Raw genomic sequence first — 57,671 nt, forward strand, 5'->3', positions numbered from 1 at the left:
GTCAACCTATCTATACCTATGGGACACAGGCCGGGACACGGCGGGACACGGCAAGTCCTACGGGACACGGCCCCAACACCCCCGGATGGGTTCGGGACACACCGAACAAGATCGTGTCCCGCATGTGTCCCGGCCTGTGTCCACGGCTTACCCCAGCTCAAGGCTGACTTCCGGGGCCGTGGGACACGGGGACACGAAAACGCGAGCCCATACGGCAGCAACACCACGCCAACCCGGGGCGCCGAAGGCGCGGGCAATGCCACAACCCCAGCCCTCCCCAACGCCACCCCGCCACCGAAACCGCCCCAAAACAGACGCAGGACACGGGGAAACAGTCCCGTGTCCCGCCCTGTGTCCCGGTCTGTGTCCCGCTATACCCAGCACGTCAGAGCCTGTTTTTGGACCTGTGGGACACGGGGACACGAAAACGCGAGCGCGTTCAGAAAAAAGATGCGGCACACCCCTCGCCCACATCCTGCCCCGGCCCTGCGGCCGGGGCTTTTCACGTGCCTGCGCCGTTCCACACCAGAAAGGACCCGACCCGATGACACAACGATCCGCCAGCCTAACCATCGCGCTGGCACTGGCCCAGCTGGGCTGGCACGTCTTCCCGCTCTCCCCGGGCACCAAGGGCCCCCTGGCCAACTGCAAACGCTGCGACCCCAAAACCCAACCCGCGCACCAGATCGAGACGTGCGCGTGCATCGCCGACGGCGCCTGGTGCCATGGCGTACGCGCCGCCACCACCGACCCGGCCCGCATCACCGCCTGGTGGCGCCGCGCCCCCCACGCCGTCCCCGGCATCGCCGCCGGACCCTCCAGACTGGTCCTGATCGACATCGACACCCACGGCGAAGAACTCCCCGACAACCACGCCACCGCCCTACTGCCCGGCATCGACCTGCGCACCGAACTGATCGGCGAAGCCGCCTGGCGCGACCGTTCGGCCTTCCGCACCGGCCGCGACTCCCTGAACCTGCTCGCACGCCTACGCGGAGGACGCAACCCCTGGCCCAGCGACGCCGCCCACCAGCCCCTCGTTGTCACCACCCCCTCCGGCGGCACCCATCTGTGGTACCGCGCACCCGAAGGCGTCACGCTCCACCAGGCCCTCGCCTCTACCCGCCGCGCCCTGGCCTGGAAAGTCGACGTCAAAGCCGGATGGTCCTACGGCGTCGCCCCGGGCGCGACCACCACCGCCGGCACCTACACCATCACCTCCGGTACCCCCGCCAGCATCGGTCACATGCCCGACTGGCTCACCGGCGAAGTCATACGCGTCGCAAGCTCAGAACACCGCGACACCACACCCGCGCCGACCCGCGCCACAGCAACCTCCACCGCCAGCGCCGATCGCGGCACCCGGTACCTACTGGCCGTCCTCAACCGCGGTGACACCCAGCTGCGCGAGCAACGCGGCAAAGAAGGCAGAAAGCAACGACTCGCCGCCCTGGCCTACCAGGCCGGCGGACTCATCCACCTCACCACCCTGACCGAACGCGACGTTATCGACCGGCTCACCGACACCGGCATCGCCAGCGGAATCAACGCCAAAAAAGCCGAGAACATCGCACGCAGCTCCCTGGCCAACGGCCAACGCAGACCCCTCACCATTCGCAGCTGAGCACGCGACCACAACCGAACAGCACCACCGCCACCCCGGCGCCACTGCTTACCAGGGCATGAGCTCCGGGGCAGACCCACATCCGCACAAAGCGGCCCCGGCATCCACTGCCAAGCGATCCGCCGGGGCCGCACCTCCGTCGAAGGAAGGCAACAGCATCGTGGCTCGAAAGCCTGCCGCGGTCACCCGCGAACACAAGACATCACCCGAGAAGACGACTCCCGACGCGTTGCTGGGCATGGCACAGGTCTTGTGGGCCCTGGGGGATGGCGTCCGGCCCCTGCCTCGATCGACCTTCGACCGTTGGAAGGCGGTCGGCAAGGCGCCGAAGGTTCTCAAACTGCCGAACGGTCAGATCCGTGTTCGGCAGTCCGAACTCGAAAAGTTCCTCGTCGCCTGCGAGGTCTAACACCGTCACTCAGGATCCGGCCCAGCGCTTTAGCTGGGCCGGATCCGTCGTACGAGAGGAACGAATGAACGACGAGAGTTACGACGTCCGGATCTGGGAAATCATGAAACGCAAGGGCCGCAAACCGACCGTACGGTGGGTTGTCGGTGGAGTCCTGCCACCCTTCCGTCGGACGTTTTCGACCGTCCCGCTGGCGGACGGATTTCGATCAAAACTGATGGTTGCCACGAACCGCGGAGAACCGTTCAGCCTCACGGACGGGCTCCCACTGTCCTGGGAACGCGAGGCGCCTGGGCCCCCGGAACCGACGCCGGAAGCGCCGACCTGGTACAGACATGCGTTGAAGTACTGCGACATGAAGTGGCCGCACGCGGCGGCAAATTCTCGTTCGGGCATCGCTGAAGCGCTTGCCGTAGTCACGGCCGCCCTCATCCACGAGGATCAGTCGGACGCGCCAGAGCCCCAGACGTTGCGCGATGCACTTTACGGTTGGGCCTTCAACCCGCCGAAACGGGCCCAGGAGCCGACTCCGGAAATCGCGCATGCGATTGATTGGATCGAGGACGCCTCTGTCAGCCTCGCCGACGTCGCTAAGCCAGCCGTCATCCGCCAAGCCCTTGACGCAGTCGCTCTCACAATGGAGGGAAAGAAGGCCGCAACTAGTACCTTCAGCCGCAAGCGAGCGATTCTCTACAACGCTCTGGAATACGCGGTCGAGCTGGAACTACTGGATGCGAACCCCGTCGACAAGGTGAAGCGGGCCAGGCCGACATACCAGGAAGCGGTGGATCGGCGCGTCGTCGCCAGCCCCTCGCAGGTACGGAGAATTCTCGCCGAGGTCAAGAAGTCGCGGCCCGCCCTGGTGGCATTCTTCGGCTGCCTCTATTTCGCCGCGCTTCGGCCGGCCGAAGCGGTCCGGCTCCGCCCGGAGAACTGCCACTTGCCAAAGCGCGGCTGGGGATACCTGGAGCTGACGGGGTCCTCGCCCCGGGCTGGTAGCGCTTGGACAGACAGTGGCAATACGCATGACGACCGGAGCCTCAAGCACCGCTCAGAGAAGGAAGTCCGTACTGTCCCCATCCCGCCCGAGCTGGTCGCGCTGCTCCGTTGGCACCTGGACACCTTCGAGCGGAGCAAAGACGGTCGGGTTTTCCGGAGCGTCCGCGGTGGCCCACTTAGCGAATCCCTCTACGGGCATGTCTGGAGCGAGGCGAGGGCCGTAGCGCTGAGCGAGGCGGTCGCCGCGACGCCACTCGCGGAGCGCCCCTACGACCTGCGCCATGGCGGCGTGTCGCTATGGCTGAACGCGGGCGTCGGTGCTCCCGAAGTGGCTGAGCGCGCTGGCCACAGCGTCAACGTCCTCCTGAGGGTCTACGCCAAGTGCATCGATGGTCAAGCTCACGTCGCCAACCAGAGAATCCAGGACGCCCTCGAACGCATGGTCGATCCGGAGCCGGTGGAGCCGACAGACGCGGAGGGAGAGGCGGAGCCGGGGGAGTCGGACGAGCCCGGATAGCGGGAGCGCGCCGGGAGCGTAGGTACCCGTATGACACTGGGAACAGTGAGGAATAGCCAGTAGGGCCCGGCTCCGGAGATCACCCCCGAAACCGGGCCCTACCTGCGTGTTCATGGCTGTTACCAGCCTTGTGGCGGGTGAAGGATTCGAACCTTCGTAGCTTTCGCGACGGATTTACAGTCCGCTCCCATTGGCCGCTCGGGCAACCCGCCAATCGTGCCGTTCACGGTTCCGATCGAGATCGGCTCCGTGGCGACGCACCAACAATAGCGGATCCCGGGGGGTGCTTTGCCACTCGGTTAGCGGGGTGGGGGCGCTGTGTTGTTCGAACGGTCCGATATGGGTGCATGTGGTAGTCGGATCATCACTGGGGGCGACCCGGCCCTGGTGGTCGGGGCCGGGGTCGACAGGTGATCGTGGGCTGGGCCGACATCGGGCTGTCGGTGACAGGGTCGGCAACCCTGTCGGCCCAGGCCGAACTGAGCCCGGTCATCGGCGCCTTCTGGTGGGTGCCCTGAACCGCGCCGCACAGCACAACGCAGCTACTGAGCGGCGCTTCCAGTCGGCGCTTCAGGGCCGAATCCGGTCTGAATCAGGTCTGCTTCAGGCCTGAATCAGGCCTGAAGCTGATCCGGTGCCCCGAGCAGCCGCCGCGTGAGCTGGTGTCGCGCACCGGCCAGGATCTCGAGCGCCTCGTCCAGGTGAGCGGTGCTCACTCGCAGCTGCGTGCTGCTGGACCCGGACCCGGACCCGAAGCCAGACCCACCGTCCCCCTGGCTCGCGCCCGGATCCGTCCCGTCCCGTTCCTCCGCCGCGATCAGCGCCGCTCGCCGAATCAGTTCCTTGACGAACGAAGCCGTGACCCCGTCCATCCGCTCAATAAGCCCCTGGGCATCGCTCAGATCCAGCTCCAACCGGCCGCTGTAAAGCTCCAGCAGCCGACGCCGACCGTCAGCATCCGGCAACGGCACCTCGACCGCGTGATCCACGCGCCCCGGCCGCATCGCCAGCGCCGGCTCCAACACGTCCACCCGGTTGGTGGTGAGCACGAACGTCACATCGGCGTCGCCGTCCAGACCGTCCATCTCGTTGAGCATCTGGAACAGCAGTGGGTTCGAGTGCGGCCCCATCGCCCGGTCCTGCGCGATCAGGTCCACGTCCTCGACCACCACCAACGCCGGCTCCAGCGCCCGCGCGATCTCGCACGCCTGCTTGATGAAGCCCAGCGCGTTGCCGGTGAGCACGACCACCGTGGTCTCCGGCAGTCGACTCATCAGATACCTGACAGTGTGCGTCTTGCCAGTACCGGGCGGACCGAACAGCAGCACGCCCCGCTTGAGGTGCTGGCCGTGCGCCAGCAGCGTGGCCCGGTGCCGGTTGACGCCGAGGATCTGCCCCTCGATGCCCTCCAGCATCCCCGGCGGCAGGATCAGCTCCTCGCGCTGCATGGTCGGCCGCTCGCGGAAGCTCAGCAGCGTCTGGTGGTGGCCGAACATGTCGTTGCCGAACTCAAGGACGTGCCCGCGATAGACGCTCAGCTCCACTGCCAGGCGCCGGATCTCGGCCACCGCCTTGCGCGCCACGGCCCGGTCGGCGCAGGCGATCTCCAGGCTCACGTCGTTCTGCGGGCCGCGGTGCTCCAGGCCGCGCAGAAGCAGGGCCATCGGCGGCTTGGGCTCATCGGACTGGTCGCCGTCGTCCGGCGCCCCCATCCCCTCGATGAGATACAGCCCGCACTGCACACAAGAGCGCGTCTGCTCACCCGGACCACACGGCTGATCGGTCATCGGCACGCCGCCGATCCCCATGTGCATGCTGGTGTCGGCCTGGAAGAGATCGGACAGGCCGAACATGCGGTGCCGGAAGCCCGTCAGGCCGAGCAACTCGTACGGCGCGCCGTTCAGCGCCAGCCAGCGGTCGACCGCGCCCTGTACGTTGACGTGCTCGTACGGCGGCCAGGCCGTGCTGATCACCGGCACCAGGCCGGCGTCCGGACCCAGATGCGCGGCCAGTACCTCCGGAACCGTGGGTCCTTCTGGACTGGCGGCCCCGTCTGATCCGCTCTGCGTCCGCACCGTACCGCCGCTGATTATGCTGACGGTTCCGGAGCCGACGGGGCGAGGCGACATCGGCATCGGCTGTGAATGCATGGGGTCCACCATGCCAGCGCATCAGGGTTCTGAACCAGAGGTTTCGCTGACGTTGCGTACTGTTGAGGGCTTGCGTTTTCCGGCGAACTCGCACGGACTTCGCCCCGCTCTGGCCCACCTAGTCAAGGGTTGGGCGGATTCAGGCCCGGTTGACGGCTCGCGCGACGCCAGCGGCGATCGTCGTCGCGAGAATCCAGCCGGCAGCGGTGAGCAGATACGCGACCCATTGATAGCCGCCGGTGGCAACGTAAGCGCGGCCCTGCCCGAAGTTGATGACCGGCAACAGAAGGTCCAGGGAGTAGATCAGGGGATTGAAAGGTGCTGCCTTGTCCGGGCCGGACGGGATCGGATGATGCAGACCGAACACGATGGTGCCGGTGATCAGCAGCGCTACCAGCCAACCGAGGGCACGTTCCGGGCGATAGCCGTAGCCGACCGCGGCGTCCTGGACGAAGCCCCAAGGGCGCGCCGCGAGAGACAGAGTTTTGCGACGCGCACGTTGCTTAGCGAGCAGTACGCGCCGGGCCTCGCCCTCCAGGCCCTGCCGTCGGTAGACGGAGGCGAGTTGCTCGTAGGGTCCAGGCCGATAGCCACCGATCTCGCGCTTGAGCCATTCGATGCGTCCGGTGAGGCTGCCGGGTTCAGCGATGCGCTCGTAGGCGAAGCCGTCGTGGGCGAGTCTCGGTGGCCAGGTCGCGGGGTCGTCGTTGAGCACGCCGACTTGGGCGTTGGCGAGGTGGATGCCGCCTTCCGGCGGCGCGGCGAAGCGGAGAGTGAGCTCGGCGGAACGGAGGTGGCCGAGGAAGAGGATGTTGCGGTCCGCGCCTCTAGTGCCTGTGGTCAGCAGCGCCTCGCTGAAGTCCAGATCACTCCCAACCCGCGCACTGGCGAAGCGTAGGGCGCCGGTGGAGTGCATTTTGCGACAACGGATCGCGCCGCCCACCTCGACGTAGCGGGCGTCGAGGGCGTCCTCGCCGTTCCCGCGGAGCACCGCTTCATCGAACCGGACGTGACCGGCGACATGGGCGCCGGGGATGCGGACCTGGCCGGTGGCCTCGAAGCCGCGATACAGCTGAAGGTCGGCGCCGACCCTGATCTGGTAGGCCTCAAGCGCTATGTCGCCGGGGTTGTTGAGCTTGGCGTCGGCCAAGCGGAACAAGCCGGCGATCTGGGCCCCTGAAAAGCGAATTTGGCCCTCTGCGTAGAGGCCATCGCCAACGAGGTCGCTGCCGACCTGCACCCGAGCGGCATCCATGGCGAATTCGCCTGTTGAGATTAGCCGGGCGCTCTCCAGACTCAGGACGCCATCGGTTCGGGTGTCGCGCAGGAGCGTTGAACCCTCGATCGTCGTGCCCCATAGGGACAGATCGCCAGTGATGCGGGCACGGTCGACGCGCAACGCCATGCCGCCCGGGTTGCACACCATCGCGTCGGTGACCAGAAGACCGCCGCCAATCACCGCGCTGTCGAGGCGGAGACGGCCGTCGATGCGGGACTCGTGCAGGACTACTGAGCCGTCGACGTGCATTTGGGCGCCCATGAGGCCGGCGAGGCGGGTGCCGCGGAGGTTCAGGCGGCGTAGACGGGTGTCGTGGAGGTCGATCTCTTCGTCGAAGTAGCAGCTGGAGAAGCTCAGCGAATAGCCCAGTTCGAGGTATTCGAGTTCCACGGGGCCGACGATGCGTGCGCCCACCACGCGCAGCGGCGCGCGGCGTTCGCCGACCTCCTCTATCAGCTTCTTGAGGAAGTCGGCGCGTATCGTCCGGTCCGGGCCCCAGGACGCGCCGTGCGCGATATCGTCGAGGGCCGGATCACGGGCTGTGAAAGTCGTGCGTGCGCCGTTCAGGAAGTCATTCCGGACCCGCTTCTCGCTGTCGCTCAGTCCGGGTAGGCGCATGCGTCTGTTCTACAGGGGCTCCTTCAATTGGATCGAGTCCTGCGGAGGCGATCCCTTGGGCCTGCGGGGTTCGCGCACGCCGCCATCCGGGCCGCTCCAGAAGTCCGGGCCGCCTGGTTCCTTGAGGATCTTGCGGGCTTTGCGGCTCCGGAGGGCCCGTTTCACTCGCTGCTTCACCGTCATGTCCGGTCAACGGGCGCGTAGAAACCGGGAGTTCCGCCACAAAGATCGCGTACTCTCTCGGCGAACACTTAAGGGGGAATTCGATGGTGATAGAACTGCCGCGCACGCTTGTCTTCTCGCCGCGGGCCAACGACACCAGCCAGGTGCTGGCCGTCGCGGCCTACCGCCGGGGCCTTCTCACCGAGCACCTGACCGGCTGGCGCGTCCCCGAAGGCTTCACGATCGGCGGACCGGCCCACCTCTACGCCGGCCCCCTCTTCGCCGACGCCGTCGCCACCGACCTCCACGTGGGCCTCCTGGAGCCGCCGGACGACTGGCTGACCCGCCTCCCGCACGACGCGGTCCACCGCACCATCACGATGACGACGATGTCCGAGGCCTGGCAGCTCCGCACGCCCGCCTTCCTCAAGCCGCCCAACGACAAGAGCTTCCCGGCGCGCCTCTACCGCGACGGCACCCAACTCCCCGGCCCCGACGCGGTCGACCCCGACACGCCGGTCCTCGCCAGCGACCCGGTCACCTTCACGCTTGAGTTCCGCCTCTACGTCCACGACGGCGAAATCACCACCGGCGCCCAATACGCGCTCGACGGCGACCTCGACATCGAACCCCTCGCCGGCCACCCCGACGAATCCCGAATCCTCGGCTTCGCCACCGAAGTCCTCCGCACCGCCGCCGACACCCTCCCCAGCGCCGTCGTGGTCGACATCGGCCTGATCGCCACCCCCGCCGGCGCCACAACCCCCGCCGTCATCGAAGCCAACGCCGCCTGGGCCTCCGGCCACTACGCCGCCGACCCCGACCGCGTCCTGGACGCAGTCCTCCGCGCCGCCGGCCCCACCACCGAAGTGTCCACCCGCGACCAACCCTTCCTAAGATCACCCGTTTGGCGGATCGACGACGCACCCTGACAGCGCCACACTGATTCCAGTGGATAAAACCCGCTATCGGGGGATGTGGGGGATGGATGAGAACCACGGAGAGCACGAGAGACGACACCTCGAGTCCGATGCCCCGGAGTCGGCCCCAGCGGTAGGCCCGACCCCGACCACCGACCCGAACGCGACCTCGCGCCCCACTCCGAGCACGACACCGAGCCCGACTCCGGTCACCGGCTCGACCGCCAGCTTGACCACCGGTTCGACTACCGGTTCGAGTACCGGTTCGACCGGCACATCGATCGTCGACGCGAGCTCCGCCTCGCCCTCCGACGCGAGCTCTGCCTTCTCTTCGCGCTCCGACGCGAGCTTCGCCTCCTCCGCGCCCTCCGACGCGAGCTCTGCCTCCTCCTCGCGCTCCGACGCGAGCTCTGCCTCCTTCGCGCCCTCCGGGGCGAGCTTTGCCTCCCCCTCGCGCTTCGACGCGAGTTTCGCCTCCTCCTCGGGCTCCGGTTTAGCCTCGCATCCTGACGCGACCGCAGCCTCGACCAGCGCAGCCTTGACCCACGCTGATCCCACCAGCACCGACCCCACCAGCGAGGCCTTCACCCCTCACTCAAACTCCGACTCGAACTCCAACTCGACCATCGACCCGAGCCCCTACTCGGCTACTAGCACTGACTCGGACGCCGACGCGGACACCGACTCGACAACTGGCACCAACTCGAACACCGACTCGGCTACTGACACCGACCCGAACACCGACCCGAACACCGACCCGAACACCGACCCGAACACCGACTCGGCCACGACCCTGACCGAAGCTGAGCGCGAAGCAGCGATGCCGGCCGTGGCCGCCTGGGTGGGCTTCGTCTTCGTCTGCGGCGGCGTGGCAGTCGTCCCGTGGACCGCGTACCTGGCCCTCACCCTGCCCCTGACCTCCCAATCAGGGCACTACCGCCTCGCCTGGGTAGGCTTCGACCTACTGTTGGCCTTCACCCTCCTCCACGTGGGCTGGATCGCCGCCGGCGCCCCCACCCGCACCGACCGCGTCGAACTCCCCGCCACCGCCGCCGGCACCCTCCTCCTCGTCGACGCCTGGTTCGACACCACCACATCCGCCGACGCCACCGGGCTCCTCGAAGCACTCCTCTTCGCCCTGCTCGCCGAACTCCCCATGGCAGCAGTCTGCTTCTGGATCGCCCACCACGCCGAGGAGATCCGCCAACGCCGCCTGCGCCTACTGCCGCGCTTGGAACGCCTCAGCCGCCGCTGAGAAGGGGATCGGGGAGAGGGCGCGAACAACAAACAGAGGGGATTGGGGAGGGGGCGGGGGAAACAAGAGGACCGCCCCAACGCCCACCCACCACGCTCCACACCCCCCACCCTGCAACCATGGCGACATGCGCTCCGAGCCACCCACCCCGCTCCACCCCAGCAACCGAGCCCACGCCGATGAATCGCTCGCCGCAGCCCACTCCGCAGCCGCTGCCCGCGCCACTGCCGCTGCCGTAGCCCACGCCGCTACCGACGCTGATACCCGCGCCGCTACAGCTGGCCACGCTGCCGCCGCCAGCCGTGCCGCTGCCGCTGACGCCGCTGCTCCTGCCGCCAGCCACGCCGATGCCGGCGCTGCAGCCCGCGAAGTCACTGCCGCCCACGCTGCCGCTGCTAGCCATGCCGCTGCCACTCATCCCTCTGGCGCTGACGACGCTCCAGCCGCTCGCTCCGACGGGCCTGGCGACGCTCGTGTCGCTGGCCAGGTTGCTGACACCGTCGCCCTCAACCACGCTGTCGCCGGCCACGCCGCTGCTACCGCTCCCGCCGCCGCCGCCGCTCCCGCCGCCGCCGCCGCTGACTGCACCGCTGCCGCTCGCCAGGTTCCCAGCGTTCCCGCCGCCAGCCGCGCTGCCGCCAGCCGCGCTGCCGCTGGCCACGCTGCTACAGCTGACTCCGCTGGTGCCGCTCGCCAGGTTGCCGACATTCTTGCCACCAGCCGCGCTGCCGCTGGCCACGTCGCCGCTGCTGCTGGGCCTGTCGCCGCCGCCGCTGTCACTGCTGCGGCCGGAGCTTATCCAGCCGCCACTCGTAGTGCCGTGATCGGCGATGCAGCCGGGCTAGTAGTAGCGGCGGAGGTCGAAGGTGTGGCCGCTGCCAAGATCGTTGCTGTTGGTAGCGATGACGTGCCAAATGCCGCGCGTGCCGAGCCGGCCTATGCCAGCGATGCGTCTCATGGTGCTGGCGAGAGCCGTGCCGATGGTCTGGAAGCTACAGCTGCTGATGGTGCGCCTCACGGCGATGGTCCAACTGCCGGTGACAGCCGTTTGGCTCACTCCACCGGCCTAACGGGCCCCGGGCGCCGCTCCGTCCAGGCAAGCCCCAGCCCCAGATCCACCGATCCCAATCCCAGCCACCCCACTCACCCCAACCGCCCCTACGTCATCCTCAGCGCCGCCATGTCCCTCGACGGGCATCTCGACGACAGCACCTCCGAGCGCCTCATTCTCTCCAATGCCGAGGACTTTGACCGAGTTGATGCGTTGCGGGCGGCTTCGGACGCGATCATGGTGGGGGCGGAGACTATTCGGCGGGATGATCCGCGGTTGTTGGTTAATGATGTGGGGCGGCGGGGGGAGCGGGTGGGGAGGGGGGTGGGGGAGTTTCCGGTCAAGGTTACGGTGACTGGGGGTGGGGTTTTGGATGCTGGGGCGCGGTTTTTTACTACTGGGGGCGACAAGTTGGTGTATTGCGCTGATGGTGTGGTGGCTGGGTTGGGGGAGCGGTTGCGGGGGGCTGTGCGGACTGAGGTGGTGGGGGTGGGGGAGGTGGTGGATTTTGCTGTGATTCTTGGGGATTTGTGGCGGCGGGGGGTTGGGCGGTTGATGGTGGAGGGGGGTGGGTCTTTGCATACGCGGTTTTTGGTGGAGGATCTTGTGGATGAGATCCATTTGGCTATTGCGCCGTTTTTCGTGGGGGATGATTTGGCGCCGCGGTTTGTGCGGGGTGGGGTGTTTCCGCAGAGTGCGGGGCGGCGGATGGAGTTGGTCGAGACGCGGGCTATTGGGGATCTGGTGTTTGTGCGGTATGTGATCAGGCGGTAGCGGGGCGGGCGAAGTGGACGGGGACGCCGGGGGAGAACAGGACGCTGTCCGGGGGGCGGGCGGTGATGCCTGGGAGGCCGGCGGCGGCGACCAGGGTTTCGTCGCAGGACAGGAGGTCGGCCTGGTAGAGGGGCCAGTGGGGGTGGGCGTTCGGCATGTGGACGGTTCGGCCGAGGAGTGAGAAGTGGAGGCGCCAGCGCGCGGTGAGGAAGTGGTCGAGCGGGCTGGGGGTTTCGAGGGGGGTGGTTACGCGTATGGCGAGGTGGCTGCGGGGCGGTGGTGAGCCGGAGCCTGGTTCGCGGCGTCGGGAGGTGTAGCGGTAGACGTCGCCGGAGCGGTCGACCGACATTTGGGCCCAGCGGTAGGGCAGGCGGAAGAACAGGCGCGCGGTGGCTACGGGGAGGAGCCGTGACGCCTCTAGTGAGCGGAAGACCACGCCACGGCGGCCGGCCGCGTCGACTGAGTAGAGGCGCACGTTCGTCTCGGGGAAGGTCCCCAGGTACGGCAGGCCGGGCAGGGACCACCAGCCGATCCGATGCATGCGGAAGGCGATCAGGCCGACGTAGGTGACGCCGTCGAACACATCAGGCACGACCCCGGACGGCAGCAGTGGCGCGACTGCCGCCGGGTCGACGGCCCAGTGGAGGAACGTGGCGTCGAGCCAGGACTGGGTCATCAGCGTGCGGCCGGCCAGCGGGGGTGGGTCAGCAGTCACCGGCTCGGGAGTTGGGGGAGTTGGGGTGGCTGGGGGAGACGGGGGAGATGTGAAGGGAGGTGGGGGAGGCGCATCGGGGGCAGAAGCCCGAGCCCCGTTGTGGTCCGCAGCAGCCGCTTCATCCTCGTGACCGACGTCCATCTCCATCTCCCCCCAAGGCCCACCCACCCCAACTCAACCATCGCAGCCAGCGCTGCCCCGCCCCGCCCTACCCCACCCCGATCCCATACGCATGCGTCACCCGAATCCGCAGCACCAGCCGCCGGTCGGCGACCATCGCCGCGCGGAACTCGTCCCAATCCGGGTGTTCGCCGGCGACCGCCCGGTATACCTCCACCAGTTCGTCGACCACCGCGTCGTCCGGGGCGGCTGCTACCGGTGTCAGCTCCGCGTCCCCGTCGAAAACGCCATAGCGGTACGTCTCCGGCGTCACCATGAACGTCGCGCGCGGGTCTCTGCGGAGGTTTCGCGTCTTGGCGCGGTCCTCGGTGATGGAGATACGGATCACCCGTTCGGACTGGTCGTAGGCGTACGCCACGATCGACAGCTGCGGGCGGCCGTCTCGCTTCAGCGTGGCCAGTGTTCCGCGTCCGTGTATTCCTAAGAGTTCGAGAAAGGCATCCACATCGTGATTCTAGGTTCCGTAAGGGGTGATACACATGACGGCATGAAGACACACGGGGCGCGCCGTAACACCTCCATATCCGTGGTCGCGGTGTTGCTCTGCGCAGGGCTGGTCGCGGGCTGCTCGTCGAGTGGCGTTGTCGGGGCGAAGAACACCGGTGGTAGCAGCGGTGGTTCGCCGGACAAGTCCACCGGGTCGTCGTCTTCATCTCCGTCTGCGTCCGCGCTTCCGACCGGCAAGTACACCTCTGTCGACGCCTTCTACGGCCAGCAGATCAGCTGGGGTACCTGCACCACCGCCCCCGCGGACGATCCCAAGATGGACCTCAGTGCCTTCCAGTGCGGCACGGTCGACGTTCCCCTGGACTACACAAAGCCCGGTGGCAAGTACGTCAAGGTCGCGATGGTGAAGTGGGCCGCCGCGGATCCCTCGAAGAAGGTCGGCTCGTTGCTGACCAACCCCGGTGGGCCGGGTGCCTCCGGGGTCGACTTCGTGGAGGAGGCCAAGCAGCAGTTCGACGGGGCGTTGCACGCGAACTTCGACATCATCGGCTTCGATCCGCGGGGTCTGGGGCGCAGCGAGCCCATCCGCTGCCTGGACGACAAGACGCAGGACGCCCTCTACGAGGAGGACTCGCCCAAGGACCCGGCGGCGCGGAAGGCCAAGGCCGAGCAGGACAGCAAGGACCTGGCCGCAGCGTGCGAGAAGAACTCCGGCGACCTGTTGCCGTTCGTCGGCTCCAATAACGTCGCCAAGGACATGGACGTCATGCGCCAGGTCCTGGGTGACAAGAAGCTCAACTACCTCGGCATCTCCTACGGCACCTACATCGGCTCCGTCTACGCCGAGCAGTTCCCCGACAAGGTCGGTCACCTGGTGTTGGACGGCGCCGTGGACCCGAACGCCGACCAGCTTGAGTCGAACGTGCAGCAGATGGTCGGCTTCGAGCAGTCGCTGGAGAAGTTCGCTTCCGACTGCGTCACCAACCACGCCTCGGAGTGCCCGCTGACCGGCGACGGGAAGGCCGCGGCGCAGCAGCTCGGCACCTTCGTCGACGGCCTGCGCGACCACCCGCTGCCCACTGGCAGCGGCCGCAAGCTGGACCAGAGCCTGGGCTGGACCGGCGTCATCATCGGCCTGTACGGCGACGTCGGCTCCAGCTGGTGGCAGTACCTGCGCGAGGGGCTGACCCGGGCCATGAAGAAGGGCGACGGCTCGGTGCTGTTGGCCGGCGCCGACCAGTACAACGGCCGGGACGACAACGGCCACTACAGCACCGAGCAGGACGGCCTGATCGCGGTGCGCTGCGCCGACTTCTCCACTCCCGCCCCGAGCGCCGAGGCGGTGCAGAAGGCCTACGACGAGCTCAAGGCCGGCGCCCCGATTCTGAACTCCGACCTCAGCAAGGACGACCTCGCCGAGCCGATGTGCGGCGACTGGCCGTACCAGACGCCGGAGAAGCCGCACCAGATCAAGGCCGAGGGCTCGGACCCGATCCTGGTCGTGGGCACCACCGGCGACCCGGCCACCCCTTACCAGAACGCCGTGAACCTGGCGAAGGGCTTCGCCAACGCTCGGCTGCTGACGCGCGTCGGCACCGGCCATGCGGCGTTCGGCAGCGGCAATGCTTGTGCGCAGTCGGCGATGGAGGCCTACCTGATCTCCGGGACGCTTCCGGCGGACGGGACCCGCTGCACGGCCTGAGACAGCACGACGGCTGGGGTGGTCGCGACGGCAGCGACAGTCGCGACCGCAACGCTGACCCCAGCAGCCCCAGCGCACAGAGCATGGAACCACCCCCACCCCCGACCCGTTAATCACGCGGAACTCTCGTCAAGGTGAGGAACCCCCGTGATCTGCTTCTTCGACCCGGCCCACGGCCAAGCGATCGTCAGCGTCACCTGGCAGCCGCAGTGGGGCGTGCCCCGGCCGATCGAGGTCTGCCAGTTCTGTGCTCAGCGCGTCCAGACGACCCAGCCGCCGTTCTACCAGCCCCCGCAGCAGCAGGGTTATCCCCAGCAGGGTTACCCCCAGACCGGCTACCCCCAGCCGGGCTATCCGCAGCCCGGCTACCCCCAGCAGCCGCCCCGCCAGGGCCACGGCACCGGTGCGCTGATCGGTGCCGGTGCCGCTGGGCTCGTCGGCGGCATGCTGATCGGCGAGATGCTCGACGACGATGATGACTCCCGCGATGAGGAGCGTGCCTTCGAGCGCGGCTACGAGGAACGCGCTAATGAGGACCAGCGCTTCGACGACTTCGGTGGCGGCGATTTCGGGGACTTCGGCGATGGCGGAGACGACGGATTCTTCTAGAACCAGCTATTGCGCATAAACGCAGAACCTCCACAGGGCAAGGATTTCTTATCCTTGCCCTGTGGGTATTTTTACCCTCCCCACCCTTGCTCACCCCTTACCGCGTAGACGCTCCTCCGCTCCCTTAGCACAAGGTGAGCGCACGTCCAGGGCTGGCCCAACGTAGAGCGTCTACGTCTTTCTGAGGTTCCTGACACACCTCAACGTGACGAGCATCGGTTCTCACATGCCGCGAATGCTTTGCCATTGGCGAAATCTGCTCGTCCGCTCGATCCCGCACAGGCACCACCTGGCACGACCAAGGGGGCGCGCGGCGGCGTGGCCGCGCGCCGGGGAGAAAGGCACACAATGCATTTTGCCCGCAGACACCGTATAGCGGTGGTGGCGGTCACGGCGCTGGGACTGGGGGCCGGCACCTCCGCCATGGCCCAGGCCGGCTCCGTGCCGGCGCGGCCGTCCGCGGCCCAGCAGCTGGCGGCGCTGTCGACCGGCGCCAAGCACCCGGTGATCGTCCTGCTGAAGAACCAGCATCCGGAGCTCAGCGCCAAGACCGCCAAGGCCCAGCGCAAGGCGTCCGCCGACCAGGACCAGGCGCCGCTGGTGAACAACGCGCAGGCCACCGGTGCCCAGGACATCAAGAAGTACTCGGTGATCAACGGCTTCTCGGCCAAGATGACCGATGCCGAGGCCGACCACCTGCGGCTGGACCCGAGCGTGGCGGCGGTCGTCAGCGACCAGCAGCACGTCGTGCCCCAGCTCACCGCCGCGCAGAAGGCCGCCATCAAGGACGCCGCCGACGCCTCGACCGGCGCCGACGGGCAGACCCCCGCGGACAAGGTGCTGCCCGGCACCTGCCCGGCCGATCCCAGTAAGCCGCTGCTGGAGCCGGAGGCGCTCCAGACCACGAACACCGCGTTCACCGACCCGAGCCGGCCGCAGGCGCAGAACCTGGTCGACGGCAAGGGCGTCAAGGTGGCGTGGATCGCCGACGGCCTGGACGTCAACAACCCGGACTTCATCCGGGCCGACGGCACGCCGGTGTTCACCGACTACCAGGACTTCTCCGGCACCGACCCGAACGGGGACGAGAGCGGCGGCGAGGCCTTCGGCGACGCCAGCTCGATCGCCGCGCAGGGCCGCCAGACCTACGACCTGTCCTCGTTCGTGATGCCGCACCACGCACTGCCGGCCGGCTGCACCATCAAGATCCGCGGCGTGGCCCCCGGGGCCTCGCTCGTCGGCCTGAACGTGTTCGGCGCCGCCGACCTGGTCTTCGACTCCACCGTCGTGCAGGCCATCGACTACGCGGTGAACGTGGCCAACGTCGACGTCATCAACGAGTCGCTGGGCAGCAACGCGCAGCCGACCGAGGGCCTGGACGTCTCCAGCCTGGCCGACGCCGCGGCGGTCGCGGCCGGCGTCACGGTCGTCGCCTCCACCGGCGACGCCGGCGTCACCGGCACCCAGGGCCAGCCCTCGGTGAACCCGGCCGTGATCGCGGTCGCGGGCAGCACCGCCTTCCGCGACCAGGCGCAGAACGGCTCCGGCGGCGCCCGGAACTTCGCCACCAGCGGCTGGGCCTCGGACAACAACGCCACGCTGTCCTCCGGCGGCACCAACGTCCTGGGCCGGGTCCCGGACCTGGTCGCGCCCGGCCAGGGCGGCTGGGCGGTGTGCAGCCCGCTGGCCCGGTTCAGCGCCTGCACCGACTACAACAACAACCCGACCTCGATCGAGGACTTCGGCGGCACCAGCATGTCCGCGCCCCTGGTGGCCGGCGGCGCCGCGCTCGTGATCGAGGCCTACAAGAACACCCACAACGGGGTGCGGCCCACCCCGGCGCTGGTGAAGCAGATCCTCACCTCCTCCGCGCGCGACCTCGGCCTGCCGGCCGACGAGCAGGGCGCCGGCGAGATGGACACCTACCGCGCGGTGCGGATGGCGATGTCCGTCAAGGACGCCAACGGCTCCCCGGCGGGCCAGGGTGACGGCCTGCTGGCCAGCACCGCCTCCGGCGACACGCAGATCGCGCTGTCCGGCAAGGGCGGCTCGACCCAGTCCGACACCGTCACGCTGACCAACACCGGTCCGAACACCCAGACCGTGTCGGCGCACGTGCGGCAGCTGGAGACCACCGTCGGCGACGTCCACGGCACCAAGGCCGTCGACTTCACCGACCCGAACTCGCCGTGGTTCTACGAGGGCTACACCCTCGGCACCCCCGGCCTGAAGCGGCACTGGTTCAGCACCACGTTCACCGTCCCGGCCGGCGCCGACCACCTGACCGGCTCGGCGACCTGCGCCTGCGGCGGCACCAGTACGCTGCTGCGCCTGGTGCTGATCGGCCCGCACGGCGAGTATGAGAACTGGAACAGCCCGCAGGGCCTGACCAACTACGCCCGCGTCGACAACGCGCACCCGGCGGCCGGCACCTGGACGGCGTACTTCTACGCCAACGCCAACGCGACCGGCTTCAAGGGCGACGTCACCTACGACTTCCTGGCCACCAAGTACAAGGACGTCGGCTCGGTGAGCCCGGCGTCGGCGACCCTGAAGCCGGGGCAGTCGCAGAAGTTCACCGTGAAGCAGACGCTGGCCGCCAACCCCGGCGACGTCTCCGCGGCGCTGGAGTTCGACACCGCCTGGCACCAGGCCACCACGGTTCCGGTGACCAAGCGGACGCTGATCTCCAGCAACAGTGACGGCGGCTCCTTCACCGGGACGCTGACCGGCGGCAACGGCCGCGCGAACACCCCGTCGCAGACCCAGGCGTACTACTTCGACGTTCCCAAGGGCAAGAAGAACCTGTCCATGGACCTCACGTTCACCGGCACCCACGAGGTCTCGGCGTTCCTGGAGTCCCCGGAGCACCAGGTGATCTCGCTGGCCACCAACGTCTCGGCCGACGACCAGGGCAACCTGGGTCTGACGCCCTCGGCGACCGGGTACGTCGACGCGCCGCAGGCCGGCCGCTGGCTGCTGGTGCTGGACGACATGGCGCCCACCCTGCTCCAGGGCGACCTGGCCGACAAGTTCACCGGCAAGCTGAGCTACAACAAGGTCGACGCCAAGGCCTCGGGCCTGCCCAAGGGCAAGGTGGCCGCCGGCACGCCGGTGACCGCGACCGTGACGGTGAAGAACACCGGCTCGGCCCCGCTGACCCTGTTCGCCGACCCGCGCCTGGCCTCCAGCGCGGACTACGACCTGCCGGCGGCGCAGCCGCTGGGCGCGACGGTGAGCCTGCCGTTCGAGACCACCGGTCCGCAGCCGTCGTTCCAGATCCCGACGCACACCACGGAGCTCCGCTCGACCCAGTCCTCCACCATCCCGGCGGACTTCTCGGCGCTGAGCCCCTCCGGCACCCCGGAGATCTACGGCGTCTCGCACGGCCTGACCGCCTCGGTCACCGTCGACGCGCAGCAGATCACCCCCGGCATGTGGGCCCAGGACCCGACCCCGATCGGCCCGACCAACGCGTCGGTCAGCGGCAGCGCGACCGAGGCCATGAGCATCACCGCCCAGGCCTTCGACCGCACCGCCGTCGCCTCCACCGGCGACCTGTGGCTGTCGGGCATCGACCCGTCGGCCCCGGTGCTGACCGCCGTGACGATCCAGCCCGGCCAGACCGGCACCCTGACCGTCACGTTCACGCCGGCGGGGCACAGCGGGGACAAGGTGAGCGGCGTGGTCTACGTCGACACCTACAACCCGATCTACGGGACCGCCGACGAGCTGACCGGCCTCCCGTACAGCTACACCATCAAGTAGCACCGGAAAGCAGTACGAGAAGGCAGTACGAACAGGTAGCACGAGCAGAAAGCACGACCAGCGGCAAACAGCGGATCGGAACGAGCACCCGGGTCACCCGACCCGGGTGCTCGTTCGTTTTCAAGAAGCCGTATCGCCGGAGCCTTCCTACGATGAGGTCATGGCGAAGACTGAGACGAAGACGCAGGCCAAGAAGACCGCGGCGGCCGCGAAGCCGGCCAAGACCGCGAAGACGGCCAAGACCGAGACCTTCAGCGCCGAAGAACGCGCCGCGATGAAGGAACGCTCCAAGGAGGCCCGGAACCGCGGCAAGCAGACCCCGGAGGAGGCCGAGGCCGAGGTGCTGGCGAAGATCGCCGAGTTCGACGAGGACGACCGCAAGGTGGCCGAGAAGGTGCACGCGATCGTCCGCAAGAACGCCCCCGGCCTGACGCCCCGGCTCTACTACGGGATGCCCGCCTACGCCAAGGACGGCAAGGTGCTGTGCTTCTTCCAGCAGTCCGGCAAGTTCAAGGCCCGCTACTCCACGCTCGGCTTCCAGGACAACGCCGCTCTGGACGACGGCGCGTTCTGGCCGACGTCGTTCGCTGTGACGAAGATGACCGCCGCCGTCGAGAAGCAGATCGCCGCGCTGGTCAAGCAGGCCGCGGGCTGATCGGGCAGGGGGCCGGGCACCCTTGCGCGCCGGGTAGATTGGGCGGGTGATCGAGCAGGCGACCGACCCCCATCTCGCACCCGAGTCCGCGCCGGACGGCGCGCCCGGGCCCGAACCCGAATCCCACGGACCCGGCCTGCCCCCCGAGCGCCTGGCCCTCCTGCTCGACATCCTCGCCGAGGTCCAGGAGCTCCCGACCGAGCATCCGGACGCCATCGCCGTCCGCCGCGCCACCGCCGGCGTCTACAAGAACGTCAAGGTCCGGCGCCGCGCCGAACGCCAGGCCCGGGTGCAGGCCGCCGACCGCGCCGTCATCGCCGCCACCGCGACCGGCGCCCCCAACCGGCTCGACGACGAGACCCAGGGCCTGCCGCTGAGCTCGACGACGTCCGACTCCGGCAACATCGTGGCCGGCGTCCTGCTGCGCGAGCGCGGCTGCTACGTCTGCAAGGTCCGCTACCGCGAGGTGCACGCCTTCTACCACCAGCTGTGCCCCGACTGCGCCGCCGAGAACTGGCGCCGCCGCGACGCCCGCACCGACCTGACCGGCAAGCGCGCGCTGCTCACCGGCGGCCGCGCCAAGATCGGCATGTACATCGCGCTGCGGCTGCTGCGCGACGGTGCGCACCTCACCATCACCACCCGTTTCCCCCGCGACGCCGCCCGCCGCTTCGCCGCGATGCCCGACAGCGCCGACTGGCTGCACCGGCTCAAGATCGTCGGCATCGACCTGCGCGACCTGGCCCAGGTCGTGGCGCTGGCCGACGCGGTCGCCGCCGAGGGGCCGCTGGACGTCGTCGTCAACAACGCCGCGCAGACCGTGCGGCGCTCGCCCGGCGCCTACGAGCCGCTGATCCGCGCCGAGGCCGAGCCGCTCCCGGCCGGACCGCTGCCGGAACTGGTCTCCTTCGGGCGCTTCACCGGCTCCGGACTGGTCGCGCTGCCGGGCCAGTCCCGCTCGCCCGAGGCGATCGCGGACGACCTGGTCCGGCTCGGGGCGCGCTCCGGCGGCGCCCCGGCGACCGCCGCCGCCACCCCCTCCGAGCTGGTGTCCCTGGCGCTGACCGCCGGCTCGGCGGCGCCGGACCGGATCGCGGCCGGCACCGCCATCGACGCCGGCGGGCTGGTCCCGGACCTGGCCGACTCCAACTCCTGGGTGCAGACCGTCGAGGACGTCGACCCGATCGAGCTGCTCGAAGTGCAGCTGTGCAACTCCACGGCGCCGTTCGTCCTCATCAGCCGGCTGCGAGCGGCGATGAAGGCCTCCCCGGCGCCGCGCAAGCACATCGTCAACGTCTCGGCGATGGAAGGCGTTTTCAGCCGCGGCTACAAGGGGCCCGGGCATCCGCACACGAACATGGCCAAGGCCGCGCTGAACATGCTGACGCGCACCGCCGCGAAGGAGATGTTCGAGACCGACGGCATCCTCATGAACAGTGTCGACACCGGCTGGATCACCGACGAGCGGCCGCATCCGGACCGGGTCCGGCTGGCCGACGAGGGCTTTCACGCGCCGCTGGACCTGGTGGACGGCGCGGCGCGGGTGTACGACCCGATTGTGCGCGGGGAGCAGGGGGAGGACCTCTACGGGTGCTTCCTCAAGGACTACGCGAACGCTGGTTGGTAGGCCGAGCAGGTGGGACCGAGCAGGCAGGGCCGAGCAAGCAGGACCGGGCCCGAGGCTCAGCGGGCCCGCAACGTGCGCGGCGAGGCGCCGAACGCCTTGTGGCAGGCCTTGTTGAACGCTTGCAGGTCCGGGATCCCCACGGCCGCGGCGATCGCGGTCACCGACAACGTCGAGGCCTGCAACAGATGCAGGGCGCGCGCCATCCGTCGGCCCGCGATGTAGCCCACGACCGTGTCGCCGACGTGCTCGTGGAACAGCCGGGTCAGGTGGTTGTGCGACACGCCCGCGACCCGCGCCAGCTCCGCGACGGCCAGCGGCTCGGCCAGCCGCTCCTCGATCCGGCGCACGACGGCCGCCACGACCGGATTGCGCGGCACGTCGATGGCGTCGACGAGGTCCGACACCTGCCACAGCGCCGCCCAGACCGAGGCCGCGGACCGCTCCGGCGCCGTCGGGAACGCGGCCACCGCGTCGAGCAGCAGCTCCCGGAGCACCGGCAGCGCGGCCCCGGCGTCGCCGACGAACGGATCCCGGCGGCCGGCCATGGCGAAGTGCACGTACAAGTGCTCCGACCGGCCGCGGTACCGGAACTCGACGGTCGTCCCCGGCGGGACCAGGCTGACCACTCCGGGCCGCAGGTCGTACCGGACGCCGTCGGCGGCGAAGGCGGCGTGGTAGCCGTACAGGTGCAGCTGCCACAGATCCGGGAGCAGGAAGACGTCGCGGGCGGTGTTGATGCCGTGCACCCCGACTCCGGCGTTGGCGATCACCGGCGCGGTGCCGATCTGCATCTCCGGTTCCGGCGTCATGGTGAGAAATTACCAGTCTCGGTGATCCAGACCCATCAACAGGCGGCATGATCGGATCTAGCGTGGTGAACCATGACCATGCAATCCTGGTTCACCGACGCCAAGCTCGGCATCTTCCTCCACTGGGGCGTCTACGCCGTGCGGGGCATTCCCGAATCGTGGTCGTTCTACAACGGGGAGATCACGTACGAGAACTACATGAAGCAGCTCGACGGCTTCACCGCGAGCGCGTACGACCCGGACGCCTGGGCTCGGCTGTTCAAGGCGGCCGGGGCCCGCTACGCGGTGCTGACCGCCAAGCACCATGACGGCGTCGCGTTGTGGGACACGGCGCACAGCGACTTGAGCGTCGTGAAGCGATCTCCGGCCGCGCGCGACCTGGTGGGGCCGTACGCGGACGCGCTGCGCGCGCACGATCTCAAGGTCGGCCTGTACTTCTCCCACCTGGACTGGTCGCACCCGGACTACCCGTTCCACACCAGCGAGCAGTTCCACGCCGGACCGGTCGTCGAGGATCCGGAGGCGTGGGAGCGGTTCCTGACCTTCCACCGGGGCCAGCTGACCGAGCTGGTCGAGTCCTACGCCCCGGACCTGCTCTGGTTCGACGGCGACTGGGAACGGCCCGAGGAACTCTGGCGCATGGCGGAGCTGCGCGACCGGCTCATGGCGATGAAGTCCGACCTGGTGGTCAACTCCCGCCTGCTGGGCCACGGTGACTACGCCACGCCGGAGCAGGGCGCGCCGATCACGCCGCCGGACGGCCCGTGGGAGCTGTGCTACACGATCAACGACTCGTGGGGCTACCAGGCCCGCGACCACGACCACAAGCCGCTCAGCATCCTGATCCGCACCTTCGTCGAGACCATCAGCGGCGGCGGCAACCTCCTGCTCGACGTCGGCCCGCGCGAGGACGGCACGATCGTTCCCGAGCAGGAATCCCGGCTCCGGGCCCTCGGCGCGTGGATCGGCCGCAACGAGCCGGCGGTTTTCGGCACCATTCGCGGGATCCCTGCCGGCCACGTCTACGCGCCGACGACGCTGTCGACCGACCGGCGGACGCTGTACGTGTTCTGCTACGACCCGCCGCGTGACAGCGTGACGATCACGGGCCTCGCCAGCAAGGTCAGGCGCATCACCGCCCTGGGCAGCGGCGAGGAGCTGACGCATCGCCGCTTCGGCGGCTTCGACCCGGTGCCGGGCGTGCTGGCGATCGACGCGCCGAGCGTCGCGGATCCGCAGGTGACGGTGCTCGCGGTGGAGCTGGACGGGGAGATCGAGCTGTACCGGGGGGAGGGGCGAGGGTAGGCGGCCGCTCTCAGTCCCACCAGAAATGCCACATCGTGCGGTTGATCAGCGATGCGGCGTGGTTGTTGACCGAGCCGAACTCGCCGGCCAGGTCGGGGCAGAACGCCAGCTGCTGGTGGGCCAGGGTCAGGGCCCGGTCGAAGGTGGTCGGCGGGCGGCCGACGCAGCAACCGAGGCTGTCGCCCATGAGCATCACCACGCGGGCGTCGAATTCGTCCTCCCAGGCTCTCATGACCACCGAGTAGGACTGGATCGGGTCGTTGTAGTTGATCGGCCCGGTCCAGCCCAGGGTGCTGAGGACGTCGGAGCCCCGGGCTCCGGGGGCCAGGGCGGCGAAGGGGGAGTCCTGCTGGATGAGGTGCGCGACTTTCGCGGCGAGGCGGTCCCGGTCCTGTTCCGCGACGCGGCTGCCCGGGAAGTTCAGGACGGAGCTGATCTCGGCCTGGCTGGTCTCGCTGAGCGCCGGGTTGTGGTCGGGCTCGAAGACGCGATACCGGTTCGACCATCCCGCCAGCACCGTCTCGGCGGTGAGCGCCGGATCCGGCGGTGTCGAGGGGTCGAGGCGGATGACGCTGCCGTCGTAGACGAACGGCACCAGGCCGTTTAGGTGCGCGGCGGACCACAGGTGGTCGAGCAGGTCGGCATCCGCGGGCTCGTCGCTGAGCCACATCACGGGTTCGCCCGAGTCGGTGGCGACGACCTCCCCGGGCGGCAGCCGCAAGCCCAGGGAAGCGCCGCTCGGATCCGCCAGGAGGGCCTGCAATGGTGCGGGAATCTCAGCCATGGTCCGACACGATAGGCGCGCCCACTGACACAGAAGGCTGATAAGCGAGCCCGATGGACAAGCTTGAGGAACATGCGGAGTCCTCCGGATCCTGGGTGCAGGTTCCGGAGGACTCTTGGCGCTAACTCCCGGTCATCCGGAAGTCGTACTCGTGCGGCACCGGCCGGTCCGGGTAGACCGTGAGCCACAGAGTGTCCAGGGAGGCTTCGCCCTCCTGGAGGTTGTCGACGACGATCCCTTCGTCGAGCAGGCGGCGGACCCGGTCGACGTCGCCGGCGGCCAGCGCCGCCTGCGCGGTGTGGAGACGGACGCGACCGTGGTCGCGATCGACGGGTTCGAGCCCCGCGACGACCTCCAGCGCCTCGGCCGCGCGGTCGGCGGCGAGCAGCGCTTGCAGGGTCTCCACGGTGAGTTCCCGCAGCCCCGGTGCCAGGCGGTGGGCCAGGATCAGCAGGTCCGCGCGCTCCGCGGGGTCGGCCGCCAAGTGTGCCAAACCGTGCAGGGCCCAGGGATTGGGGCGGTCGGTCAGTGAGTGCTCCCAGGCTTCGCGCGCCGCATCGTGCTCGTCATCGCCGAGGCGGAGCAGGCCGAGGTGGTAGAGCGAGTGCCAGTCGCCCGCCGACTCCTCCAGCAGCGACCGCCATTTCGGTCCGCTCACCGGTGGCGCCGGAAGGTCGCCGTCGAGCACTGGCAGACGCTTGGTCAGCAGCAGGTCCAGCCATGGCTGCTGCTCCGCGCCGCAGGATCCGAACGGCCGGGAGACGTCCGACGCCAACTCATCGGCGGCGATCTCCAAGGCTCCCCAGCCGGATCCCCGGTGCAGAGTTTCAGGAAGCGCCGTCTCGTTCGGAGCGCCCACCCCGAACCCCTGCGCCTCCACCAAAGCGCCGTCCAGGTCCTTCCGCGCGATCAGCCGCTCCAACGCCTCGTCCACGGCGGCCCGGGCCTCGTCCCACGTCCCGTGCACGCCCTCCGCATCCGCCTCCAGCAGCCCGTACGCCTCGACCCACTCCCAGGTCTCGCCGCCCGGCAGCTCCAGGTGCTCCAACTGCGTGCGCGCGAGCCCGGCCTGGATCTCGATGTACTCCGCGTCCGGCCCGGACAGCCACTCCTGCCAGCGCTGCCCGCCGGCCGCGACGCCCCACTGGAACAGCTTGCGGCCGATCAGCCGGTCGGTCGACGTCTGCACCAGGCCGGTGCCGGCGGCGTCCAGCGCCGTGATCCACCGGCGCTCGCCGGCCGGGATGTCCATGAAGAAGTCGGCCGCCGCGGCGAATCGCGCCGGGTAGCTCTGATCCTGCTCGACGCCGTCCCGTTCCGGGAAGCCCACCATCGTCAGCTGCGCCGTGTAGTCGAAGTGGAAGGCCCGCTCCGCCGGTGCGATCACGCGCGCATCAGGGCTCTGCGGCACCGCGATGTTCGACCACCAGTAGACCGGCGTCGGCGCCGGCCCCGGATTGTGCAGCGCGACGTGGACCAGCAGCGTCCGCGCCCCGGGCGGCAGCCACGCGTCGATCGTCACCACCACCCGCCGCAGGCGTTCGAACTCGTACATCCGCAGTACCGGGGTGCCGTCGGCGGTCTCCAGCCGTACCGCGTGCAGCGGTGCGCAGGTCAGCGGCCAGTGCCCGGTCGCGCCGAGGTTCCACTCCACGCCCCCGGCCAGCCACGCGTCGCGCAGCGCCAGGTTCGCGGGCTGGAGGATCGGGTTGCGGTGCAGCAGTTCGCGTCCGGTCGGCCGGTGCACCAGCGACCACAGCCGGCCGCCGTAGCCGGGCAGGAAGGTCGCGGTCAGGTTCTCGTTCTCCAGCACCAGCGCCGGCAGCTCGCGGGTGCTCCGGTCGCGCGAATACGAGTCCTGGTTCGTGTACGGCAGCAGCGTCGCCGGCCGTCCGTACTCCAGGTTCCGGGCCATGTCCGGATACGGCGCCGCCGCCGCGTCGAACCCCGGCCGGCCCACGCCGCGCAGCAGCGGCAGCACGCCGGTGCGCGGGTCGTCGGCGCCTTCGATGCGCAGCACGTCGTGCCGCAGTTCCGTGGTCACTTTCCGATCCCTACAGTCATGCCCTGGATGATCCGGGTCCCGAGCCAGCTGAACAAGGCGATCATCGGCGCCAGCACCACGCAGACGCCGGCGAACATCGCGCCCCAGTCCAGACCGTTCAGCTGGGCCTCGTTGACGAAGCTGGACAGCGCCACCGGCAGCGTCACCTTGTCCTGGCTGTGGGTCAGCACGATCGCGAACAGCGTCTCGTTCCACGCCGAGATGAACTGGAGCAGGAACGCCGTGATCAGGCCGCCGCGCGCCACCGGCAGGATCACCTTGGTGAAGGTGCGCAGCATCCCCGCGCCGTCCAGCACCGCGGCCTCCTCCAGTACCGCCGGGATGCCCGCGAAGAATCCGGTGAGCAAGTAGACGGTGAACGGCATCGCCAGACCCAGATACACCAGGATCAGGCCGGGCTGGGAGTCGTCAAGGTTGGCATGCGCCAGCCCGATGAACAGCGGGATCACCATCACCTGGCCGGGGACGCCCAGGCCCATCGCGAAGGTCATGCTCATCGCGCCGGAGACCCGGTTGCGGCGGCGGGCCAGCGCGTAGGCGCACGGCGCGGCCACCACGACGGCCAGCACCGAGGACAGCACGGCCACCACGACGCTGTTCAGCGCCGCCCGGCCGAAGCCGCCGTCGGAGAAGACCTTGCCGTAGTTGGCGCCCTTGGGGTGCGTGGGCACGCCGAAGGGATGGTTCAGGATGTCGGTGCCGTCGCGCAGCGACGTCAGCAGGATCCAGCCGATCAGGGCGATGTCGGCGGCCACCACCAGCCACACCGCGCCGGTGGCGATCCGCATGGGCAGGCTCGGGGCCTTGCGCCTGGGCCTCATGGGCTCGTCTTCCTTTCCCGGAGCCGGCCGGATCAGTATTCGATGGGGTCGCGGCGCAGCAGGCGGCGCAGCACGACGGTGAAGATGACGACGAGGAACAAGCTCACCAGCGCCGCGGCGGTCGCCAGTCCCAGCTGCGGGGTGGACGCCTGCGGGAACGCCTCCTCATAGACGTACAGGGCGGTGTTCCAGGAGTCCGACGGCGGCTGCGCGCCGCTGCTGCCTCCGTACATCAGGATCAGCTCGAAGACCTTCACCGAGCTCACCGTCCAGAGCACCGCGCACACCGAGATCACCTCCCAGCACATCGGGAGGGTGACGTGCCGGAAGCGCTGGTAGGCGTTGGCGCCGTCGAGCTCCGCGGCCTCGTAGAGGTACTCAGGGATCTGATCCACGGCGGCCATCAGGATCGCCGTGTAGTAGCCGGTGGCCGTCCACACCAGCGTCCCCAGGATCATGGTCTGGAGGTGCTCGGTGGCCAGCCACTGCGGCGGATGGCTCCAGCCGAGCCACTTCAGGACCTGATTCACCGGGCCGTCCGGGGAGAACAGCACGCCGGCCGCGATGCCGAACACCATCGCGTTCACCAGGCACGGGAAGAACAGCACCGACCTGGCGAACAGGCGGCGGTTCATCTCCCGCAGGACCAGCATGAGCGCGAACGCGATCACGAAGGTGATCACGCCGCCGACGAGCAGCGTCTTCAGCGTGTTGCCGAGCGAGTGCCGGAAGATCGGGTCCTGCCACAGGATCCGGTAGTTCCCCAGGCCCTTCCACTTCTTCTCGCTGATGCCGTCCCACTTGTAGAGGCTGGTCCAGGCCGCGTAACCGACCGGGAGCAGGAACAGCACGGCGTAGACGACGACGGCCGGGGCGGTGAACGCCCAGAACATGCGGCGTCGCGAACGCTCCAGCGGGGCGGCGCCGACCGGGCCGCGCGCGGCGGACCCGCCCCGGACGCGGCGCGTCCGGGACGGGTCCTGGATGGTGGCGGTGCTCATGCTCAGCTCTGGGTCTTCCAGAAGGAGACCTGCGAGGACTTCATCTTGGCGACGAAGCCGGCCGCGTCGGTCTTGCCGTGCCAGAAGTCCAGGAAGTTCTGGTTCCAGACCTTGGTGCTCCAGTCGCCGGCCACGCCGTCGAAGGTCAGGCGCAGCTTGTCGGCGCCCAGGGTCTTCTGCACGTCGGTCAGCTCGGCCGGGGCCGGGATGTCGGTGCGCGGGGTGATGTTGCCGGCGTCGGTGGAGATGCCGGACAGCGTCTTCTTCTGGAGGAAGTACGCCATGAACTTCTCGGCCTGCGCGACGTTCTTCGCGTTCTTGGTCAGCGCGAAGCCGAACACCATCGAGTCCGGCTGGCTCGCGCCCGGCGGGAGCAGGAAGCCGTACTTCCAGGTCGCCGGGATCTGCTTGGCCACCTCGGCGGTGACCCAGTTGCCGTTCATCAGGAACCCGGCCTTGCCGCCGGCCCAGTTGGTCTGCTGCGCCGGGTACTTCGTGGCGGTGTAGGTCGGGATGATGTAGCCGCCCTTGACCAGCTGCTCGGTCTGTTGGGCGGCCTTGAGCACCGCCGGGTTGTCCCAGGAGGCGCCGGTCTTGTCGTCCGCCAGGTCGGCGAAGTTCACGCCGTTCGCGTTGACCAGGTAGTCGAACCACAGGCCGTTGGTCCAGGAGTCCTCACCCTCGGAAGCCACACAGGGCTTGTTCTTCGCCTTCAGCGCGTCGCAGACCTTGATGAAGCCGTCCCAGTCGGTCGGCGCCGAGGTCATCGCGGCGGACACGTCGGGGTCGGCGGCGTTGTAGAAGACGCCCGCGGTGCTGGCCTCGTAGGGGATGACCCAGTGCTGGCCGCCCTTGGGGTCCTTCGGCAGCGAGTCCCAGTACTTCGACGGGATCGCGTCGGAGACCTTCACGTTGTCGTTCGGGATCGTCATCCCCAGCACCGCCGAGAGGTCCTGCGCGTTGCCGTTCTGCGCGGCCGTGCCGTAGATCGAGTCGGCGCCCTGGTCCCACATGTCAGGGGCCTTGTTCGCGGCCATCGCCGGGCCGATCTTCTTGGCCACGTCGCGGCCGGTCCACTCGACGTCGACCTTGATGCCGGTGTCCGCCGTGAACTGGTCGATCGCGGCCTGGATCACCTTGGCCTGCGGCTCGTCCTTGCGCCACATCGACCAGTAGCTGAAGCTGCCGCCGGACTTGGCCGCTTCGCCGCCGGAACCGCCGGCCGGGGCGGCTGCGCCCTGGTCGCTCTTGCCACTGGAACACGCGCTCACGCCGACCGCGAGGACCGCCGCGGTGGCTATCGCCAGAAGCCGGGGACCCCGGCCGGTGGTGCTGCCCATATCGATTTCCTCCGAAGGCTGGTGCGCCAGGAACGATCAGTCAGGGGGTGCTGGGAGCCGACAGTAGGGCGTCGTTCGCGAGGACTACAACCATTCCCTGCAAGATTTTTTCGAGTGATGCTAAGTTGAGATCCACAGCTACATTGATTCGCAGAAAGTTGCAAAACCTGCAAGATTGAGCCGCACAAGAAAGCTCCGACCCCGTGACCAGGGTCGGAGCTGAGCGCTCAGTAGCAGGACTCTGCTACAGCTGGCGGACGCTGTAGTCGTAACTGCACGGCAGCGGGTGTTCTTCGCGCACGCGCTGTGAAACCGCCGGACCGAGCCCGCCGGCCTGCCGGGCGTGGAACTCCCACCACAGATCCGACAGCGGATCCTCGCCCTCGCGGACGTCGTCGACCACCAGCCCGGTCTCCAGGATCCGCCGCGCCCGCACCAGATCCCCGGCGTCCAGCGCCGCCCGGCACTCCAGCATCAGCACCCTCCCGGCGAACCGGTCGGGCTCCTTGAGCCGGTCCACCAGCTCCAGCGCCTCCACCGGCCGCTTCGCCGAGATCAGCACCCGCAGTGTCTCGATCGTCAGCGGACGGAGGCGCGGCGACAGGTGATGAGCCCGCAGGTAGCGGTCCGCCGCGGCGTCCGGACGCCCCTCGGACTCGTCCAGCACCGCCAGATTCCGATGTGCCCACGCCGTCTCAGCCTGCTGCATCGACTGCTCCCAGGCCTCGCGCGCCCCGGCGGGATCGCCGGCGTGATACCGGTTCACGCCCAGATGCAGCCACGTGAACCACGTCGCTCGCCCCGGATCCGACGTCGCCTTCTCCAACAGCGCCCGCCAGACCGGACCCACCGCGTAGGACGACGGCGGCAACGCCGGAGCCGGCGTCGGCATCTGCCCCTTGCGCACCAGCGACAGCCACGACTGCTGGTCCCGGCCGATCGTCGCGTCCGGGAACGGCGTCCCCGCCAGGCGCAACGACCGGTTCCGGCCCAATGCCCGCCGCTCCAGCGCCCCCCACCCGGTCCCGGCGTGCAGCACTTCCTCCGGCGGCCTGTCGGCCAGCGCCGTCATCGTCGCCAGTTCCTCTTCCAGCCGGCCGGCCGGAACCAGGGCCTCGACCGCCGACGCCGCGGCCCCGACCGCCTCGGACCACTTCGCGTCCAGCACTCGCCCCGGATCCACCTCCAAGAGCCCGTACGCCTCGACCCACGACCACGACTGGCGGCCCGGCAGGCGCAGATGCTCCAGCTGGGTCCGCGCCAGACCGGCCTGGATCTCGAAGTACGGCCGCCCCGGCCCGGACAGCCAGTCCTGCCAGTTCCGGCCGCCCGAACCGGTGCCCCAGTGGAAGATCTTGCGGCCGCGCATCCGGTCGGTGGAAGCCTGCACCAGGCCTGTCCCCATGGCGTCGACGGCGGCGATCCAGCGGCGCTCGCCGTCGGGGATCTCCGCGAAATAGTCGGCGCCGTAGTCGATCCGGCCCGGGTAGGAGGCGTCGGCGTCGCGCCAGCGCGGGAACGGGATCCGGCGCATCTTGCCGGTGTAGGAGAAGTGGTACGCCGAGTCGGCCGGCACCAGCGCGCGGCTGTCCGGCGTCTGCGGCACCGCGGCGCTGCTCCACCAGTAGACCGGGGCGTCCTCCGGGAACGGGTTCTGGATCCGGACGTGCACCAGCAGCACCGGCGAGCCGTCGGGCAGGTAGCAGTCCAGCTGGTAGACGAGGCGGCGCTGGCGTTCGTACTCGTACATGCGCAGCACCGGCGTGCCGTCGTCGCGGGTCACGCGCACCGCGTGCAGGGGCGAGCAGGTCAGCGCGGTGTGGCCGAAGGTGCCCAGGTTCCACTCGACGCCGCCGGCGAACCAGGCGTTGCGCAGGCCCAGGTTGGCCAGTTGCAGCTTGGGCGGGAAGTGCAGCAGCTCCCGGTCCGGGGCGCCGCCGCGACCCTTGTGGCGCAGCGACATCAGACGGCCGCCGTAACCGAGGAGGAACTCGGCGCGTAGGACGTCGTTCTCCAGCACCGCGGTGACCGGCTCGCGGTCCGGGGTCTCGCGGCCGTAGCCGTCCTGGAACGTGTAGGGGAGCAGCGACTCGGCGTGGCCGTAGCCCAGGTTCGCGACCATCTCGGCGTCGGCCTCGGACACGTCCAGGCCGCCGCGCGGGTCCGGGAGCTGGCGCAGCGGCGGGAGCGGGTTCTCCGGTCCCAGGGCGGCGACCGGCAGCCGCACCGACGACAGGCGAAGGACGCTCAACCGACGGCCCCCTAGGATGTGACGCTGGCACCTTGCAGGATCGCTACAGTGTGCCAGAAAATCTTGCAAACAAGGTCACGATCCCGTCATGGACTGATCGAATCGGCCGCGGAGCCGGTGGCCGGGCTCCGCGACGCCGGGGAAGGGCGCGTGCAGTGAACCGCTACGAGCGCTGGAGCGTCCTGCTGGAACTGCTCGCCGAGAGCGGCAAGCTGGAGATCGACGAGACCGCCGAGAAGCTCGGCGTCTCCGCCGCGACCATCCGCCGCGACTTCGACGAGCTCGCCGCGCAGCAACTCCTGTCGCGGACCCGGGGCGGCGCGACCGCGCACAGCGTCTCCTACGACCTGCCGCTGCGCTTCAAAGTGGCCCGCCACGCGCCGGAGAAGCAACGGATCGCCTCGGTCGCGGCCGCCATGGTGGCGGTCGGATCGACGGTCGGCATCAACGGCGGCACCACCGCGACCGAGGTGGCGCGCGCCCTGGCCGCCCGCGCCGACCTGGCCGGGGAGCAGCGCGGCCCGGCGGTGACGGTCGTGACGAACGCCCTGAACATCGCGCAGGAACTGGTCGTGCGGCCGTATCTGCACGTGGTCACCACCGGCGGCGTCGGCTCGCCGAAGTCCTACGAACTCGTCGGTCCGATCGCGGCGGCGATGCTGGAACGCGTCGCGCTGGACCTGGCGATCCTCGGCGTCGACGCACTGGACGCCGAGCACGGCGCGAGCGCTCACAACGAGGCCGAGGCGACGGTCAACCAGACGCTGGCCTCGCGGGCGCGGCACGTGGTGGTGGTCGCGGACTCGTCGAAGCTGGGCCGCCGGGCGTTCGCGCGGATCTGCCCGATCGCCGACGTGACGACGCTGGTGACGGACGGGGACGCGCCGGGGGAGATGGTGGGGCGGTTCAGCGAGCTGGGTGTGCGGGTGGTGCGGGCTTAGCGGACTCAGAAGTCTTATTCGGATGAGTCGGAGAGTTCGGAGAGATTCCGAGAACGGCCCCTGGCGCTCGACGGAGCGAGCCAGGGGCCGTTCGATCTTTCTGGCGACCTGTGCGAGGTCAGCGTTGTCTGTCGCGACGACGCGGAGGAGCACCGATCGCGAGCAGCGTGATCCCGGCGAGAGTCGCGACCAGGGCGACGCCCGCGAGTTGCACGGACTGGATCGGTCCGGTGACGGGCAAGGTGCGGCGGGCCCGTGCGGCGCGGGTGGCCTCAGAAGCCGGGGCGGGGGTCGGTGGCTTCGGAGCAGCCGGGTCCGACGGCGCCGCGGGGTGAGATGGGGAAACTGGTGCGGTCGGAGAGCCCGGCGACGTCGGAGAACCCGGTGGGATCGGAGAGCCGGGCGAGGTCGGCGAATCCGGCGGGGTCGTGCTGTCCGGCGGGTTCGGAGGAATGGTCCCCGGAGGAGGAGCCTCGACGCAGAAGGGGATGTCGGCTGTGGCTGATCCGTCGATCGGGTCTGAGACCTCCACCGTCGCGACGGTGTCCTGGCCTCGGTTCGAGGTCCCGGAGACGACGCCGTCGGCGGACAGCGTCAAGCCGGGCGGGAGCCGGCCGGACGCCAGGCGCCAGGTCAAGACCGCGTCCGGGTGCGAGACGGTTGCTTGGAGCTGCACGCTGTAGGGCTCGCCGATGATCGCGCAGGGCGGTTCGAGCGTGACGATGCATGGCGGCTGGACGAGGTTGTCCAGGTTCAGGTTCCAGCCGCTGAAGGTGTTGCAGATCAGCAGCGCGGTGGCCTTGGAGGTGTCGTCGGAGCTGGCGCCGTAGCCGTAGGCGTCGAGGAAGCCCGGCGGCGGATTCGGGTTCCGGTTGATGGCGTTGTAGGCGAGCAGTCCCACGGACAGGTTGGTCGGGGCGCCGTACGCCCCGGCGATGATCGTATTGTTCGCGATGAGCCCGCCGGTGGGTCCGCTGAACGCGGGCGAGCCGACCTGGATCGTGTTCTGCGTCAGCCGGTCCGGGTTCGGGACCTGTAGGTCCGGCGGGCCCAGTGTGCGCTGGAAGTTCGGAATGTCCACCTGGGCGATCGTCACGGACTGCGGGGTGGTCGCCTGCAGCAGGATCGAATGCACGCTCAGGCAGGCGGAGTGCTGGGTGATGTCCGCGACCGTGACGTCGGTGATCGAGTCGCTGGCGTTGTTGTATAGCACGCCCACCGTGGGATTGACGTGGGAGTTGTCACAGCCGTAGGAGAAGCCGGTCCCCTGGACTGTGAGGTTGGTGAGGCGCCGGACAACAGGCCGGGCGGACCGAGGTCCGGATTCGGATCGTGCCCCGTGATCCGGTGGCCGCCGCCGTTGATCGTGAGGCCGTCCGGCACGGTCAGTGTCGCGATCGTGTCGCAGTCCGCGCTCAGCGTGTAGACGCTCCCGGAGGTGGTGCCCGGGCAAACCGCGGTGATGACCCCGCCATTGACCGTGGCGCCTGCGGGTGAAGTCGGTCATTTCGGGTGATTGTCATCGGGTACTGCGACAGGACATCCCGGCCGCCGGGTTCCCGCCGCATTCACCTTGCTGACCTGCGCGCCTGGTAGCCTCCGCGGCACGGGGCGGCAAGATTGTCCGTTCCTCATGCCCGCAGGACGTGTTCCGTGACGCCCACTGACCCGGTTTCCGGCCCGGCCATCGCCGCGGACCTCGCGCGGCGCATTGCCGACGGTACCTATCCCGTCGGCCGGCGGTTGCCCAGCGAACAGGCGTTGGCCGAGACCTACGCCACCACCCGCGCGCGGGTCCGCACCGCCCTGGCGGCGCTGGCCCGGCGCGGGCTGCTGGTCTCGCGGCCGAACTCCGGCTGGCTGGTCCGGAACCAGGCGCAGACCGTCGGGGAGATGCGGTCCTTCTCGCTGTGGGCCGCCGAGCAGGGCCGGGAGTTCGGCGGGCGGATCGTGCGCCGCGAGTGCGGCGGTGCCAGCGGCTGGGAGGCGCGGCTGCTGGGGGTCGGGCTGGGCGAGGAGGTCATGCGCTTCACCCGCGTCCGCACGCTCGACGGGCGCGCCGTCATGGTCGAGCGCTCGACCTGGGCGCCGTGGGTGCTGCCGGTCATCGCCGACCTGCCCGAGGATGTGCCCTCGGTGTTCGGCGCGCTGCACGCCGCCGGGGTGCCGGTGGTCCTCGGCGACCACCGCATCGAGGCCGTCGCCGCCTCCAGCGACGACGCGCGCCTGCTCGGCGTCCGCCGTTCCAGCCCGCTGCTCCAGGTGAGCCGCACCACCGCCACCGACACCGGGCCGGTCGCCGAGGTCGCCGTCGACCGCTACGTCGCCGACATCGTGGCCTTCGACGTCCGGGCCGGGGACGCCTCCCGGACGTTGCTCGCGCCGCGCGACTGACCACGCTGCGTGCGGGCCGACGGCCCACTGCGCGCAGTCGGCGACCCAATCCGCCATGATCCCGCGGCGGCCGCGCGCAGTTCACAGGCCATTCACCGGCGGCGCTTTTCATCCGGACTGCCTCTTCCGTCAGCCCATCCCCTGGAGCGCCCCGTGGCCACCGACTCCGAGCAGCCCGAAACCACCATCCCGCAGTCGATCCTGCACTCCGGTCTGTCGCGCCGCGGCATGCTCAAGGCGATGGGCCTGTTCGGCGGCGCGACCGCCGCCGCCGGCGGCACCGCCTGGGCCGCGACCGAATCCGGCAGCCCCGCGGCGGCCGGCGCGGCCGCCGCCGGCCCCAAGGCCGCCTACCTCCTGCCCGACGGCTTCACCGGCACCATGGCCGACCTGAAGCACGTCGTGATCCTGATGCAGGAGAACCGCGCCTTCGACCACTACTACGGCGCGATGCCCGGCGTCCGCGGCTTCAACGACAAGCAGGCCCTGCGCTTCCCGAACGGCACCGACGTCTTCTCCCAGCCCAGCGGCACCAGCGCCGTGAAGCCCAAGCGCGTCACCACCGTCGCCCAGACCACCACCGGTCTCGACCACAGCTACGGCGGCGGCACCGGCGCCTGGAACAGCGGCAAGTACAACAACTGGGTGCCGACCAAGGGCAGCGCCACCATGAACTACCTGACCGGCGACGAGATCCCGTGGCAGTGGTCGCTGGCCAGCAACTACACGCTCTGCGACAACTACCACTGCTCGGTCATGGGCCCGACCACGCCCAACCGCCTCTACCTGTGGACCGGCACCTCCAACGGCGTCACCGCCAACGGCGGCGAGACCTCCGGCAACCGCGCCTGGCAGACCTACCCCGAGGCGCTCCAGGCGGCCGGCGTCTCCTGGCGCGTCTACGTCGACAACAACAACGGCGACGGCTGGCGCGGCGACTACGAGGACAACCCGATCCGCGGCTTCGCCACGTTCACCCCGAGCGCGGCGAACCTCGCCGACCAGGTGAAGATCGCCCCGGGCACCGGCGTCGTGTGGCGCGCCAACTCCTTCCCCTACGCGGCCGACGGCCTGCCGGACGACGACAGCGACACCAACCTGAACGGTGTCCTGAAGGACTTCATCGCCGCCTGCCAGCCCGGCGCGCAGTACGCGCTGCCGCAGGTGTCGTGGATCGTCTCGCCCTACAAGTGGTCCGAGCACCCCTCGGCCAACCCCGAGCACGGCGCCCACTACACCAACCGCGTGATCAAGGCCCTCCAGAGCAACCCGGACATCTGGAACCACACGCTGCTCATCCTGAACTTCGACGAGAACGACGGCTACTTCGACCACGTCCTGCCGCCGTTCCCGGAAGCCGGCACCGCCGGCGAGTACTCCGGCAGCACTCCGATCGGCTACGGCGCGCGCGTGCCGATGACGCTGGTCTCGCCGTGGACCCGCGGCGGCTGGGTGAACTCGGAGGTCTTTGACCACACCTCGGTGATCCGCTTCCTCGAAGTGTGGACCGCGTCCATGGGCACCCCGGCGCAGAGCACCACGATCACCGGCTGGCGCCGCGCCATCAGCGGCGACCTGACCAGCGCGATCGACTTCTCCCGGCCGGTGCTGGGCGTGCCCTCGCTCCCGGACACCGCGGCGCTGGTGGCCATCGCGCGCGCCGGCGGGACCATCGGCACCCAGGTGCCCGCCGACGACCAGTGGAACGACTACCCGCCGCTGCGCCCGCGGCCGCTGTCCTTCCACCCGCACGGCACCTTCACCGAGGACCGCAAGACCGGCAAGGTGACCGCGGCCATGACGCTCGTCGGCGGCCCGGCCGGCAAGGGCGTCAGCCTCCAGGTCTTCCCCGACAAGTACAAGACGTTCGCCAACACGCCGTTCACCGTGACCACCGCCGCGGCCAAGAGCTACACCTGGGACGCCACCGCGTACCAGGGCCGCTACGCCTTCTCGATCTACGGCCCGGACGGCTTCGTCCGCTCGCACGCCGGAACCGTCCTGCCCGCCGGCCAGAACAACGCCGGCGTGCCGCGGGCCGACGTGGCGCTGGTGTCCGGCGCCACGCCGACGCTGACCGTCACCCTGCACAACGACGGCCTCCAGCAGGTGCACTTCACCCTGACCGCCAACGACTACGCCGGCGGCAAGCAGGACTTCTACGTCGCGGCCGGCCAGTCGAAGCAGGTCACCTGGCCCACCGCCGACGGCTACTACGACGTGGTCATGACCGCCGATACCGGCACCGGCTGGACCCACCGCTACGCCGGGCGCATCGCCCAGGCCTGACACCCCCACGGCCTGACACCCCGCGGCCTGACACCCCGCGGCCGGACTATCGCAGACCTCTGACAGTCAGCGGCCGTCCGGCCCGCCGCCCCACCCCGCCCCGCCTCGTCACCTGGAGCGCTCCATGGCCGTTCGGCCACATTCAGTACCGCACCCGCCCGGCCGGTCGCCGCGGCGGCTCCTCGCCGCCGGCGTCTCGATCGCGCTGGCCGCCGCCGGCCTGGCCACCGCCGTGGCCGGACCGGCACTCGCCGACCCCGCTTTCGACTCGCGCGACGCGGCCGTCCCGGTGGTCTCCTACACCTTCGACAACGATCAGGGTTCGAAGGTCGCCGACGCCTCCGGCCGGACCAACGACGGCACCTGGACCGGGACCCCGGTCTACGGCGCCGGCGTGTCCGGCAAGGCCGCGCACGTCGGCGTCGGCAAGAACTTCGTGACCCTGCCGAAGGTGGCCGGCCAGACCGACGGATCCGGCAGCTTCTCCTTCGAGACCTGGTGGTACGACAACACCGAGTCCAGCGACGCGCCGTTCGTCGCCAACCAGAACTTCGCCTCGTGCTCGAACGCGGGCTTCACGTTCTACCACCTGAGCGGCACCTACCAGCAGCGGTCCTGCTTCGGGGTCGGCGGGACCAAGACCTACAGCACCACGGCGACGGCCTCGATCCGCAACGGCTGGCACTACCTGGCCGTGGTCCAGGACGGCGCCGCGCACACCTACTCCTACTACGTCGACGGCGTCCTGTCCTCGACCACGTCGACGATCTCCGGCACCACCGCGGCGAACTTCAACTCCGGCAGCCCGGTGCGCATCGGCCAGGACGGCACCGGCGCCTACAGCGCCACCGACGACGCGCTGGTCGACGACTTCAACTTCTACAACCAGCCGATCAGCGCCGACCAGATCGCCGCCGACTTCGCCGCCACCAACCCGGCCACCCACTTCCCGGTCACCGTGACCGACGACGGGCACGGCACCGGTACCGCGTCGGTGCTGGCCCCGGCCCTGGGCGTGGCGGACAAGCTGACCGCGGCCCCGGCCGCCGGATACACGTTCAACGCGTGGGTCCCGGTGACCCCGGCGACGCTGGCGATCAACGCCGACGGGACCTTCGTCGCGCCGGGCGTGCCGGTCACGGTGCTGGCCACCTTCACCCCGAACACGTACACCGTCGCCTACGACGGCAACGGCGCGGACGGCGGCACGACGGCCTCGCAGACCCTGACCTACGACCAGGCCGCCGCGCTGACGCCCAACGGCTTCACCGCCGCCGGCAAGCAGTTCATCGGCTGGAGCACCACGCCGACCGGGGTGCCGGCCTACGCCGACCAGGCGAGCGTCAAGAACCTCACCGCCGTCGCGAAGGGCACCGTCACGCTGTACGCGCGGTGGGCGCCGGCCGGTTCGTTCCAGGTCGCCGAAGCCGGGGACGCGCACGTCACCGTCACCTCGACCGCCGACGCCACCGCGGGCTGGGTGCTGCCCGGCGCGCAGGTCACGCTGACCGCCAAGCCCGCGACCGGCTACAGCTCGGCCTGGCAGGCGGCCTCGCCGGCCGGCCTGGCGATCGCCGCCGACGGCAGCTTCACGATGCCCGCGCAGAACGTGTCGATCAAGGCGGTCTCGTCGCCGAACACGTACACCGTCGTCTTCGACGGCAACGGGGCGACCGCGGGCTCGACGGCCTCGCAGAAGCTCACCTACGACCAGAGCGCCGCGCTGACCGCGAACGGGTTCACCCGCGCCGGTTACGGCTTCCTCGGCTGGGCCACCGGCCCGACCGGCACCGCCGCCTACACCGGCGGCCAGACCGTTTCGAACCTGACCGCCGCGGCCAACGGCAGCGTCACTCTCTACGCGGTGTGGGCCCGCTACCGCGCGGCCGGCGACGCCGTCGCGCCGATCGCGTCCTACGACTTCGACGCCGACAAGGGCGGCGTCGTCACCGACAGCTCCGGCCAGGGCAACGCCGCGGCCTGGAAGGGCACCGCCGTCTACGGCAAGACCGGCGTCGGCACCGGCCAGTCCGCGCACCTCAACGGCGGCAGCTTCATCCAGCTGCCGAAGGTGACCGGCCGCACCGACGGCTCGGGCAGCTTCTCGATCTCCACCTGGTGGGGCGAGTACGGCGAGACCGCCGACGCGCCGATCGTCAGCAACCAGGACTTCGGCGCCTGCTACAACGCCGGCATCTCGCTCTACAACATCGACAGCTCGACCACGACCCGCGCCTGCTGGGGCCAGCCCACCGGCGGCACGCGGCAGTACACCGCGTCGAGCACCGCCACCCTGCAGGGCAAGTGGCACTACCTGACGCTGGTGGTCGACCGCACCGCGCAGACTGTCAGCTACTACATCGACGGCGCGCTGTTCACCACCTCCACCGCCGGACAGGTCGCCGCCGGGACCAACTTCGCCTCCGGATACCCGTTCAACATCGGCCAGGACGGCACCAGCGTCTACGGCGCCATGGTGGACACCCTGGTCGACGACTTCGACTTCTACAACCAGGCGCTCACCCCCGCGCAGATCGCCAACGACTACGCGGCGACCAAGCCGGCCGACCCCACCCTGCCCGACGAGTCGACGGTGGACCCGGTCACCCCGATCCCGACCCTGGCGCCCGGATTCGCCACTGACACCTTCCACGGGCCGCAGGTCCGCGTGAACGGCCAGGTGTCGCAGTCGATCGCCGGTCTGTGGAACGGCGGGACGGTCACCTCGTACACCAAGACCGGCGGCGACGCGTGGCTCGCCGTCGACGGCCGCGGCCTGGTCACCGGCACCGCGCCGGGCACCGCCCCGCAGCACCCCGGCACCATCACCGTCCAGGCCACCGACGGCACCGCGACCTCCTCGATCACCGTCGAGGTGCCGGTGGTCGCCGCCGGCGACGCGATCCAGCTCGCCACCGCCACCTGGAACCTGTGGGACGCCGGCGCGCACGTCGACGACTCGCTGCTGAAGGACCTGACCGTCGTGGCCAACAACGGCCTGGACGTCGTCGCGGTCCAGGAGGACGGCGGCAAGGTCGCGCACCAGATCGCGCAGGCCCTCGGCTGGTACGACTACGAAGGCTCGCAAGGGCTCGGCATCGTGTCCGCCTACCCGATCTCCTCGGCGGGGATCGTGGCGGCGAGCGCGGCCAGCCCGGCGATCGGCGTGACGGTCGACGCGGCCGGACGCGACGTGCGGGTCTGGAACGCGGCGCTCGACGAGACCGCCTACGGCCCGGAGAAGGCGTGCGCCACCGCGGGCACCGACGCCGCGGCGATCGTGGCGGCCGAGAAGGCCGGCACGCGTTACGCCCAGGCGCAGGCCATCGCCGCGGCGGTCAAGACCGACACCGCCGCCGCCGGGACCACGCCGGTGCTGCTGCTCGGCGACCTGGCGTCGCCGTCGGCCGCCGACTGGACCGCCGCGACCGCCGCCGCGCACTGCGGGATCGGCGCCGTCGACTGGCCGGTGCCGGACGCCATCGCCGCCGCCGGGCTGAAGGACTCCTTCCGGGAGGCCAACCCCGACCCGGCCGGCACCCCCGGCACCACCTGGTCGCCGATCGTCGCCACCAACCCGGCGACCGGCGCGGCCGAACCGCAGGACCGGATCGACTACGTCGAATACGCCGGCGCCGACCTGCACCTGCTCGGCTCCAACACCCTGGTCGCCGGCTGGCCCTCGGCGACCGCCGTCAACGCCAACGCCTGGACCAGCGACCACGCGGCGGTCGTGACCACCTTCACGCTGGGCACGGCGGCGCCGGCGATCCCGGCGCCGACGGTCGGCGTCGCCAAGGACACCCTGCTGTACCAGGCCGGGCACGGTCCGGCCGACGACGCCGCGCTGCGGGCCGCGATCGGGGCGGCGGCCGACCCGGCCGACGCGGCGATCACCGTCGACGCGAGCACCGTCCACTACGACGCCGTCGGCTACTACACGGTGCTGGTCACGGCGGCCAAGAACGGCTACGTGTCGGACCCGGTCGCGGTGACCGTGCACGTGGTGCCGGTCGCGGCCGTGGCCGTGGCGAACCCGGCGGTCTCGTTCGCCGGTCTGGACGTCACGCACGCCGCGGTCGTGACCGCGCTGGGCGCGACGCTGTCCGTGCCGGGCTCGGTCGACGTGGACCTGGCGAAGGTGGACACCTCGGTCGTCGGCAGCTACCCGCTGACCGTCGTCGGGACCGACGACTACGGCTTCACGGCCACGGCCGCCGCGACCATCGCCATCACCTCGCCGGACCTGCCCCCGACGGTCACCGCCGCCGTGGCCCCGGCCGCGGCCGACGGCCTCGCCGGGTGGTACGTCACGGCGCCGACCGTCACGGCCGCCGCCACCGACGACTCCGGCGCGGCCCCGCGCGTGGAGTACCGCGTCGGCGACGGCGACTGGCTCCCGTACACCGGGGCGCTGACGCCCGACGACGGCACGTGGGCGTACCAGTTCCGCGCCACCGACGGCGCCGGCCACGTCTCCGCCCCGGTCTCCGTCCCGGTCCGGACCGACCGGACGGCCCCGGCGACCGCCGCGGCCACCACGCCGGGAGCGACCATCATCGCGCCGGTGACCGTGACCCTGACGGCGCTCGACGCGGCGTCGGGCGTGGCGCGCGTCGAGTACCACGCGGGGGAGGGCGACTGGACCGCGTACACGGGGCCGTTCACCGTCACCCCGCTGCTGACGGACCAGACCTTCGCCTTCCGCGCCGTCGACGCGGCCGGGAACGTGGAGGCCACCCACCAGCTGGTGCTCCCGGCGATCAAGCCCATCGACCCGGCGATCACGGTCACCGACGCGACCGCGCCCTACGGCACGGCCGCGACCGTGACGGTGACGATCAGCTCGCCCGGGCTGCCGGCCACCGGCACCGTCACCCTCACCGAGGGCACCACCGCGCGCGGCACGGCGCCCCTGACCGCCGGCCAGGCGACCTTCACCCTGCCGATCGGCCTGGCCGCCGGAGCCCACACCCTGACCGCGGCCTACTCCGGCAGCGACCTGCTGAATCCGGCAAGCCGCCCGCTGACGGTGACGGTCACCCTGCCGACGGCGTGGAACGCGACCACCGCGTACTCCGCCGGCGCGAAGGTCTCCTACCAGGGCAAGCAGTACCTGGCGTCGTACTACTCGAAGAACCAGGCGCCCGGCGACCCGCAGGGCCCGTGGCAGGAGATCGTCCTGACCGAGAGCGGCACCGCGGTCTGGACCCCCTCCCGCATCTTCAACACCGGCGACCTGGTGGCCTTCAACGGCAAGACCTTCAAGGCCGACTGGTACACCCGCAACGAGACGCCGGGCTCGGTAACCGGACCGTGGGAGGAGCAGGCCCCGCCCGGCCCGAACGGCATCGCGGCCTGGACCCCGACGACGGTCTACAACACCGGGGACAAGGTGACCTATCAGGGCGCCACGTACCAGGCGCAGTGGCACACCCGGAACCAGACGCCGGGGGTCGCGAACGGCCCTTGGAAGAAGGTCGGGTGAGGGAGCTGCCGCCTCGTGGGTGAGGCGGGGTAGGGAGTGGTGAAGCGGTAGGCCGGGTCCTGGACGGGGCCCGGCCTACCGGCGTTTCAGGTTGCCCCTCAGATCCATCAAAATGTACATTATGACTACCCCCACCACCATCGCGAGGATGATCATGACCCAGCTCGGAGCCGGCCGTGAGGAAGACGTGACCTTCACGGTCACCGAAGCGAGAACGAAGTTCGGAGAAGTGGTCAACCGGGCGCGCTACAGCAACGCGCCAGTCCGTCTGACGCAGCACGGCAAGACCGCCGCCTGGGTCATCAGCGACGAGCTGATGGACCGCCTGCGGCAATTCGAGGACGAGCGAGACCTGGCACTGTTGACCGCGCTCAAGAACGAGGGCGGTGACGAATGGGTTCCGCACGAGGAGGTCAACGACATACTCGATAAGCAGCTGGCTCCGGAGGCCGAGGAGTGAGCCACCGGATCCTGTGGCGCCTCGACGCTGTCCGAGCTCTGTCCAGGATCGCCGACGACAGCCCTGAAGTGGCGAAGGCGATCGAGAACTCTGTTTCGGACCTTTCTGAGGATCCCTACGGTGGGAACAGCGTCCCGCTCTCGAAGTCCTACCGCCGGCTTCCGCTCGGCCTGTATCGCGTCTTGTACGAGGTCGACGATGAGACAGTGCGGATCTGGTTTGTAGGGCGCTCGGACACGCTCAGACAGCTCATTCAGAGGACCCACAGCTGGCGCTACAAGCCAGCCAGCGGCCCCCTGATACTCACATGATGATCGATGTTGGCAACGACCGCGGCGGCCAGCGAGGGGTCGCCTGAGACGGCCGTGGCCCATTGTTCCGCCGCTCCCAGGAAGCCGATGAGGTCGGCGCGGAGGGCGGCCAGGACGGTCGGTAGTTCGGCGGTCGTGATGAGGACAGGGGCTTGCGGTGGCTCGTCGTTGGTTGCGTTGGCTGTGCTGCCCGTCTTCGCTTCCTTGTCCTGATGCACTGCGAGGCCGGCTGCTGTCTCCTCGGTCCACGGCTGCGGGCTGTGGCCGAGCCACTGTTCCGAGCGGAGGTCCGGGTCGGACCAGCCGCGCCAGTCGTTGAGTTCGCAGCAGCAGCCCGGGTGGATGGTGGTGGTGCCGTCGGAGGCTTGGACGCCCGCGGTGATCACCAGATAGTCGGATGTGGCTATCCAGCCCAGGGCTTCGGCGATGCTCGGGATGTACTCGTCCTCGGCGTCCTCCGGGCGGCACCAGCCGGCCGCCGCGGCCATCAGGGTGCCGATCACCTCCGGCGCGGTGGAGGCGTCGAGGGTGGCCCAGCGGTAGTCGCCGTCGTCGACCGGCCAGGGGGCCAGCTCGTCGATCCTGAAGCCGAGTTCGATCACTGCGCGCAGATTCGCCACGGATCGATCATCGCGGTCGGCGGGTGTCGGGGTCCATGTGATTGTCGTGGAGTGAAAAAGCGCTGGGCCGGAACCGAATCGTGATCGATCGCATCCAAGCGCCATGAGAATCAATGTTCGTTTGACGCGTCGTGGCTTGGTGCTCGGTGTGGCCACGTTCGCCGCCGCCGGTGCCGTGGTGGTCGTCGGATTGTCGGGCAACTCCGCGGCGCCTCGGGCGGGGGCCACGGCGCTGGGGCCGGCGCTGGCCGGGGACACCACGCCGCTGGCGCCGGACGCCTTCCCCGGGGTCACCGTCCAGGGCGTCGGCAAGGTCACCGGGACGCCGGACACCCTCGTGCTCACCCTCTCGATCACCAAGACCGCCGGGGACGTCAGCACCGCCATGAACGGGATGTCCGCGACGATGACGGCGGTGCAGGGCTCGTTGAAGGCCAACCACGTCGCGGACGCCGATCAGAAGACGTCCGGTCTCGGGGTCAGTGCGCAGTACGACTATTCATCCAACAAGCGCACGCTGACCGGGTACGAGGCCACCGAGAACCTGACGGTCACGCTGCGCGACACCAAGAGCGCCGGGGCGACCATCGCCGCGGCGGCCGCCGCCGGTGGCGACGCTACGCAGATCTCCGGATTGTCGACCGATCTGCAGAACAACTCGGGTCCGTTGAACCAGGCCCGGGACGCGGCCTTCAACGACGCCAAGGCCAAGGCGACGCAGTACGCGAAGTCGGCCGGGCGTTCGCTCGGGGCGGTGGTGCGGGTCGAGGAGAACGTCGCGACCGAGCCGACCGCGTCGTCCAACGACATGCGGGCCGCCGCGCCGTCCGCCATCGCGCCGGTGCCGATCCAGATGGGCAGCACTGACGTGACCGTGCAGGTGACGGTGGTGTTCAGCTTCGCCTAGGGCGGCAGGGGATTCACTCTTTCGGGTGCGTTTCCCGGCCGCCGCTCCGGCCCGTCGCTCCGGCCGTGGCGACTCCACTGCGCCACGGCCGGGCAGGCGGCGGGGTTATTGGTTACTGGCCCCGCCTCCGCCCCTAACCCCGCTCGGCCAACACCCGCAGCAGGCCCACCAGCGACGCCGCCGTCGCGATCCGGCCCGCATCGATGAGTCCGAGCACCTCGTTCAGCGGTACCCACGCGACTTTCTCGGCCTCGTTCTGCTCCGTCGGCTCGCCGACGTATTCGGCGCCGTGGGCGCGGAAAATCCGGTACTGGGTCCGGAGCATCCCCCCGACCGGGTGAAAGGCCAGCAAGGGTGTGACTTCGGCCACACGCCACCCGGTCTCCTCCTCGACCTCGCGCCGGGCGGTCTCCGCCGGGTCCTCGCCCTCTTCGATGAGTCCGGACGGGATCTCCCAGACCCACTTGTCGATCGCGAAGCGGTGGCGCCACAGCAGCAGGACCTCCGCGGGCCGGCCGCTGCCGTCCCCGCCCCTGGTCACCACACAGCTGGCGGCATTGCGAGTGCGGACGACGTGGTGGTCGAAGCGGGTGCCGTCGCCCAGCTCCACGTCCGCCATCAGGACGTCCACCCACGGGTTCTCATACACCGGGCGCTCGGAGTGCACGGTCCAGTGGCTGCGGCTGCGCGGTGCGGGTTCGGCGGCGTCGGCCGTCTGCTGAGACGGGTCCGGCTGAGGCTCTGACATGCGGCTGAGCGTAGTGGAACAGCGGCGCGACACCCTTTGGGGAAACCCGATTTCGCGCCTGGCCCAAGACCGTGTAACTTATTCCCTGCTCGCCCCAATAGCTCAGTCGGCAGAGCGTCTCCATGGTAAGGAGAAGGTCTACGGTTCGATTCCGTATTGGGGCTCAGATCACACCGGGGGTCCGGTGGACGCGAAACGGGTGAAAGCCCGTGTCCACCGGACCGCTCCGATCGTTGATCGAGTGGCGGTGTAGCTCAGCCTGGTAGAGCAAGCGGCTCATAATCGCTGTGTCGCCGGTTCAAGTCCGGCCACCGCTACCGCGTACGTGCGAAACCCCTCAACCCTGCAAGGTAAACTTGCAGGGTTGTCCATCGTGAGGGCCGACCTGGGAAGGTCCGGAGCCCTCGAACAAAGAAAGAGGCATCCCTGTGGCTGCTGTCGACGTCCGGCCGAAGATCACCCTCGCGTGCACCGAGTGCAAGCGGCGGAACTACATCACCAAGAAGAACCGCCGCAACGACCCGGACCGCCTGGAGCTGAAGAAGCACTGCCGCTGGTGCAACAAGCACACGCCGCACCGCGAGACCCGCTAGTCCCGCACCGCGTCCGCGCGGCAGGCCCCGGCCTGTAGTTTTGGACCGCCCGCCGACTCCGCACGGAGTGGGCCGGGCGGTTTCTTCGTATCCAAGGAGGCACAGGGAGCATGGCGCTGGACCCCGGTTTCAAGGGGCGGACCTATCCGCCCACCGCCGTGTACGAGGTCGGCCGGGAGAAGATCCGGGAGTTCGCCGACGCCATCGGCGACCCGAACCCGGTCTACCGCGACCCGGCGGTGGCGCAGGACCTGGGGCACCGGGACGTCCTGGCCCCGCCGACCTTCCCGATCGTCATCACCTGGCCGGCCGCGCTGATGGTCATCGACGACCCAGGCCTGGGCCTGGACTTCGCCCGGGTGCTGCACGCCGACCAGCGCTTCGTGCACGCCCGCCCGATCTACGCCGACGACCAGCTGGTCGCCACCGTGGTCATCGAGGACGTCAGCGAGCGCATGGGCCAGGGCTTCCTGAGCACCCGCACCGACCTGGCCACCGTGGACGGCGAGCACGTGGTCTCCGGCTTCTCCAAGCTCGTCGTGGTGGGAGCGGAATCGTGATCAAGTTCGCGGACGTGGCCAAGGGCGACGAGCTGCCCGCCCAGACCTTCCCGGTCCGGCGGCTGGACCTGGTCAAGTACGCCGGGGCCTCCGGCGACTTCAACCCGATCCACTGGAACGAGCGGTTCGCGCAGTCCGTCGGGCTGCCGGACGTCATCGCGCACGGCATGTTCACCATGGCCGAGGCGGTCCGGGTGGTCACCGACTGGTGCGGCGACCCCGGCATGGTGGTCGAGTACTCGGTGCGGTTCACCAAGCCGGTGGTGGTGCCGGACGGCGTGGCGGAGGACTCCGGCGCGCGGCTGACCGTGACCGGCAAGATCGGCGCGGTCAACGAGGACGGCACGGTGCGCGTGGACCTGACCGCGATCAGCGGCGAGGACAAGGTGCTCGGGATGGCGCGCGCGGTGGTGCGGCTGCCCTGAGCGCGCGCCCGGAACCGCGCTGACCTGCGGCCCCCGAACCTTTCTGAGGGCGCAGCAACGGTTCGGAGACTGAGATGGGGCGGCCGCCGGGCCCCGGCACCCGGTAGCGTGTCCTCCATGCTCGAACAGGCCTCGGCACCCCTCGCGCCCCTGACCACCCTGCGTGTGGGCGGACTGGCGCGGCGGATGGTGACCGCGACCACGGAGCAGGAGATCGTCGACACCGTCAAGGACTGCGACAGCCGCGGCGAGCCGCTGCTGATCCTGGCCGGCGGCTCCAACCTGCTGATCGGCGACGGCGGCTTCGACGGCACCGTGCTGAAGATCGCCAGCACCGGCGTCACCCGCCAGAAGACCTGCTCCGGCCTGCGCCTCGGCGTGGCCGCCGGGCACGACTGGGACGCCTTCGTCGCCGAGGCGGTCGCGCTGGGCGCGGTCGGCGTGGAGGCGCTCAGCGGCATCCCCGGCTCGGCCGGCGCCACCCCGATCCAGAACGTCGGCGCCTACGGCCAGGAGGTCGGCCAGAGCATCGCCTGGATCCGGGCCCTGGACCGGGAGACCGGCGACATCCGCGGCATGCAGTCCCGATGTCTGGAGTTCGGCTACCGCGACTCGATCTTCAAGCAGAACCCCGAGAAGTACGTGGTCCTGACCGTCTGGTTCGGCTTCGAGCCGCCGGCCGCCCAGGAGTCGGAGCGGCTGTCCGCCCCGATCCGCTACGCCGAGCTGGCCCGCGCGCTCGGCGTGTCCGAGGGCGACCGCGTGCCGCTGGCCGACGTCCGCGAGACGGTGCTGAAGCTGCGCTCCGCGAAGGGCATGGTCCTGGACGCCGCCGACCACGACACCTGGTCGGCCGGCTCGTTCTTCACCAACCCGGTTCTCGACCTCGCGGCCTTCGACGCGCTGGCGGCCCGCGCCGCCGCCGCGCCGCCCCGCTTCCCGGCCGCCGGCGACCGGGTGAAGACCTCCGCCGCCTGGCTCATCGAGCAGGCCGGCTACCCGAAGGGCTACGGCGCGGGCCCGGCGACGCTGTCGACGAAGCACACGCTGGCGCTGACGAACCGGGGGAGCGCCGCCGCCGAGGACGTGCTCGGCCTGGCCCGCGAGATCCGGGACGGGGTCCGCGACCGGTTCGGGGTCGAGCTGGTGCCGGAGCCGGTGCTGGTGGGCGCGGCGCTGTAGGCGCCGGGGACTCCGCTTGAAGCTCGCGACTGCCTTGTAAGCGCTCGGACATACGGAAGCGGCGGCCGGATCGGTTCTCACCGATCCGGCCGCCGCTTCCGGCCGTTCCGCCTCCGATCAGGACGTGGGCGCCGTCAGGTCGTAGATCGTGACGTTGTCGATGGTCTGCGCCGTGTAGTGCGCCTTGACCCAGGTGCCGATGTCGCCGCCGACGTCGGCGCCGCCGTTGGCCATCCCGCCGACCCCGCCGGCGACGAAGTAGTGGATCTTGTGCTGCGCGACGTAGGTCTGGAACTGGGCCAGCGTCGGGGACGGGTCGGAGCCGTTGAAGCCGCCGATCGCCATCACCGGGTCGCCGGTGGACAGCTGGTAGCCGGCCGCGTTCTGCGCGCCGATCGCCGCCGCCACCCAGCGGTAGCTGGAGGCGTCCTTCTTGACCAGCGCCTGGATCTGCGCGCTCGGCTTGCTGGCGTCCAGAAAGTTGTTCATGCCGCCGGGGAACTGGCCGCTCTCAGCGTTCTGGCCGCCGAAGCCGCCCGGGAACTGGCCGGTCTGGCCGTTCGGGCCGGTCTGGCCGTTCGGACCGGTCTGGCCGTTCGGAACCGTCTGGCCGTTCGGACCCCCGGGCAGCTGGCCGTTCTGGTTGCCCTGCCCGCCCTGGCCGCCTCGGCCGCCCTGTCCGCCGGGGAACTGGCCGGTCATCCCGCCCGGGAATCCGTTGGCTCCGCCGAACGCCTGCCTCCCGCCCTTGCCACCCGGACCGAATACGAAGCCGCCGTTCCCGGGTCCGGCTGACGGGATCGAACCCGAGTGGGCCTTGCCGGTGGTCGCCAGGGCGTAGGCCGCCGGCCCGAGCAGTGCCGTGCCGACGCCGAGGGCCACAGCGGCCCAGCGCAGACTCTTGCCGAGCAGGGTGCTTCCGGTGGTCGGCGTGGCGGACGCGGGGACCTCGGCGGCGGGAGCGACGGTCGCCGAACCAGCGGTCCCGTCGTTCGGTACCCAGCCCGGCAGCGCCGCGCCGTCCGGAGCCGGAGCCTGCGACTGAGCCGGAGCCTGGGTCTGAGTCGGCGTCTGAGCCGCCTCCGCTGAAGCGCGGGCCCGGGTCTTGCCCCCGAGTTCCGCCAGGACGATCGGCCAGAGGATCAGCAGCAGCGCCGCCACCACGCCGAGCCCGGCCACCACGAACCGCAGCCACGAGTTCCAGTCCGGCGTGAGCGCCAACAGCTTGTAGCCCCACCACGCGGACACGCCCACCGCCGCCGCCAGGCCGATCCGGGCCACGACGCGGTCCCGCCGGGCCCACAGCAGGCCGCCGCCGATGCCCGCCGTCACCGCGATGAGCGGCGCGAGGGCGATCGTGTAGTAGGGGTGGAAGATGCCCTTCATGTAGCTGAAGACCGCCATGGTGCTCAGCAGCGACAGGCCCCAGGCGAGCAGCGCGGAGCGGGCGTGGTCGGTGCGCTTGGCGCGGCCGGCCGCCCAGATCCCGAACACCAGCAGCACCAGCGCGGCCGGGATCAGCCAGCTGACCTGGTTGCCGGTCTCGGTGCCGAACATGCGGTTCCAGCCTGTGCCGCCGCCGAAGGGTCCGCCGCCACCGCCGCCGAATCCGGCCCGCGGGCCGCCCCCGGCGGTCAGACCCGGGAGGTTGACGGTGCCGTTCGGGCCGGTGGTGGCGCCCGGGATGGTGCCCAACATCTCCTGGAGGCCGCCGCGCGGACCGCCGCCGACGCTTCCGGTCTCGTCGCCGGTCAGGCGGCCGAAGCCGTTGTAGCCGAAGGTCAGCTCCAGGAAGCTGTTGTGCTGCGAGCCGCCGACGTAGGGCCGGGAGGAGGCCGGCGTCAGCTGCACGAGCGCGACCCACCAGCCGGCGCTCACGACGATCGCCAGCCCGGCGGCCAGCACCTGCCACAGCCGCCGCAGGAACTTGCCCGGGCCGGTCGACAGGTAGACGACGGTCAGCGGCGGGAGGATCAGGAACGCCTGCAGCGTCTTGGTGAGGAACCCGAAGCCGATCAACGCGCCGGCCAGCACCAGCCAGCGGGTGCTGCCGTTCTCCTGCGCGCGGACCACCGCGTAGACGGCCAGCGTCAGCAGCAGGGTCAGCAGCGCGTCGGGGTTGTTGAACTTGAACATCAGCACCGCGACCGGCGTGACCGCCAGCGCCGCGGCGGCCAGCAGCCCGGCGACCGCGCCGATGCCGGAGTCGTGCGTCCGGGTCAGCACCCGCTTCACCGCCGCGTAGACGACGCCGCACGTCGCGACGCCCATCAGCGCCTGCGGCGCCAGCATCGTGAACGAGTTGAAGCCGAAGATCCGGCCCGAGATCTCCATGATCCACAGGGCGGCCGGCGGTTTGTCTACGGTGATCGCGTTCCCGGCGTCCAGCGAGCCGAACAGCATCGCCTCCCAGCTCTTGGTGCCCGCCTGGACCGCCGCCGAGTAGAAGGAGTTCGCCCAGCCGGAGGCGGACAGGTCCCACAGGTACAGCACGGCCGCGGCGGCCAGCAGGGCCAGCAGGCTCGGCCGGGCCCAGCGGGGATCGCCCTCGGGGCCGCGCCACAGCCGGCGGAGGCGTCCGTTCCCGCCGGCCTCCACCGGTCGGGGCGGACCCACCTCGTACACGACTTCGGAGGCGGGGGAGATCGCGCTCATGAAAGCTCTCCAGAGTTCTGAGCCGCCGGGATCGCGGTCTCGTAGTCGGACGAGGCGTGGTGCCGCCTCGGATGGAAGACCCAGGCCCGCAGCAGGACGAACCGGGCCAGGGTCGACAGGCCGTTGGCGACGATCAACGCGACCAGCTCGACCGTGCGCGAGGGATGCTGCGCCGCGGCGTGGACCACCGCCAGCGTCCCGCTGGACAGCACCAGCCCGATGGCGAACGCCACCAGACCGCCGACCTGGTCCCGCAGCGCGTTGCGGCTGCCGGTGACGCCGAAGGTGAAGCGCCGGTTGGCCGCGGTGTTGGCGACCGCGGTCACGGCCAGCGCCGCGGCGTTCGCCGCGAACGCGCCGATCGGCGCGCGCAGCAGCACGTAGAGCAGCAGGTAGGCGATCGTCGACAGCACGCCGATCGTCGCGAACACCGGCACCTGCCACCGCAGCCCGGGCGGCGGGTCGACGGCCTGGACCCGGGCCCGCACCGGCGCGCCGGAGGAGGACCGCAACGACGCCTTGGCCACCCGCCACATCCCCCTCAGATCGGCCTTCGCGGTCCGCACGATGTCCACCCGGGAGTCCGGATCGTCGATCCAGTCGACCGGCACCTCGTGGATCCGCAGCCCCGACCGCTCGGCCAGCAGCAGCAGCTCGGTGTCGAAGAACCACTCCTCGTCCTGCACCCGGGGCAGCAGCGCCTGGACCACCTCGGTCCGGCCGGCCTTGAACCCGCACTGGGCGTCCGAGAACCGCGCGGCCATGGTGGTCCGCAGCAGCAGGTTGTAGGTCCGCGAGATGAACTCCCGCTTCCGGCCCCGGGCCACGGCGCTGCCACGGGCCAGCCGCGAGCCGATGGCCAGGTCGGAGTGGCCGCTCAGGAGCGGGGCCACCAGCGGCAGGAAGGCGTTCAGGTCGGTGGACAGGTCGACGTCCATATAAGAGACGACGTCGGCGTCCGAGGCCGACCACACGGCGCGCAGGGCCCGCCCGCGGCCCTTCAGGTCCAGGTGCACGGCGCGGACCCCGGTCAGCTCCCGCTCCAGGCGCGCGGCCACGGCCCAGGTGCCGTCTGTCGATGCGTTGTCGGCCACGGTGATCCGGAACGGGTAGGGCAGGTTCTCCACGAGATACCGGTGCAGGCGCCGGACGCTGGCCTCCAGGACGTGCTGCTCGTTGTAGACGGGCACCACGACCTCGACCAGCCTGCGACGCCGTCCGCCCGGTGCCCCGGGCCCGGCGCCGTCGGCCGAGTCGCGGTCGGTGAGAGCGGTTGCGTTCATGAGGATCACGGTCGCGGCGGGGGGTGGGAGGTGAATGAGGCTTCGATGAAGGGTGGATGAGAAAGGGCGCGGCGGTGGCGGGATCCGAACACGCCACTGAATACGACCTCGAACACACTCCCGAAGCACACCCCCGAAACACGCCCCCGAATTCGCCGCTGGACGCACTCGCGAGGGCTTGGGGCGGCGCACCGGTGCCGACCTGGCGGTGCGGTTCCGATCAGGTGCCGACGTGGGCGCGCCGACCCGAACAAACGCCGATTCGGCCGCGCTGCCCCGATCGAAGCCGAGCCGAGCGAAGCCGAGCCGATCAAAGCTGAGCCGATCAAGTGCCGATCCGGCCGAGCCGCCTCGGTCAAGTGCTGACCCGGCAGCGCCGCCCCCAAAAAGTGCCGCCCCGCTCAAGCGCCGATCAAGCCGCCCCGACTCCCGGCAGCCGCAGCCGCGCGATGGCCCCCACGCCGTCCGGAGGTCGCTCCAGGGCCACCGCTCCGCCGGCCTCGCGGACCGCGCGGGCGGCGATTGCCAGGCCCAGTCCGGAGCCCGGCATGGCACGCGCGCTCGGTGAGCGCCAGAAGCGTTCGAAGACGTGCGGCAGCTCCTCCGGGGGCACGCCGGGGCCGCGGTCGCGTACTGTCAGCTCGCCCCGGGTCAGGCGCACGTCCACCGTGGTGCCCGGCGGTGCGAACTTCACCGCGTTGTCCAGCAGGTTCACTACCGCGCGTTCCAGTGCGGGTCCGTCGCCGTGGGTGAACCAGGGGTCGATGTCCGCCTGGATCGACACCGGTGTCTCGCGGGCCGCGCCGCGGGGGCGGACGCGCTCGATCGCGTTCTCCACCACCTCGTGCAGGGCCACCGGACTGGTCACGGCCGGGGCGCCCTGCTCCGGGCGGGACAGCTCCAGCAGGTCGGCGATCAGCACTGTCAGCTCCCGCATCTGGGTGCGGGCGCCGGTCAGCAGTTCGGTGCGCTTGCCGTCGGGCAGCGGGCGGTGCGACTCGTCCGAGCGGATCAGCAGGTCGATGGTGGTGCGCAGGGACGTCAGCGGGGTGCGCAGCTCGTGCCCGGCGTCGTCGACCAGGCGCTTCTGCTCCTCGCGGGAGGCCTGCAGGGCCGCGGTCATCGCGTTGAACGACTCCGACAGCCGTGCGATCTCGTCGTCGCCGGACACCGGCATCCGGACCGCCAGGTCCTCGGTGCGGGCCACGTGCTCGACCGCCTCGGTCAGCTGGTCCACCGGCCGTAGCGCGGCCCGGGACACCAGCAGCCCGGCGGTGGCGGCGCCGCCGATGCCCAGCACCGAGATCACGAACAGCAGCCAGGCCATGCCGGTCAGCGAGTCGTCGACGGGCTGGTAGGACTGCGACTTCAGGAACACGCCCTGGCCGTCGGCGGCCGCGACCACCTCGACCCGGACCGCCTGGCCCTTCACGTCGACACCGTCCCGCCAGGTCCGGGACCCGTGCGGGGCGTCGAGCACGGCCAGGTCGCCCGGATCGGTCCGGACCTGGGTGGAGCTGCCGACCGCGCAGCTGCTGCCGTCGGTGCTGACGTAGGTCAGGCTGGTGCCCGGCGGCGGGGTGAACACCGTGCTCCGGCCGGTCGAGCCCAGGTCCTGGCCGTCCTGGGTGCCGAAGGCGGGCGGACGTCCGGCGTCGCACGGGTCGTGCGAGATCTGCGGCGCCAGCGGGTCCGACCCGGCCTGGATGCCCGGACCGGCGTAGTGCGGGAACTGGGCGAACATCGGCGGCACCGGCGAGCCCTCGATGGACTTGTCCAGCTGGCCGTACAGCCGGTCGCGCACCGCGAACCAGGAAACCAGCGCCATGGCGGCGATGGCGACGGTGACCGCCAGCGCGCTCAGCAGCGCCAGCCGGGAACGCAGGGGGAGCCGCCGCATCACGGCCGGGTGCCCGACGCAGTGCCGGAAGAAGTGCCGGAACCACTGCCCGCAGCCGGGCCGGAACCAGTGCCGGAAGCACCGCTCGAAGCCGTGCCGAGCGGAGCACGCAGCGCGTAACCGACGCCGCGCACCGTCTGGATCAGCCGCGGCAGATCGTTGATCTCGGTCTTCTTGCGCACGTACATCACGTAGACGTCCAGCGAGTTCGAGGCCGGCTCGAAGTCGAAGCCCCACACCGCGCGCAGGATCTGCTCGCGGGTCAGCGCCTGCCGCGGGTGGGCCAGGAACATCTCCAGCAGCAGGTACTCCGTCCGAGTGAGTTCGATGGCGTGGCCGGCCCGGGTCACCTCCCGGGTCAGGGTGTCCATCCGCAGGTCCTCGTAGGCCAGGACGTGGTCGTCCCGTCCGGAGCCGGCCGCCCCGGTCGCCGCCGCCGCGCCGTCCTCGGCGGTCAGCGCGCCGCGCCGGAGCAGGGCCCGGACCCGGGCCAGCAGCTCGTCGAGCTCGAACGGCTTGGCCAGGTAGTCGTCGGCGCCGGCGTCCAGGCCCGCCACCCGGTCGCCGGTCAGGTCGCGCGCGGTGAGCATCAGCACCGGCAGGTGCGGGTCCCCGGCGCGCAGCCGGCGGCAGGCGGTCAGGCCGTCCATGCCCGGCATCAGTACGTCGAGCACCACCAGGTCCGGGCGCGCCTGCTCGACCTCGGCCAGCGCGGCGCGGCCGTCGGCGGCGGTGCGGACCGCGTAGCCCTCGAACTCCAGGCTCGAAGCCAGCACGGAGCGGATGCCCGGCTCGTCGTCGACGACCAGGATGTCGGGGGCCGGCGGGGCCCCGGCGGGGCCGGCCGGCGAGAAAGGGACCGGGTAGCTCACCCTTCCACTATCCGGCCGGCGCATGAGGAACGTCTGAGAAGCCGTCAGACCGGGTGACCGTCGGCGACCGCCGCCGGGCCCGGGTTGACGGTCTAGTTAGTGACTGCTAACTTACTACTCATGAGCCCCCGCATGAGTGCCGACGAGCGACGCGACCAGGTGATCCGGGCCGCCGTCTCCGAGTTCGCGATCCGCGGGCTGGAAGGCACCTCGACCGGCGACATCGCCAAGCGGGTCGGCGTCTCCCAGCCCTACCTGTTCCGCCTGTTCCCCACCAAGCGCGACCTGTTCATCGCCGCCATGGAGCGCGGCTGCCAGCAGGTCCGCGACGTGTTCACCGAGGCGGCCGAGGGCCGGTACGGGATCGAGGCGCTCGCCATGATGGGCGAGGCCTACCAGGATCTGCTGCTGGCCGACAACGAGATGCTGGGCATGCAGCTCCAGCAGTTCGCGGCCTGCCACGACCCCGAGGTGCAGATCGCCGTCCGGCACGCGATGCAGGACACCTGGCAGCACGTGGAGAACCTGACCGGCGCCCCGGTCGCGGTCCGCGTGGAGTTCTTCGCCAAGGGCATGCTCTGCAACATGATCGCCGCGATGGGCCGCGCCGACGGTGGCGACCCGATGTGGCAGCCGATCCTCGAAGTCCTGCGCGACGAGGCGCACGCCGCCTCCGGCCAGGCCGACGAGGGCGACGAGGCCGACGGATCCGAGGGGGCCGGGGCCGACTCCGCTCCCGAAGCTCCCGAAGCTCCCGAAGTCCCCGACACCGACACCGACACCAACACCGACCCCGACGCCGCCGCAGAGCCCGCGCTCAGTATCGACGAGGGCGCCGACGCCGAGGTCCACCCCGGCAGCCCCCGCGAGCCGGCCTACGCCGAGTACGTCGCGCGGTCCTTGACCACCTGACCCACCTGACCCACCGGGCTCGCCGAGCCCGCCGAGAGCACGCCCGATCCGGTCGGGCCGAGCCCGCCCGAGCGCGGATCCGGTCGGAGCACCCCGCAGGGACAAGCACCAGCGCCGCAGAGCACCTCACAAAGTAAGTGACCAATCACTACCCCATCAAGTTAGTGACTGCTAACTATTTGATCCGAGGGGGATCACCGTGAGCACCGCCGTCAGCGACACCCCGGCCACCGGGACCGACCGCCTCCGGGCCGCCACCATCGGCCACCCGGTCCGCACCTTCGTCATCACCGCCGTGGCCATGTTCATGGCCCAGCTCGACAACCTCGTCGTCGCCATCGCCCTGCCGTCCATCCGCGAGTCCCTGGGCGCCGGCCTCAGCGGCCTGCAATGGACCGTCTCCGCCTACACCCTCACCTTCGCGGTGTTCCTGCTCACCGGCTCCACCCTCGGCGACCGCTTCGGCCGCCGGAGCCTGTTCGTCGCGGGCCTGGCCGTCTTCACCGCCGCCTCCGTCGTCTCCGCGCTGGCACCCAACATCGGCGTGCTGATCGCGGCGCGCGCCGTGCAGGGCCTGGGCGGCGCGGTGCTGGTGCCGCTGAGCCTGACCATGCTGTCCGCGAGCGTGCGCCCCGAGAAGCGCGGCGCCGCGGTCGGCGCCTGGAGCGCGATCGGCGGTCTGGCCATCGCGCTGGGCCCGGTGATCGGCGGGGCCGTGGTGGAGGCCGCCTCGTGGCAGTGGATCTTCTGGATCAACGTGCCGGTGGGTGTGGTGCTGCTGCCGCTGGCCTGGTACGGCCTGACCGAGAGCCGGGGCGCGACCCGGCGGCTGGACGTGGTCGGCACCGTGCTGGCCACCGGCGGGCTGCTCGGCCTGGTGCTCGGCCTGATCCGCGGCGGGGACGTCGGCTGGACCAACCCGCTGGTGCTGACCGGGTTCGCGGTCGGCGCGGTCCTGATGGTCAACTTCGTGATCTGGGAGCTGCGCACCGATTCCCCGATGGTGCCCATGCACCTGTTCCGCGGCCGCTCGTTCCCGCTGGTCAACGTCAGCTCCCTGCTGATGTCGTTCGGGATGTTCGGCTCGGTCTTCTTCCTCTCGCAGCTGTTCCAGACCGTGTACGGCGACTCGCCGCTGGCCTCCGGCCTGCGCATCCTGCCCTGGACCGGCATGCCGATGCTGGTGGCGCCGGTCGCCGGGATCCTGTCCGACCGGATCGGCGGCAAGTGGATCGTCACGGCCGGCCTGGCGCTGCAGGCGGTGGCCCTGGCCTGGATCGGCGCCGCGGCCACC

General features: G+C 70.2%; 45 protein-coding genes and 3 tRNA genes (1 of these 48 only partly in view). 28 read left to right on the forward strand and 20 right to left on the reverse strand.

The window, feature by feature from the left end; all coding sequences use genetic code 11:
- Positions 1-544: 544 nt before the first annotated feature.
- From ABD481_RS19710 to ABD481_RS19720, 3 genes are all read left to right on the forward strand, one after another.
- Positions 545-1,624 carry a bifunctional DNA primase/polymerase gene (locus ABD481_RS19710; protein ID WP_344667169.1) on the forward strand — a complete coding sequence of 360 codons (1,080 nt, stop codon included), beginning with the start codon at positions 545-547 and terminating at the stop codon, positions 1,622-1,624.
- Positions 1,625-1,682: 58 nt separating this feature from the next.
- Positions 1,683-2,033, forward strand: a complete 351-nt coding sequence (locus ABD481_RS19715; RefSeq protein WP_344667170.1) for a helix-turn-helix transcriptional regulator — start codon at positions 1,683-1,685, stop codon at positions 2,031-2,033.
- A 64-nt stretch (positions 2,034-2,097) separates the two neighbouring features.
- The gene (locus tag ABD481_RS19720) at positions 2,098-3,549 is read left to right on the forward strand and encodes a tyrosine-type recombinase/integrase (RefSeq protein WP_344667171.1); all 1,452 of its coding nucleotides are present in this window, start codon (positions 2,098-2,100) and stop codon (positions 3,547-3,549) included.
- Positions 3,550-3,680: 131 nt separating this feature from the next.
- On the opposite strand, the gene ABD481_RS19725 is transcribed toward ABD481_RS19720, so the two are convergent.
- From ABD481_RS19725 to ABD481_RS19735, 3 genes are all read right to left on the reverse strand, one after another.
- A tRNA-Tyr gene (locus ABD481_RS19725) sits at positions 3,681-3,761 on the reverse strand.
- Positions 3,762-4,163: 402 nt separating this feature from the next.
- Complete coding sequence (locus ABD481_RS19730; RefSeq protein ID WP_344667172.1) at positions 4,164-5,624, reverse strand: AAA family ATPase; 1,461 nt, start codon at positions 5,622-5,624, stop codon at positions 4,164-4,166.
- Positions 5,625-5,838: 214 nt separating this feature from the next.
- Positions 5,839-7,596 (reverse strand): hypothetical protein, encoded by a 1,758-nt coding sequence (locus tag ABD481_RS19735; RefSeq protein WP_344667173.1) that lies wholly within the window; start codon positions 7,594-7,596, stop codon positions 5,839-5,841.
- Between the two features lie 266 nt (positions 7,597-7,862).
- Here ABD481_RS19735 and ABD481_RS19740 point away from each other — a divergent pair, with 266 nt between their 5' ends.
- Positions 7,863-8,690, forward strand: coding sequence for an ATP-grasp domain-containing protein (locus ABD481_RS19740; protein WP_344667174.1), 828 nt, complete (start codon positions 7,863-7,865; stop codon positions 8,688-8,690).
- A 33-nt stretch (positions 8,691-8,723) separates the two neighbouring features.
- On the opposite strand, the gene ABD481_RS19745 is transcribed toward ABD481_RS19740, so the two are convergent.
- Positions 8,724-9,242 carry a hypothetical protein gene (locus ABD481_RS19745; RefSeq protein ID WP_344667175.1) on the reverse strand — a complete coding sequence of 173 codons (519 nt, stop codon included), beginning with the start codon at positions 9,240-9,242 and terminating at the stop codon, positions 8,724-8,726.
- Between ABD481_RS19745 and ABD481_RS19750 the strand changes: the two genes are divergently transcribed.
- The 3 genes from ABD481_RS19750 (at position 9,217) to ABD481_RS19760 (ending at position 11,758) form a co-directional block, all read left to right on the forward strand.
- Positions 9,217-9,933 (forward strand): hypothetical protein, encoded by a 717-nt coding sequence (locus tag ABD481_RS19750; protein ID WP_344667176.1) that lies wholly within the window; start codon positions 9,217-9,219, stop codon positions 9,931-9,933. The genes ABD481_RS19745 and ABD481_RS19750 overlap by 26 nt on opposite strands.
- Positions 9,934-10,235: 302 nt before the next feature.
- A complete protein-coding gene (locus ABD481_RS19755; protein ID WP_344667177.1) occupies positions 10,236-10,757 on the forward strand; it encodes a hypothetical protein in 522 nt (173 codons plus the stop codon).
- Between the two features lie 341 nt (positions 10,758-11,098).
- Positions 11,099-11,758 carry a RibD family protein gene (locus tag ABD481_RS19760; RefSeq protein ID WP_344667234.1) on the forward strand — a complete coding sequence of 220 codons (660 nt, stop codon included), beginning with the start codon at positions 11,099-11,101 and terminating at the stop codon, positions 11,756-11,758.
- Here the strand turns inward: ABD481_RS19760 and ABD481_RS19765 are convergent.
- A complete protein-coding gene (locus ABD481_RS19765) occupies positions 11,748-12,434 on the reverse strand; it encodes a YqjF family protein (protein ID WP_344667235.1) in 687 nt (228 codons plus the stop codon). The two genes, ABD481_RS19760 and ABD481_RS19765, sit on opposite strands and share 11 nt — an antisense overlap.
- A 247-nt stretch (positions 12,435-12,681) precedes the next feature.
- Complete coding sequence (locus ABD481_RS19770; RefSeq protein ID WP_344667178.1) at positions 12,682-13,098, reverse strand: PPOX class F420-dependent oxidoreductase; 417 nt, start codon at positions 13,096-13,098, stop codon at positions 12,682-12,684.
- A gap of 42 nt (positions 13,099-13,140) precedes the next feature.
- Here ABD481_RS19770 and ABD481_RS19775 point away from each other — a divergent pair, with 42 nt between their 5' ends.
- From ABD481_RS19775 to ABD481_RS19795, 5 genes are all read left to right on the forward strand, one after another.
- On the forward strand, positions 13,141-14,802 hold the full coding sequence (locus ABD481_RS19775; RefSeq protein ID WP_344667179.1) for an alpha/beta hydrolase: 1,662 nt from the start codon (positions 13,141-13,143) through the stop codon (positions 14,800-14,802).
- A gap of 147 nt (positions 14,803-14,949) precedes the next feature.
- A complete protein-coding gene (locus tag ABD481_RS19780) occupies positions 14,950-15,411 on the forward strand; it encodes a hypothetical protein (protein ID WP_344667180.1) in 462 nt (153 codons plus the stop codon).
- A 378-nt stretch (positions 15,412-15,789) separates the two neighbouring features.
- Positions 15,790-19,179, forward strand: a complete 3,390-nt coding sequence (locus ABD481_RS19785; RefSeq protein WP_344667181.1) for a S8 family serine peptidase — start codon at positions 15,790-15,792, stop codon at positions 19,177-19,179.
- A 160-nt stretch (positions 19,180-19,339) separates the two neighbouring features.
- Positions 19,340-19,834 carry an iron chaperone gene (locus ABD481_RS19790; RefSeq protein WP_425559226.1) on the forward strand — a complete coding sequence of 165 codons (495 nt, stop codon included), beginning with the start codon at positions 19,340-19,342 and terminating at the stop codon, positions 19,832-19,834.
- Positions 19,835-19,880: 46 nt separating this feature from the next.
- Positions 19,881-21,461, forward strand: coding sequence for an SDR family NAD(P)-dependent oxidoreductase (locus ABD481_RS19795; RefSeq protein WP_425559228.1), 1,581 nt, complete (start codon positions 19,881-19,883; stop codon positions 21,459-21,461).
- Positions 21,462-21,517: 56 nt separating this feature from the next.
- Here the strand turns inward: ABD481_RS19795 and ABD481_RS19800 are convergent, their stop codons facing one another.
- A complete protein-coding gene (locus ABD481_RS19800) occupies positions 21,518-22,270 on the reverse strand; it encodes a helix-turn-helix domain-containing protein (protein WP_344667182.1) in 753 nt (250 codons plus the stop codon).
- A 72-nt stretch (positions 22,271-22,342) separates the two neighbouring features.
- On the opposite strand from ABD481_RS19800, the gene ABD481_RS19805 reads away from it, so the two are divergent.
- Positions 22,343-23,575 (forward strand): alpha-L-fucosidase, encoded by a 1,233-nt coding sequence (locus ABD481_RS19805; protein ID WP_344667183.1) that lies wholly within the window; start codon positions 22,343-22,345, stop codon positions 23,573-23,575.
- Positions 23,576-23,585: 10 nt separating this feature from the next.
- Here the strand turns inward: ABD481_RS19805 and ABD481_RS19810 are convergent, their stop codons facing one another.
- From ABD481_RS19810 to ABD481_RS19835, 6 genes are all read right to left on the reverse strand, one after another.
- Positions 23,586-24,359: a DUF4253 domain-containing protein gene (locus tag ABD481_RS19810; RefSeq protein ID WP_344667184.1), complete on the reverse strand. Its 774-nt coding sequence runs from the start codon at positions 24,357-24,359 to the stop codon at positions 23,586-23,588.
- A 121-nt stretch (positions 24,360-24,480) separates the two neighbouring features.
- On the reverse strand, positions 24,481-26,403 hold the full coding sequence (locus ABD481_RS19815; protein WP_344667185.1) for a DUF5107 domain-containing protein: 1,923 nt from the start codon (positions 26,401-26,403) through the stop codon (positions 24,481-24,483).
- A complete protein-coding gene (locus ABD481_RS19820) occupies positions 26,400-27,245 on the reverse strand; it encodes a carbohydrate ABC transporter permease (protein WP_344667186.1) in 846 nt (281 codons plus the stop codon). Before ABD481_RS19820 ends, ABD481_RS19815 begins: the two co-directional genes overlap by 4 nt.
- Positions 27,246-27,277: 32 nt before the next feature.
- Positions 27,278-28,246, reverse strand: a complete 969-nt coding sequence (locus ABD481_RS19825; RefSeq protein WP_344667187.1) for a carbohydrate ABC transporter permease — start codon at positions 28,244-28,246, stop codon at positions 27,278-27,280.
- Positions 28,247-28,248: 2 nt separating this feature from the next.
- On the reverse strand, positions 28,249-29,586 hold the full coding sequence (locus tag ABD481_RS19830) for an ABC transporter substrate-binding protein (protein WP_344667188.1): 1,338 nt from the start codon (positions 29,584-29,586) through the stop codon (positions 28,249-28,251).
- 244 nt (positions 29,587-29,830) lie between these two features.
- The gene (locus ABD481_RS19835; protein WP_344667189.1) at positions 29,831-31,837 is read right to left on the reverse strand and encodes a DUF5107 domain-containing protein; all 2,007 of its coding nucleotides are present in this window, start codon (positions 31,835-31,837) and stop codon (positions 29,831-29,833) included.
- 155 nt (positions 31,838-31,992) lie between these two features.
- On the opposite strand from ABD481_RS19835, the gene ABD481_RS19840 reads away from it, so the two are divergent.
- Positions 31,993-32,778 carry a DeoR/GlpR family DNA-binding transcription regulator gene (locus ABD481_RS19840; protein WP_344667190.1) on the forward strand — a complete coding sequence of 262 codons (786 nt, stop codon included), beginning with the start codon at positions 31,993-31,995 and terminating at the stop codon, positions 32,776-32,778.
- 118 nt (positions 32,779-32,896) lie between these two features.
- On the opposite strand, the gene ABD481_RS19845 is transcribed toward ABD481_RS19840, so the two are convergent.
- Positions 32,897-33,997, reverse strand: coding sequence for a hypothetical protein (locus ABD481_RS19845; RefSeq protein ID WP_344667191.1), 1,101 nt, complete (start codon positions 33,995-33,997; stop codon positions 32,897-32,899).
- A 434-nt stretch (positions 33,998-34,431) separates the two neighbouring features.
- On the opposite strand from ABD481_RS19845, the gene ABD481_RS19850 reads away from it, so the two are divergent.
- From ABD481_RS19850 to ABD481_RS19870, 5 genes are all read left to right on the forward strand, one after another.
- Positions 34,432-35,172 carry a GntR family transcriptional regulator gene (locus tag ABD481_RS19850; protein ID WP_344667192.1) on the forward strand — a complete coding sequence of 247 codons (741 nt, stop codon included), beginning with the start codon at positions 34,432-34,434 and terminating at the stop codon, positions 35,170-35,172.
- A 153-nt stretch (positions 35,173-35,325) separates the two neighbouring features.
- Positions 35,326-37,461 (forward strand): alkaline phosphatase family protein, encoded by a 2,136-nt coding sequence (locus ABD481_RS19855; RefSeq protein WP_344667193.1) that lies wholly within the window; start codon positions 35,326-35,328, stop codon positions 37,459-37,461.
- 124 nt (positions 37,462-37,585) lie between these two features.
- Positions 37,586-42,949, forward strand: coding sequence for an OmpL47-type beta-barrel domain-containing protein (locus ABD481_RS19860; RefSeq protein WP_344667194.1), 5,364 nt, complete (start codon positions 37,586-37,588; stop codon positions 42,947-42,949).
- 121 nt (positions 42,950-43,070) lie between these two features.
- Positions 43,071-43,409: a type II toxin-antitoxin system prevent-host-death family antitoxin gene (locus tag ABD481_RS19865; protein ID WP_344667195.1), complete on the forward strand. Its 339-nt coding sequence runs from the start codon at positions 43,071-43,073 to the stop codon at positions 43,407-43,409.
- Complete coding sequence (locus ABD481_RS19870; RefSeq protein WP_344667196.1) at positions 43,406-43,720, forward strand: type II toxin-antitoxin system RelE/ParE family toxin; 315 nt, start codon at positions 43,406-43,408, stop codon at positions 43,718-43,720. The genes ABD481_RS19865 and ABD481_RS19870 overlap by 4 nt, the downstream gene beginning before the upstream one ends.
- Here ABD481_RS19870 and ABD481_RS19875 read toward each other — a convergent pair.
- Positions 43,684-44,340 (reverse strand): hypothetical protein, encoded by a 657-nt coding sequence (locus ABD481_RS19875; RefSeq protein WP_344667197.1) that lies wholly within the window; start codon positions 44,338-44,340, stop codon positions 43,684-43,686. The two genes, ABD481_RS19870 and ABD481_RS19875, sit on opposite strands and share 37 nt — an antisense overlap.
- Positions 44,341-44,461: 121 nt before the next feature.
- Between ABD481_RS19875 and ABD481_RS19880 the strand changes: the two genes are divergently transcribed.
- Positions 44,462-45,247 carry an SIMPL domain-containing protein gene (locus ABD481_RS19880; protein WP_344667198.1) on the forward strand — a complete coding sequence of 262 codons (786 nt, stop codon included), beginning with the start codon at positions 44,462-44,464 and terminating at the stop codon, positions 45,245-45,247.
- Positions 45,248-45,380: 133 nt separating this feature from the next.
- On the opposite strand, the gene ABD481_RS19885 is transcribed toward ABD481_RS19880, so the two are convergent.
- Positions 45,381-45,995, reverse strand: a complete 615-nt coding sequence (locus ABD481_RS19885) for an NUDIX hydrolase (protein WP_344667199.1) — start codon at positions 45,993-45,995, stop codon at positions 45,381-45,383.
- Positions 45,996-46,086: 91 nt separating this feature from the next.
- On the opposite strand from ABD481_RS19885, the gene ABD481_RS19890 reads away from it, so the two are divergent.
- The 6 genes from ABD481_RS19890 to ABD481_RS19915 all read left to right on the forward strand — a co-directional run bounded on the left by ABD481_RS19890 (position 46,087) and on the right by ABD481_RS19915 (position 48,755).
- Positions 46,087-46,159, forward strand: a tRNA-Thr gene (locus ABD481_RS19890).
- Positions 46,160-46,238: 79 nt separating this feature from the next.
- Positions 46,239-46,312 (forward strand) — tRNA-Met (locus ABD481_RS19895).
- Between the two features lie 111 nt (positions 46,313-46,423).
- A complete protein-coding gene (rpmG, locus tag ABD481_RS19900) occupies positions 46,424-46,588 on the forward strand; it encodes a 50S ribosomal protein L33 (RefSeq protein WP_194892873.1) in 165 nt (54 codons plus the stop codon).
- 110 nt (positions 46,589-46,698) lie between these two features.
- The gene (locus ABD481_RS19905) at positions 46,699-47,148 is read left to right on the forward strand and encodes a MaoC family dehydratase N-terminal domain-containing protein (RefSeq protein WP_344667200.1); all 450 of its coding nucleotides are present in this window, start codon (positions 46,699-46,701) and stop codon (positions 47,146-47,148) included.
- Positions 47,145-47,573, forward strand: a complete 429-nt coding sequence (locus ABD481_RS19910; protein WP_344667201.1) for a MaoC family dehydratase — start codon at positions 47,145-47,147, stop codon at positions 47,571-47,573. The genes ABD481_RS19905 and ABD481_RS19910 overlap by 4 nt, the downstream gene beginning before the upstream one ends.
- Before the next feature lie 117 nt (positions 47,574-47,690).
- Complete coding sequence (locus ABD481_RS19915) at positions 47,691-48,755, forward strand: UDP-N-acetylmuramate dehydrogenase (protein WP_344667202.1); 1,065 nt, start codon at positions 47,691-47,693, stop codon at positions 48,753-48,755.
- 117 nt (positions 48,756-48,872) lie between these two features.
- Here ABD481_RS19915 and ABD481_RS19920 read toward each other — a convergent pair whose 3' ends face one another.
- The 4 genes from ABD481_RS19920 to ABD481_RS19935 form a co-directional block, all read right to left on the reverse strand.
- Complete coding sequence (locus ABD481_RS19920) at positions 48,873-51,410, reverse strand: ArnT family glycosyltransferase (RefSeq protein WP_344667203.1); 2,538 nt, start codon at positions 51,408-51,410, stop codon at positions 48,873-48,875.
- Positions 51,407-52,693 carry a bifunctional glycosyltransferase family 2/GtrA family protein gene (locus ABD481_RS19925; RefSeq protein ID WP_344667204.1) on the reverse strand — a complete coding sequence of 429 codons (1,287 nt, stop codon included), beginning with the start codon at positions 52,691-52,693 and terminating at the stop codon, positions 51,407-51,409. The genes ABD481_RS19920 and ABD481_RS19925 overlap by 4 nt, the downstream gene beginning before the upstream one ends.
- Before the next feature lie 412 nt (positions 52,694-53,105).
- A complete protein-coding gene (locus ABD481_RS19930) occupies positions 53,106-54,593 on the reverse strand; it encodes a HAMP domain-containing sensor histidine kinase (RefSeq protein WP_344667205.1) in 1,488 nt (495 codons plus the stop codon).
- Positions 54,593-55,465 (reverse strand): response regulator transcription factor, encoded by an 873-nt coding sequence (locus ABD481_RS19935; protein ID WP_344667206.1) that lies wholly within the window; start codon positions 55,463-55,465, stop codon positions 54,593-54,595. Before ABD481_RS19935 ends, ABD481_RS19930 begins: the two co-directional genes overlap by 1 nt.
- A 120-nt stretch (positions 55,466-55,585) precedes the next feature.
- Between ABD481_RS19935 and ABD481_RS19940 the strand changes: the two genes are divergently transcribed.
- Both ABD481_RS19940 and ABD481_RS19945 read left to right on the forward strand, forming a co-directional pair.
- A complete protein-coding gene (locus ABD481_RS19940) occupies positions 55,586-56,377 on the forward strand; it encodes a TetR/AcrR family transcriptional regulator (protein WP_344667207.1) in 792 nt (263 codons plus the stop codon).
- Positions 56,378-56,576: 199 nt separating this feature from the next.
- Positions 56,577-57,671: the 5' portion of an MFS transporter gene (locus ABD481_RS19945; protein ID WP_344667208.1), read on the forward strand. Its footprint extends 474 nt past the window's final position; the window shows 1,095 of its 1,569 coding nt (coding positions 1-1,095); the start codon lies at positions 56,577-56,579; its stop codon lies off the right edge, out of view.

The organism is Catenulispora yoronensis (assembly GCF_039531695.1).
Taxonomy (GTDB): Bacteria; Actinomycetota; Actinomycetes; order Streptomycetales; family Catenulisporaceae; genus Catenulispora; species Catenulispora yoronensis.

Coding starts and splice junctions, on each gene's coding strand:
- ABD481_RS19765 (WP_344667235.1), bottom strand. CDS start 12,434: ATGACCCAGTCCTGGCTCGACGCCACGTTCCTCCACTGGGCCGTCGAC.
- ABD481_RS19775 (WP_344667179.1), top strand. CDS start 13,141: ATGAAGACACACGGGGCGCGCCGTAACACCTCCATATCCGTGGTCGCG.
- ABD481_RS19820 (WP_344667186.1), bottom strand. CDS start 27,245: ATGAGGCCCAGGCGCAAGGCCCCGAGCCTGCCCATGCGGATCGCCACC.
- ABD481_RS19860 (WP_344667194.1), top strand. CDS start 37,586: ATGGCCGTTCGGCCACATTCAGTACCGCACCCGCCCGGCCGGTCGCCG.
- ABD481_RS19800 (WP_344667182.1), bottom strand. CDS start 22,270: ATGACGCCGGAACCGGAGATGCAGATCGGCACCGCGCCGGTGATCGCC.
- ABD481_RS19790 (WP_425559226.1), top strand. CDS start 19,340: ATGGCGAAGACTGAGACGAAGACGCAGGCCAAGAAGACCGCGGCGGCC.
- ABD481_RS19915 (WP_344667202.1), top strand. CDS start 47,691: ATGCTCGAACAGGCCTCGGCACCCCTCGCGCCCCTGACCACCCTGCGT.
- ABD481_RS19865 (WP_344667195.1), top strand. CDS start 43,071: ATGACTACCCCCACCACCATCGCGAGGATGATCATGACCCAGCTCGGA.
- ABD481_RS19715 (WP_344667170.1), top strand. CDS start 1,683: ATGAGCTCCGGGGCAGACCCACATCCGCACAAAGCGGCCCCGGCATCC.
- ABD481_RS19830 (WP_344667188.1), bottom strand. CDS start 29,586: ATGGGCAGCACCACCGGCCGGGGTCCCCGGCTTCTGGCGATAGCCACC.
- ABD481_RS19735 (WP_344667173.1), bottom strand. CDS start 7,596: ATGCGCCTACCCGGACTGAGCGACAGCGAGAAGCGGGTCCGGAATGAC.
- ABD481_RS19740 (WP_344667174.1), top strand. CDS start 7,863: ATGGTGATAGAACTGCCGCGCACGCTTGTCTTCTCGCCGCGGGCCAAC.
- ABD481_RS19885 (WP_344667199.1), bottom strand. CDS start 45,995: ATGTCAGAGCCTCAGCCGGACCCGTCTCAGCAGACGGCCGACGCCGCC.
- ABD481_RS19720 (WP_344667171.1), top strand. CDS start 2,098: ATGAACGACGAGAGTTACGACGTCCGGATCTGGGAAATCATGAAACGC.
- ABD481_RS19920 (WP_344667203.1), bottom strand. CDS start 51,410: ATGAGCGCGATCTCCCCCGCCTCCGAAGTCGTGTACGAGGTGGGTCCG.
- ABD481_RS19825 (WP_344667187.1), bottom strand. CDS start 28,246: ATGAGCACCGCCACCATCCAGGACCCGTCCCGGACGCGCCGCGTCCGG.
- ABD481_RS19930 (WP_344667205.1), bottom strand. CDS start 54,593: ATGCGGCGGCTCCCCCTGCGTTCCCGGCTGGCGCTGCTGAGCGCGCTG.
- ABD481_RS19710 (WP_344667169.1), top strand. CDS start 545: ATGACACAACGATCCGCCAGCCTAACCATCGCGCTGGCACTGGCCCAG.
- ABD481_RS19925 (WP_344667204.1), bottom strand. CDS start 52,693: ATGAACGCAACCGCTCTCACCGACCGCGACTCGGCCGACGGCGCCGGG.
- ABD481_RS19805 (WP_344667183.1), top strand. CDS start 22,343: ATGACCATGCAATCCTGGTTCACCGACGCCAAGCTCGGCATCTTCCTC.
- ABD481_RS19905 (WP_344667200.1), top strand. CDS start 46,699: ATGGCGCTGGACCCCGGTTTCAAGGGGCGGACCTATCCGCCCACCGCC.
- ABD481_RS19810 (WP_344667184.1), bottom strand. CDS start 24,359: ATGGCTGAGATTCCCGCACCATTGCAGGCCCTCCTGGCGGATCCGAGC.
- ABD481_RS19940 (WP_344667207.1), top strand. CDS start 55,586: ATGAGCCCCCGCATGAGTGCCGACGAGCGACGCGACCAGGTGATCCGG.